Source organism: Rahnella variigena, from assembly GCF_003610915.1.
Taxonomy (GTDB): Bacteria; Pseudomonadota; Gammaproteobacteria; order Enterobacterales; family Enterobacteriaceae; genus Rahnella; species Rahnella variigena.
This window is the reverse complement of record NZ_NSDJ01000001.1, coordinates 1,728,424-1,786,094: the sequence shown is the minus strand read 5'-3', so window position 1 is coordinate 1,786,094 and position 57,671 is coordinate 1,728,424. Positions and strand designations below refer to the sequence as shown.

53 protein-coding genes, 1 other RNA gene and 1 pseudogene (2 of these 55 only partly in view) are annotated in these 57,671 nt (G+C 53.0%); 17 read left to right on the top strand and 38 right to left on the bottom strand.

The annotated features are described in order from the left end of the window. From gatD to CKQ54_RS08160, 3 genes are all read left to right on the top strand, one after another. Positions 1 to 918 carry the 3' portion of a galactitol-1-phosphate 5-dehydrogenase gene (gatD, locus tag CKQ54_RS08170; RefSeq protein ID WP_120160916.1) on the top strand. 132 nt of this gene lie to the left of the window's left edge, so the window shows 918 of its 1,050 coding nt (coding positions 133–1,050); the start codon falls outside the window, past its left edge; it ends in the stop codon at positions 916 to 918. Positions 919 to 922: 4 nt separating this feature from the next. Next, positions 923 to 1,777 (top strand): tagatose bisphosphate family class II aldolase, encoded by an 855-nt coding sequence (locus CKQ54_RS08165; RefSeq protein ID WP_120160917.1) that lies wholly within the window; start codon positions 923 to 925, stop codon positions 1,775 to 1,777. 120 nt (positions 1,778 to 1,897) lie between these two features. Further along, positions 1,898 to 2,599: a GNAT family N-acetyltransferase gene (locus CKQ54_RS08160; RefSeq protein WP_120160919.1), complete on the top strand. Its 702-nt coding sequence runs from the start codon at positions 1,898 to 1,900 to the stop codon at positions 2,597 to 2,599. A 59-nt stretch (positions 2,600 to 2,658) separates the two neighbouring features. Here the strand turns inward: CKQ54_RS08160 and CKQ54_RS08155 are convergent, their stop codons facing one another. The 3 genes from CKQ54_RS08155 to CKQ54_RS08145 all read right to left on the bottom strand — a co-directional run bounded on the left by CKQ54_RS08155 (position 2,659) and on the right by CKQ54_RS08145 (position 4,971). After that, a complete protein-coding gene (locus CKQ54_RS08155; RefSeq protein WP_120160921.1) occupies positions 2,659 to 3,198 on the bottom strand; it encodes a GNAT family N-acetyltransferase in 540 nt (179 codons plus the stop codon). A 53-nt stretch (positions 3,199 to 3,251) separates the two neighbouring features. Further along, positions 3,252 to 4,349 (bottom strand): bifunctional DNA-binding transcriptional regulator/O6-methylguanine-DNA methyltransferase Ada, encoded by a 1,098-nt coding sequence (gene ada / locus CKQ54_RS08150; RefSeq protein WP_120161149.1) that lies wholly within the window; start codon positions 4,347 to 4,349, stop codon positions 3,252 to 3,254. 97 nt (positions 4,350 to 4,446) lie between these two features. After that, a complete protein-coding gene (locus CKQ54_RS08145; RefSeq protein WP_244220187.1) occupies positions 4,447 to 4,971 on the bottom strand; it encodes a GNAT family N-acetyltransferase in 525 nt (174 codons plus the stop codon). A gap of 83 nt (positions 4,972 to 5,054) precedes the next feature. On the opposite strand from CKQ54_RS08145, the gene CKQ54_RS08140 reads away from it, so the two are divergent. Further along, entirely contained in the window at positions 5,055 to 5,609 is a 555-nt protein-coding gene (locus tag CKQ54_RS08140; RefSeq protein ID WP_120160923.1) for a helix-turn-helix domain-containing protein, read from the top strand. Positions 5,610 to 5,649: 40 nt separating this feature from the next. Here CKQ54_RS08140 and CKQ54_RS08135 read toward each other — a convergent pair whose 3' ends face one another. Beyond that, complete coding sequence (locus tag CKQ54_RS08135) at positions 5,650 to 6,531, bottom strand: PhzF family phenazine biosynthesis protein (RefSeq protein WP_120160924.1); 882 nt, start codon at positions 6,529 to 6,531, stop codon at positions 5,650 to 5,652. Between the two features lie 152 nt (positions 6,532 to 6,683). On the opposite strand from CKQ54_RS08135, the gene CKQ54_RS08130 reads away from it, so the two are divergent. Further along, positions 6,684 to 7,988, top strand: coding sequence for a lysine N(6)-hydroxylase/L-ornithine N(5)-oxygenase family protein (locus tag CKQ54_RS08130; protein WP_120160926.1), 1,305 nt, complete (start codon positions 6,684 to 6,686; stop codon positions 7,986 to 7,988). Between the two features lie 61 nt (positions 7,989 to 8,049). On the opposite strand, the gene trhA is transcribed toward CKQ54_RS08130, so the two are convergent. After that, positions 8,050 to 8,700, bottom strand: coding sequence for a PAQR family membrane homeostasis protein TrhA (trhA, locus tag CKQ54_RS08125; protein ID WP_120160928.1), 651 nt, complete (start codon positions 8,698 to 8,700; stop codon positions 8,050 to 8,052). Between the two features lie 339 nt (positions 8,701 to 9,039). Here trhA and CKQ54_RS08120 point away from each other — a divergent pair, with 339 nt between their 5' ends. Continuing rightward, positions 9,040 to 9,648, top strand: a complete 609-nt coding sequence (locus tag CKQ54_RS08120; protein WP_120160930.1) for an HD domain-containing protein — start codon at positions 9,040 to 9,042, stop codon at positions 9,646 to 9,648. Between the two features lie 86 nt (positions 9,649 to 9,734). Here the strand turns inward: CKQ54_RS08120 and CKQ54_RS25650 are convergent. The 19 genes and pseudogenes from CKQ54_RS25650 to CKQ54_RS08025 all read right to left on the bottom strand — a co-directional run. Continuing rightward, positions 9,735 to 9,842: pseudogene (locus CKQ54_RS25650) on the bottom strand (carbohydrate ABC transporter permease); the annotation flags it as partial. A 275-nt stretch (positions 9,843 to 10,117) separates the two neighbouring features. Continuing rightward, on the bottom strand, positions 10,118 to 10,519 hold the full coding sequence (locus tag CKQ54_RS08110) for a hypothetical protein (protein WP_120160932.1): 402 nt from the start codon (positions 10,517 to 10,519) through the stop codon (positions 10,118 to 10,120). A 261-nt stretch (positions 10,520 to 10,780) separates the two neighbouring features. After that, a complete protein-coding gene (locus CKQ54_RS08105; RefSeq protein WP_120160933.1) occupies positions 10,781 to 11,101 on the bottom strand; it encodes a hypothetical protein in 321 nt (106 codons plus the stop codon). A 501-nt stretch (positions 11,102 to 11,602) separates the two neighbouring features. Beyond that, positions 11,603 to 12,535, bottom strand: coding sequence for a ribokinase (rbsK, locus tag CKQ54_RS08100; RefSeq protein ID WP_120160935.1), 933 nt, complete (start codon positions 12,533 to 12,535; stop codon positions 11,603 to 11,605). Further along, complete coding sequence (gene alsK, locus CKQ54_RS08095) at positions 12,532 to 13,476, bottom strand: allose kinase (protein WP_120160937.1); 945 nt, start codon at positions 13,474 to 13,476, stop codon at positions 12,532 to 12,534. The genes rbsK and alsK overlap by 4 nt, the downstream gene beginning before the upstream one ends. Before the next feature lie 15 nt (positions 13,477 to 13,491). Then, positions 13,492 to 14,172, bottom strand: coding sequence for a D-allulose 6-phosphate 3-epimerase (gene alsE, locus CKQ54_RS08090; protein ID WP_013576774.1), 681 nt, complete (start codon positions 14,170 to 14,172; stop codon positions 13,492 to 13,494). Positions 14,173 to 14,210: 38 nt separating this feature from the next. Next, a complete protein-coding gene (locus CKQ54_RS08085) occupies positions 14,211 to 15,296 on the bottom strand; it encodes an ABC transporter permease (RefSeq protein WP_120160938.1) in 1,086 nt (361 codons plus the stop codon). Positions 15,297 to 15,307: 11 nt separating this feature from the next. Continuing rightward, entirely contained in the window at positions 15,308 to 16,297 is a 990-nt protein-coding gene (locus CKQ54_RS08080; RefSeq protein ID WP_120160940.1) for an ABC transporter permease, read from the bottom strand. After that, positions 16,290 to 17,822, bottom strand: a complete 1,533-nt coding sequence (locus CKQ54_RS08075) for a sugar ABC transporter ATP-binding protein (RefSeq protein WP_120160942.1) — start codon at positions 17,820 to 17,822, stop codon at positions 16,290 to 16,292. The genes CKQ54_RS08080 and CKQ54_RS08075 overlap by 8 nt, the downstream gene beginning before the upstream one ends. A 2-nt stretch (positions 17,823 to 17,824) precedes the next feature. Further along, positions 17,825 to 18,811 (bottom strand): substrate-binding domain-containing protein, encoded by a 987-nt coding sequence (locus CKQ54_RS08070; RefSeq protein WP_425272784.1) that lies wholly within the window; start codon positions 18,809 to 18,811, stop codon positions 17,825 to 17,827. 18 nt (positions 18,812 to 18,829) lie between these two features. Continuing rightward, positions 18,830 to 19,687 carry a DeoR/GlpR family DNA-binding transcription regulator gene (locus CKQ54_RS08065; protein WP_112288408.1) on the bottom strand — a complete coding sequence of 286 codons (858 nt, stop codon included), beginning with the start codon at positions 19,685 to 19,687 and terminating at the stop codon, positions 18,830 to 18,832. Positions 19,688 to 20,018: 331 nt separating this feature from the next. Beyond that, complete coding sequence (locus CKQ54_RS08060; RefSeq protein WP_113878380.1) at positions 20,019 to 20,762, bottom strand: SDR family oxidoreductase; 744 nt, start codon at positions 20,760 to 20,762, stop codon at positions 20,019 to 20,021. A 216-nt stretch (positions 20,763 to 20,978) separates the two neighbouring features. Continuing rightward, positions 20,979 to 23,852 carry an aminomethyl-transferring glycine dehydrogenase gene (gene gcvP / locus CKQ54_RS08055; RefSeq protein WP_120160944.1) on the bottom strand — a complete coding sequence of 958 codons (2,874 nt, stop codon included), beginning with the start codon at positions 23,850 to 23,852 and terminating at the stop codon, positions 20,979 to 20,981. 108 nt (positions 23,853 to 23,960) lie between these two features. Further along, the gene (gene gcvH / locus CKQ54_RS08050; protein ID WP_120160946.1) at positions 23,961 to 24,347 is read right to left on the bottom strand and encodes a glycine cleavage system protein GcvH; all 387 of its coding nucleotides are present in this window, start codon (positions 24,345 to 24,347) and stop codon (positions 23,961 to 23,963) included. A gap of 62 nt (positions 24,348 to 24,409) precedes the next feature. Next, positions 24,410 to 25,507, bottom strand: a complete 1,098-nt coding sequence (gene gcvT, locus CKQ54_RS08045) for a glycine cleavage system aminomethyltransferase GcvT (protein ID WP_120160948.1) — start codon at positions 25,505 to 25,507, stop codon at positions 24,410 to 24,412. A gap of 309 nt (positions 25,508 to 25,816) precedes the next feature. After that, entirely contained in the window at positions 25,817 to 27,043 is a 1,227-nt protein-coding gene (ubiI, locus tag CKQ54_RS08040; RefSeq protein ID WP_120160950.1) for an FAD-dependent 2-octaprenylphenol hydroxylase, read from the bottom strand. A gap of 17 nt (positions 27,044 to 27,060) precedes the next feature. Continuing rightward, entirely contained in the window at positions 27,061 to 28,239 is a 1,179-nt protein-coding gene (ubiH, locus tag CKQ54_RS08035; protein ID WP_120160952.1) for a 2-octaprenyl-6-methoxyphenyl hydroxylase, read from the bottom strand. Between the two features lies 1 nt (position 28,240). Then, positions 28,241 to 29,557, bottom strand: a complete 1,317-nt coding sequence (gene pepP / locus CKQ54_RS08030; protein WP_120160954.1) for a Xaa-Pro aminopeptidase — start codon at positions 29,555 to 29,557, stop codon at positions 28,241 to 28,243. A gap of 56 nt (positions 29,558 to 29,613) precedes the next feature. Continuing rightward, positions 29,614 to 30,186, bottom strand: coding sequence for a YecA/YgfB family protein (locus tag CKQ54_RS08025; RefSeq protein ID WP_112290632.1), 573 nt, complete (start codon positions 30,184 to 30,186; stop codon positions 29,614 to 29,616). 253 nt (positions 30,187 to 30,439) lie between these two features. Here CKQ54_RS08025 and zapA point away from each other — a divergent pair, with 253 nt between their 5' ends. From zapA to ydgU, 5 genes are all read left to right on the top strand, one after another. Then, the gene (gene zapA / locus CKQ54_RS08020; RefSeq protein ID WP_112290630.1) at positions 30,440 to 30,769 is read left to right on the top strand and encodes a cell division protein ZapA; all 330 of its coding nucleotides are present in this window, start codon (positions 30,440 to 30,442) and stop codon (positions 30,767 to 30,769) included. Between the two features lie 47 nt (positions 30,770 to 30,816). Next, positions 30,817 to 31,000, top strand: a non-coding RNA gene (gene ssrS / locus CKQ54_RS08015) — 6S RNA. Between the two features lie 39 nt (positions 31,001 to 31,039). Further along, positions 31,040 to 31,636 (top strand): 5-formyltetrahydrofolate cyclo-ligase, encoded by a 597-nt coding sequence (locus CKQ54_RS08010; protein ID WP_120160956.1) that lies wholly within the window; start codon positions 31,040 to 31,042, stop codon positions 31,634 to 31,636. Between the two features lie 273 nt (positions 31,637 to 31,909). Next, positions 31,910 to 32,383: an acid resistance repetitive basic protein Asr gene (asr, locus tag CKQ54_RS08005; RefSeq protein ID WP_120160958.1), complete on the top strand. Its 474-nt coding sequence runs from the start codon at positions 31,910 to 31,912 to the stop codon at positions 32,381 to 32,383. A gap of 115 nt (positions 32,384 to 32,498) precedes the next feature. Continuing rightward, positions 32,499 to 32,582 (top strand): small membrane protein YdgU, encoded by an 84-nt coding sequence (ydgU, locus tag CKQ54_RS26165; RefSeq protein WP_462687232.1) that lies wholly within the window; start codon positions 32,499 to 32,501, stop codon positions 32,580 to 32,582. A gap of 160 nt (positions 32,583 to 32,742) precedes the next feature. Here ydgU and serA read toward each other — a convergent pair whose 3' ends face one another. Beyond that, the gene (serA, locus tag CKQ54_RS08000) at positions 32,743 to 33,981 is read right to left on the bottom strand and encodes a phosphoglycerate dehydrogenase (RefSeq protein WP_112288973.1); all 1,239 of its coding nucleotides are present in this window, start codon (positions 33,979 to 33,981) and stop codon (positions 32,743 to 32,745) included. Between the two features lie 338 nt (positions 33,982 to 34,319). Further along, positions 34,320 to 34,982: a ribose-5-phosphate isomerase RpiA gene (gene rpiA / locus CKQ54_RS07995; protein WP_120160960.1), complete on the bottom strand. Its 663-nt coding sequence runs from the start codon at positions 34,980 to 34,982 to the stop codon at positions 34,320 to 34,322. Between the two features lie 227 nt (positions 34,983 to 35,209). Between rpiA and CKQ54_RS07990 the strand changes: the two genes are divergently transcribed. Beyond that, entirely contained in the window at positions 35,210 to 36,112 is a 903-nt protein-coding gene (locus tag CKQ54_RS07990) for a LysR family transcriptional regulator ArgP (protein WP_112288975.1), read from the top strand. Positions 36,113 to 36,140: 28 nt separating this feature from the next. Here CKQ54_RS07990 and CKQ54_RS07985 read toward each other — a convergent pair whose 3' ends face one another. Beyond that, positions 36,141 to 37,034: a LysR family transcriptional regulator gene (locus CKQ54_RS07985; RefSeq protein WP_120160961.1), complete on the bottom strand. Its 894-nt coding sequence runs from the start codon at positions 37,032 to 37,034 to the stop codon at positions 36,141 to 36,143. A 121-nt stretch (positions 37,035 to 37,155) separates the two neighbouring features. Here CKQ54_RS07985 and CKQ54_RS07980 point away from each other — a divergent pair, with 121 nt between their 5' ends. Continuing rightward, positions 37,156 to 37,980, top strand: a complete 825-nt coding sequence (locus CKQ54_RS07980) for an SDR family oxidoreductase (protein WP_120160963.1) — start codon at positions 37,156 to 37,158, stop codon at positions 37,978 to 37,980. A gap of 74 nt (positions 37,981 to 38,054) precedes the next feature. Here CKQ54_RS07980 and CKQ54_RS07975 read toward each other — a convergent pair whose 3' ends face one another. The 11 genes from CKQ54_RS07975 to tkt all read right to left on the bottom strand — a co-directional run bounded on the left by CKQ54_RS07975 (position 38,055) and on the right by tkt (position 52,928). Next, positions 38,055 to 38,801 carry an oxidative stress defense protein gene (locus tag CKQ54_RS07975; RefSeq protein WP_120160965.1) on the bottom strand — a complete coding sequence of 249 codons (747 nt, stop codon included), beginning with the start codon at positions 38,799 to 38,801 and terminating at the stop codon, positions 38,055 to 38,057. Positions 38,802 to 38,924: 123 nt separating this feature from the next. Next, positions 38,925 to 39,542, bottom strand: coding sequence for an arginine exporter ArgO (gene argO, locus CKQ54_RS07970; RefSeq protein WP_120160967.1), 618 nt, complete (start codon positions 39,540 to 39,542; stop codon positions 38,925 to 38,927). A 209-nt stretch (positions 39,543 to 39,751) separates the two neighbouring features. Continuing rightward, on the bottom strand, positions 39,752 to 40,639 hold the full coding sequence (gene mscS / locus CKQ54_RS07965) for a small-conductance mechanosensitive channel MscS (RefSeq protein ID WP_120160969.1): 888 nt from the start codon (positions 40,637 to 40,639) through the stop codon (positions 39,752 to 39,754). 135 nt (positions 40,640 to 40,774) lie between these two features. Further along, positions 40,775 to 42,043, bottom strand: a complete 1,269-nt coding sequence (locus CKQ54_RS07960) for an MFS transporter (RefSeq protein WP_112288980.1) — start codon at positions 42,041 to 42,043, stop codon at positions 40,775 to 40,777. Between the two features lie 60 nt (positions 42,044 to 42,103). Further along, positions 42,104 to 45,202 carry a beta-galactosidase gene (locus CKQ54_RS07955; RefSeq protein WP_120160971.1) on the bottom strand — a complete coding sequence of 1,033 codons (3,099 nt, stop codon included), beginning with the start codon at positions 45,200 to 45,202 and terminating at the stop codon, positions 42,104 to 42,106. A gap of 149 nt (positions 45,203 to 45,351) precedes the next feature. Next, positions 45,352 to 46,434, bottom strand: coding sequence for a LacI family DNA-binding transcriptional regulator (locus tag CKQ54_RS07950; protein WP_120160973.1), 1,083 nt, complete (start codon positions 46,432 to 46,434; stop codon positions 45,352 to 45,354). Between the two features lie 24 nt (positions 46,435 to 46,458). Further along, entirely contained in the window at positions 46,459 to 46,839 is a 381-nt protein-coding gene (locus CKQ54_RS07945) for a lysozyme inhibitor LprI family protein (RefSeq protein ID WP_120160975.1), read from the bottom strand. Positions 46,840 to 46,972: 133 nt separating this feature from the next. Continuing rightward, entirely contained in the window at positions 46,973 to 48,052 is a 1,080-nt protein-coding gene (fbaA, locus tag CKQ54_RS07940; RefSeq protein ID WP_112288984.1) for a class II fructose-bisphosphate aldolase, read from the bottom strand. Positions 48,053 to 48,181: 129 nt separating this feature from the next. After that, positions 48,182 to 49,345, bottom strand: a complete 1,164-nt coding sequence (gene pgk / locus CKQ54_RS07935) for a phosphoglycerate kinase (protein ID WP_101075336.1) — start codon at positions 49,343 to 49,345, stop codon at positions 48,182 to 48,184. Between the two features lie 72 nt (positions 49,346 to 49,417). Then, positions 49,418 to 50,434 carry an erythrose-4-phosphate dehydrogenase gene (epd, locus tag CKQ54_RS07930; protein ID WP_112288986.1) on the bottom strand — a complete coding sequence of 339 codons (1,017 nt, stop codon included), beginning with the start codon at positions 50,432 to 50,434 and terminating at the stop codon, positions 49,418 to 49,420. Positions 50,435 to 50,933: 499 nt separating this feature from the next. Beyond that, positions 50,934 to 52,928 carry a transketolase gene (tkt, locus tag CKQ54_RS07920; protein WP_120160979.1) on the bottom strand — a complete coding sequence of 665 codons (1,995 nt, stop codon included), beginning with the start codon at positions 52,926 to 52,928 and terminating at the stop codon, positions 50,934 to 50,936. A gap of 248 nt (positions 52,929 to 53,176) precedes the next feature. Between tkt and loiP the strand changes: the two genes are divergently transcribed. The 4 genes from loiP to CKQ54_RS07900 all read left to right on the top strand — a co-directional run. Continuing rightward, the gene (gene loiP, locus CKQ54_RS07915) at positions 53,177 to 53,929 is read left to right on the top strand and encodes a metalloprotease LoiP (protein ID WP_113878237.1); all 753 of its coding nucleotides are present in this window, start codon (positions 53,177 to 53,179) and stop codon (positions 53,927 to 53,929) included. A 546-nt stretch (positions 53,930 to 54,475) separates the two neighbouring features. Further along, positions 54,476 to 55,063 carry a fimbrial protein gene (locus CKQ54_RS07910; RefSeq protein ID WP_120160981.1) on the top strand — a complete coding sequence of 196 codons (588 nt, stop codon included), beginning with the start codon at positions 54,476 to 54,478 and terminating at the stop codon, positions 55,061 to 55,063. A gap of 80 nt (positions 55,064 to 55,143) precedes the next feature. Continuing rightward, positions 55,144 to 55,878 (top strand): fimbrial chaperone, encoded by a 735-nt coding sequence (locus CKQ54_RS07905; protein WP_120160982.1) that lies wholly within the window; start codon positions 55,144 to 55,146, stop codon positions 55,876 to 55,878. A 39-nt stretch (positions 55,879 to 55,917) separates the two neighbouring features. Beyond that, positions 55,918 to 57,671 carry the 5' portion of an outer membrane usher protein gene (locus CKQ54_RS07900; protein WP_120160984.1) on the top strand. It continues 865 nt past the right edge of the window, so the window shows 1,754 of its 2,619 coding nt (coding positions 1–1,754); the start codon lies at positions 55,918 to 55,920; its stop codon lies beyond the right edge, outside the window.

Sequence of the window (57,671 nt, the reverse complement as noted above, 5' to 3'; positions counted from 1 at the left end):
ATCTTCGCAAACAGCTCGCATTATTATCCCATTACCCTCGGCCATGAATTCAGCGGTCATGTCGTCAGTATCGGGGAGGATATTCACGACCTACAGGAAGGTGATGCCGTGGCCTGCGTTCCTTTACTCCCGTGCTTTGAATGTGAAGAGTGCAAGAAAGCCGCTTATTCGCAGTGCAAACACTATGACTTTATTGGCTCCCGCCGCGAGGGAGGACACGCTGAATATGCGGTGGTTTCCCGCAAAAACTTGTTCAAATTGCCAGAGAATGCCTCCCTTTTGCAGGGCGCTTTCCTCGAGCCCATTACGGTAGGTCTTCATGCCCTCAAACTGGCCGGTGGCTGTCAGGACAAAGAGGTCATTGTGATTGGCGCAGGCACCATCGGACAACTCATCATTCAGGCCGCCAGCGCACTGGGAGCAAAATCGGTGACGGCTGTTGATATCAATCCTCAGCGTCTGGCTCTTGCGCTGGAAACCGGTGCCAGCCATGCCTTTAACAGCGCAACGCTGAGCGCAGACGACATTCGGCAGAAAACACAAGAACGACGCTTTAATCAGTTGATCATAGAAACAGCAGGCACACCGCAAACTGTTGCGCTTTCCCTCGATATTGCCGGCCCTAAAGCTCAGGTGGCGCTGGTCGGGACGTTACATAAGGATCTAACCCTTAACGTTTCTACCTTCAGCCATATCCTGCGCAAAGAACTGACGTTACTGGGCAGCTGGATGAATTATTCCGCCCCCTGGCCGGGCAGCGAATGGCAGCAAGCGACACAACTTTTTGCTGAGAAAAGGATAAATCTGGACGCGCTGATCGCGAGCATTGGAGCACCGGAAGACTTTGTCAGGGAAGTGACGGCACTCGCAGGAAAGCCGATGACAGGGAAAATTTTACTGGATATGACAGGGAGCTGAAACAATGTATCTGATTTCAAACAGGGAAATGCTGCTTGCCGCGCAGCGAGACGGTTATGCAGTGCCTGCGTTCAACGTCCACAATCTGGAGACTGTGCAGGTGGTAGCCGAAACCGCGGCAGCCATGAGTTCTCCGGTGATCCTTGCAGGAACACCAGGCACATTCAGTTATGCCGGAACAGATTACCTGATCTCGATATGCCACGAGGCGGCGCGAAGATACCGCATCCCACTGGCACTGCACCTGGATCATCATGAGGATCAGGGAGATATAGAAAGCAAAGTCCGTGCGGGGATCCGCTCCGTCATGATCGACGCCTCTCACTTCCCGCTGGCAGACAACATTAAACAGGTGAGCGAAGCTGTCAGGCTTTGTCATGGCTTTGATGCCAGTGTCGAAGCGGAATTAGGCCGCCTGGGCGGTCAGGAAGACGACCTGGTGGTTGAAGAAGGCGACAGCTACTTTACTGATCCGATAGTGGCGAAACACTTTGTTGAAGCGACGCGAATTGATTCGCTGGCCGTCGCCATTGGTTCTGCTCACGGCTTGTATCAGGGAGAACCCAAACTGGATTTCACCCGTCTTGGACAAATCCGCCAGCAGGTTGATATTCCGCTGGTTCTGCACGGTGCATCGGGGATTCCGGAGGAGATGATCCACCGGGCAATCGGTCTGGGGATCTGCAAAGTGAATGTCGCGACCGAGCTGAAAATTGCCTTTGCGGATGCTGTGAAAGCGTATTTTGCAGAACATCCGGACGCTAACGATCCGCGAAAATACATCGTGCCGGGAAAGCTCGCGATGCAAAAAGTCGTGGAAGAAAAAATCAGGATTTGTGGCAGTGCCGGGCGATTATGACACGCCTGTATTAACGAAGCGGGCCCGCGCCCGCTTTCCGGATTTTTGTAAAGTGCAGGTTGCAGCTGTCATTCCATTCTGATTTTATGGAAGTTCATTAATAGTAAAATGGAAACTGCTATGACCACCCTGAACCATTTTGGCCAACCCATCGGTGACGCCCTGCCCGACTGGCAGCCTCGCGAGCGCCCCGCGCATGTTCAGCTTGATGGCCTCTGGTGTCATCTTGAGCCTCTGTCCTGCGAACGCCATAGTGAGGATTTATTTAACGCCTGGCACAGCATTGATGACAATCGGGACTGGACCTATCTCGCCGTCGACCGCCCTGCAACGCAGGCAGATTGCGACGTGTTTATTTCCCGGCAGGAAAAAAGCGAAGATCCGCTGTTTTTCGCGGTGGTGGATAACGAAACACAGCGCGCCGTGGGCAGCGTTTCTCTGATGCGTATCGATGCCGTGAATGGCGTTGCCGAAATTGGCTGGGTGAACTGGTCACCGCTTATGAAACGCACACGTTTTGGCACTGAAGCCATTTACCTGCTGCAACGTTATCTGTTCGATACCCTGAAATATCGCCGCTGCGAATGGAAATGCCACAGCCTGAATGAGCCGTCAAAACTGGCCGCAAAACGCTTCGGGTTTGAGTATGAAGGTATGTTCCGTCAAGCCATCATCAATAAAGGCCACAACCGTGATACCTGCTGGTATTCGGTTCTTGACCACGAATGGCCGGCCTCAAAGGCAGCGTTTGATCGCTGGTTAAGTGCAGATAATTTCAATGCGGAAGGTCAGCAGAAGCAACGTCTGGAAGAGCTGCGCTGACAGGCATTGCCTGCGTTGTTTACTGACGCAGGCAGAACGGTTCCTTCAAAAAAAACCCCTCAGGAGTTCAGCGCAGACAATACCGTAACATCAGGCCACGCGTAGATAATATTAGGCGAACGCCACAGCGGACCGGCATCGGTATAGCGCCCGGATTCCAGCCCCCCCAGCGCACGGTAGAACCCAATTGCAGGATCGTTGCCTTCTACAACTCCCAGCCCTGCACTTTTAAAACCCTCACCCGCCAGATGTGTTGCGGCTTTGGCAATCAGTAATTTGCCAATCCCCTGACGCTTAAATGCAGGTGAAACATACAGGAATTTGATTTCGGCCATCTCGCCAAATTCAGGGTTTGAAGAAGCCGAAGCCAGACTGAATCCGGCTAATTTGCCTTCAACTTCCGCGATAAAAATGCCCTGACCGGTAGCAGGATGCGCAAATTTATCCTGCCAGAAGGATTTACGACGCGGAACATCAAGCGCGTTAAAGGCTTCCGGCGGTGCCAGTTCGCGATAAGTATCACGCCAGATGGCAACGTGTAATTCAGCCAGTGAATCAATATCTTTCGGTTCAGCAATCCGTATAGTGCAGGCTGGCACGGCATCCCTCTTCGTCAAAATGTTTGGAAAATCATAACGTCAGCTGAGTATAGTCAGCCTTTCTCTTCCCGCGCCAGCAAACTGCGTTTTCGTTCCACGCCCCAGCGGTAACCGGAAATATTACCGCCCGTTTTAACCACCCGATGACAGGGAATGGCGACTGCCAGCAGGTTTGCGGCGCAGGCCCCGGCCACAGCGCGGACTGATTTAGGCGAACCGATTTTAGCGGCAATTTCGGCATAACTGGCGGTATTTCCCGGTGGGATATCACGTAATGCCTGCCAGACGCGCTGCTGGAAAGCTGTTCCGCGAATATCCAGCGGCAAATCCAGCCCAATCTGAGGCGCTTCGACAAAGCCAACAACCATAGCAATTCGCTGTTCGAAATCCGCATCGCCGCCCAGCAATTCCGCTTGTGGAAAACTGTTTTGCAGCTCATTGATCAACTTTTCAGGATCGTCGCCCAGTAAAATGGCGCAGATCCCCCGCTGACTTTCGGCAACCAGAATATCGCCCAGTGAAGATTTGCCGATGGCAAACCAGACGCGCACATCGCGGCCACCGGAGCGGAAATTTTGCGGCGTCATGCCCAGCGTGGCTGCGGACGTTTCGTAAAACCGGCCATCGGAAGGATATCCGGCCGCGTGGATCGCTTCGGTTATCGTTGCAGAATCAGCCAGCTTTTCACGTACGCGCCGGGCGCGCTGCGCCTGCTGATACTCTTTTGGCGTCACGCCGGTTTGCGCCTTAAACAGGCGATGAAAGTGATAAGCACTGATACCTACTTCGGCGGCCAGCTGATTAAGCGTAAGCGTCCCGGCAACTCCCTCCAGCAAGCGGCAGGCCTGAGCTACCCGCTGAGCGTGAAACTGCGCCAGTGAAATCAGTCCCTGACGGCAGCGTTTGCACGGGCGAAAACCTGCCTGTTCTGCGGCTTCGGCATCATCAAAATAGAGAATATTTTCCGGATTCGGTTGCCGTGACGGGCATGAAGGCGCGCAGTAAATACCGGTGGTTTTTACCGCGTATACAAATTTGCCATCCGCGTTCACATCACAGCTGACGACCGCCTGCCAGCGCGGATCCTTCACCTGCGCAGAGGGGAGGTTTTCCGCTACCGTATTGTTGATGACTTGTGTTTTACCTGACATTTTCTGCCTCACGTTTCCCGACTGGATGACCGCCAGCATAAGCCGCCATTATCCCTTTTACCCTCCGGCGCTTGCTTTCTTATTCAATGCCGGACTTTTAGCCTGCCACCGGCTTTAACGGCGTGTCGAGGATCATCTGATAAAAGGCCAGATCCAGCCAGCGGTCAAATTTAAATGCCGCCTGTTTAATGGTCCCGGTATGACTGAATCCGTTTTTTTCGTGCAGGGCAATACTGCCGCTGTTGGCCGCGTCAATCGCGCCAATCAGCGTATGTACGCCACGTTCACGTGCGGCATCCACCAATGCATTAAGCAGGATTTTACCCAGCCCTTTGCCACGGTGATCTTTATGAATATAAATAGAATGTTCGACCGAATATTTATACGCAGGCCAGGCGCGGAACGTGCCGTAACTGGCAAAACCCAGCAGTGCGCCCTGCGCGTCTTCCAGCCCGATCACCGGAAAGTTATGGGTCAGTTTAGTGGCAAACCAGGATGTCATGCTGTCGATATGACGTGGTTTATAGTCATACAACGCGGTGGACGTCAGGATCGCATCATTAAAAATATCCAGAATAGCGACAGCGTGCTGGCGTTCGGTGCAGGTGATCATTTTCATCATTTCTTCCCCGGTGACTTCCGTTGGACGTTCAATTCCACTATAGTAGAATTAATTCTACAAAAGTAAACAACGGAACGGATCCCATGTCAATCGACCAACTGATCGCCACACGTTTGCAGTCTTTGCGTAAAACACAGGGTTTGAGCCTGGAACAACTGGCCAGCAGTTCAGGTGTCAGTAAAGCGATGATCTCCAAAATTGAGCGGCAGGACAGCAGTCCAAGCGCCAGCCTTTTAGGCCGCCTGGCCGCCAGTCTGGGTGTTTCGCTGGCGCAGTTGCTGTCAGAAGATAACGAACAACCCGCGCCATTACGTCCGCTTGCACAGCAGGAAGTGTGGCAGGATCCGGATATCGGTTATCTGCGGCGTCAGGTGACGGCGCATGAGGAAAACGGCGGACCGGAACTGGTAGAAATCACGCTGCCAGCCGGCGCGCGCGTCAGTTATCCGGGCTGGAGTCATCAGGCGTATAAACAGCGTCTGTGGCTGGTGGAAGGGTCGCTGACTGTCGATTATGGCGCGGAAAAGTATGCGTTATTCGCAGGGGATGCGCTGACGTTTGGTGTGGATTTGCCGATCACCTTCAGTAATCCCGGCACTGAGCCGTGCCGGTATTTGCTGGTCATGAGCGACAAATAGTTTCCACGCTTTCAGCTGCGCCAGTGCGCGGTCAGGCTAATCAGAGATCTAACGTGCCGTCGATCAGCGTACATGTATCGCCGCCGATCCAGGGTTCGCCATCGACAAACGTCACGGTTACGCGGCCATCGCGCTGGAGTTTAGTCCCCTGCCGCACGCGATAAGTTTGTGCCATATGTTCTCCGTCGGGGAAATTCGCGGCTTTCAGCACCCGCGCCAGACAGGCATTGGCGCTGCCGGTAACCGGATCTTCTTTCAGCACGCCGTCCTCATCAATAATCGCGCGCACTTCGTAATCCGCAGAACCGTTTTTATCGTGCAAACCGTAAACCGCGATACCGTTAATGCCCAGTTGCGTTTGCAACTGGCTGACAGCTGCAGCGTCAGCGGTGATATTCAGACATTCTTGCGCGCTTTCCATCCGCACCACCAGCCAGATGATCCCCATATCGACGTTGACCGGCGTAACTTCTGCCTGAATCTTTCCCCCGCGTAATGCCTTCGCCAGCAACTCCAGATGCTGAGCATCAAGCGGACTCTGTTTCGCTGGCGGCGCGGAAAATGCTTGCCCGCCTTCTGCCAGCTGTTTCACCTGCACCAGCCCGACGCCACATTCCTGGACAAGATATCCCGGATTTTTCGGCTGCAACCCGCTTTGCAACAGCGCGTAAGCTGTTCCAAGCGTCGGGTGTCCGGCGAACGGCAGTTCTTTGTCGGTAGTGAAAATCCGTACGCGATAATCGGCTTGTGGTGAAGCGGGTTTGAGCACAAACGCCGTTTCCGCAAGATTCGTCCAGCGGGCCATTGCAAACATCTCGGCGTCTGTCAGTCCTTCGGCGTCGAGTATCACGGCCAGGGCGTTGCCTTTCAGCGGCTGGGCGGTGAACACATCAACTTGTTTAAAACGGCGCAGGCGGGTCATAGCAAATCCTTTTTAATCATTGAGTAAGGAACGGCGAAGTCACTGAGTTTAGGAATATTTCGATAAGTTATCGAGAACCATGTCAGTCGCGGGCGGCTGACCTATGCTTAACAGAGCTTCCAAAATATCCTAAAAACACAAGGAACAGAAAGATGCCCGTGAAGGATTTGATAGGTATTGGTATTGGTCCCTTTAATTTAAGCCTCGCCGCCATGGCAAAAGATACCGGAAAACTCGACGCCGCCTTCTTTGACGCTAATCCGGAATTCAGCTGGCACCCCGGCATGTTACTGCCGACAGCCACCATGCAAACCTATGTGTTGCAGGATCTGGTGACCACCGTCGCCCCGCGCAGCGAGTTTTCTTTCATCAATTATCTGGTGGAACAGAAGAAAATTTACCGCTTTCTGGCGACGGAACAACTGATCATCAGCCGTGATGAGTTTTCCGATTATCTGCGCTGGGCGTGCGACCGCATCCCTGATCTGCATTTTTCCGAACCGGTTGAGCGCATTGATTTCGATGACAAGCGGCAGGAATTTATCGTGCAGAGTAAAACAGGCGAGCACCGTGCGCGCAATATTTGCCTCGGCACCGGCCATGCACCGTGGATCCCAAAACCGGCGCGGGCGGCGCTGGGCGAAAACTGTTTTCATGCGGCTGAGATTGAACTGCGCGAACCGGATTTCACCGGCAAACGCGTGGCCGTCGTCGGTGGCGGACAAAGCGGCGCGGACATTATTCTCAACGCGCTGAGCGGCCACTGGGGCGAATTTGCCGAACTGAGCTGGATATCACGACGCCCGAATTTTCAGCCGCTGGATGAATCGATTTTCACCAATGAATATTTCACGCCGGAGTATGTGAATTACTTTTATACGTTGCCGGAGGAAGTACGTGAGCAGGAAATCGCCACCCAAAAACTGCCTTCCGATGGCATCAGTTATCACACGCTGGAAGATATTTATAAGCAGCTGTATCACCGTTTCGATGTGCTGCATCAGCCGCGTAACGTTCGTTTATTGCCCCACCGCGCGCTCGATCATATCGTACGTCATGCGGGCGGTGATTTCAGTTTGCAGGCAAAACACGGGCTGGAAAAATGCGAAGAGCATTTCAGTGCCGATATCGTGATTCTGGCGACCGGCTATCGTCCCGGTTTACCGGATTATCTCGAGCCGTTGCTGGACCGCATCCCCTATGACCACGAACAACATTTGCCGCTTCAGCCGAATTTCAACCTGCGCTGGGACGGCCCTGAGCAGAACCGCATTTACGCGGTGAATGCCGGGATTCACAGTCACGGCAGCGCCGAAGGGCAACTGACGCTGACCGCGTGGCGCTCGGCGAAAATCCTCAATCATTTGCTGGGCGAAGCGCACTACGATTTGCGGCCAGTGCCTTCACTGGTGCAATGGTGGTCGGACACGCCGGATGCGGGCAAGCGCGGTAAATAGCAGGCACAAAAAAGCGGAGCATCAGGCTCCGCTTTCCTTTTACTGACTTTCATTAAACAAATCAGACGTAAAAATAGATGGCCAAAAAGTGGCAGGCACTGCCGCCGAGCACGAACCCGTGCCAGATGGCGTGACCGAAACGAAAGCGTTTAGAGGCGTAGAAAATAACGCCCAGCGTGTATACCACACCGCCCAGCGCCAGTAAGGCTACGCCACCCAGCGAAAGTGTAGTCGCCAGCTGATAAATCACTATCAGCGACAGCCAGCCCATCGTCAGATAAGTGACCAGCGAAAGCACTTCAAAGCGGTGCGCAAACGCCAGTTTAAAAATCACGCCGAACAGCGCCAGCCCCCAGATCACCGCCATCAGCCCTTTCGCCAGCGGGGAATTAAGCCCGACCAGCAGGAACGGCGTGTAGGTTCCGGCGATCAGCAAATAAATCGCGCAGTGGTCAAATTTTTTCAGCCAGTATTTGGCTTTCTGATGCGGTATCGCGTGATACAGCGTGGAGGCCAGATACAGCAAAATCATGCTGCCGCCGTACAAACTGTAGCTGGTGATTGCCATGGCGCTGGCGTTATCGCCAACTGCCTGAACCAGCAACAACACCAGCCCGACAATCCCAAAAACCAGACCAACGCCGTGACTCAGGCTGTTGGCAATTTCTTCAGCCCACGGATATCCCTGTGGTGATGGAGACAACTTACCCATACGTTGAGGATCCTCAAGACAAAAAAGTAAAAATCATTGTTTATAAAACGTTCCGACGGAATTAGCTTAACTGAGAACAATTCCAGTGTACATCTGTAAGCTTAAAATGAGTATTATCTGATGTAACAGTCTCTTAGCCGGATCATCATTTCACTCATCCTCGATCGTGAAGCCCTTCAATTCATTCGTTTTGTTTATAATTTACCAAAGTGACATTCAGACTACAGCGGAATTTTCCGCACCCAAAAACATGATTTTTTTATATCAAGCGACTAAGGTGTAGCGGAAAAATGAAAATAACGCCGTTTACCATGCCGTCAATATGACTAAGGTTTTAGTATGTCTGCAGCAACTACCCCGCTGAATTTTGGGGCAATGACCGAAGTTTTTCAGTTCCTGATGGAAATCGACAAGCTGAAAAGCGTGCAACGTCGCACCAAAGTGTTAGGCACTGAGCGTCAGGAAAACTCCGCAGAACACAGCTGGCATTTCGCCGTGGCAGCAATGTCCCTGGCCCCTTTCGCACCGGAAGGCGTTGATATCAATAAAGTCATCCGCATGGCGCTGATCCACGACATCGTCGAAATCGATGCCGGTGATGTGCTGGTTTACGATCTCGCTGCCCGCGCGGCGGTTCACGATCAGGAAATCATTGCAGCGAAACGCCTGTTCGGCCTGCTGCCAGTGCCCCTGAGCACGCAGTTCCTGGATTTGTGGAATGAATACGAAGCGGGCGAAACCCCTGAAGCGCGCTTTGCGCTGGTGATCGACCGCGTGATGCCGATGGTCATGAACCTGAATAATCAGGGTCAGAGCTGGGTAGAGAACAATATCCGTCTCGAGCAGGTTCTGGCACGCAATGCCTTTATCGCCGATATTCATCCTGAACTGTGGCTGCACATCCGCAGTCATCTGGATAACGCCCATCAGCAGGGCTGGCTGAAGTGATTTTTTGCTCCTTCCTGTGACAAGGAAGAAAACCGGCTGGTTTTAGCTCCTTCCCCTAGTGAAAGGGAAAGGAGCAAGATCAACTGCGACATCGGGATCAGCACCTGAAATACCACCAGCCACCAGCGGCAGCCTTCCATCAGCGCGGCTTCTTCGATTTCACGGGCAATACTGAGAAATGCCTGACGCATCAGGATGTTAGCCACATTATTGAGCAGTGCGCCAGAAGACTGAAACCTGGATCAGCCGTAGATAGTTTTGCGGACCGACAAACGGCGGCGCGTCCGACGACAGACGTCTGTCAGACAGGCTGTCTGTAGCTGACTGAAATAAGGCGCCTATCCTGTCCTGCGTTTGTGTCATTTACATGGCGGGAATATGATGATTTTTGAATCAAAAAAAAGCATTGTTACTGAACAAAATAGAGGTCGGGTGTCAGATTAAACGGTAACATGCGGATATAACCCCATTAAAATGGGGTTGAATTGAGATATATAAAAACAGAATCAGATTGATTGGTAAAACTATAAATAGTTCCTTTAACTGTAAAGTAAAGATTTTTTCCCTTCAATTGCATTTTAACATCGGAATCTGAAGTAAACAGAACAGAAGGATAATCTCTGATATTTTCCAGAAACTCTTTCTCTGTTTTTGCAGATGGATAAAGATAATATTTATACGTATTTTCCGTCGTTGCACCCGCACTACCTTCAGTCACATAAAGGGTATTAAATTCGCCAATACTTTCCTTTCGTATAATCGTTTGTTCATAAGGTGAAAAATCTAATACCATCTTAATTAAATACCCCAGAAAAGCTATAACCAACACGATGAAAATATACCTTTTCCTAAAAACCCGTTCTTTTTGCATAATCAATCCCTGCTCTTATCCATGTCTGGTCTTTAGGATCATCCCAATGGGAGTTTGGCCCCTCATAACTACATTTTAAACCACGCAGATATTAATCACTTTGATATTAGAAACAAACCTTTTAAATATAAATAAATCAACTTAAATCATACAAAAAACATATAAAAACACGTGGGGTATATTTTATATTTATCTTAAGGTTTACACGAAACCAACACCCCATCCCAGCCTTCCCCTCGTGAGAGGGGAAGGAGCAAAAGATTAAGCCCGTATTTGTGTTATCCCGAGCGCAACCCCCGCCTTCTCTGACAATTCAAACAGTGCCGGAAGCAGATGCGCGGAGGCTTTCAGATAGGCGCTAACCTGCGAAACGCCTTCCGGCGGCAACAGTTCGCTATTCTCCAGCCCTTCACTCAGGCACAGCAAACCCTGGCAAAGCCCTTCGGCGGATTCAGATGCGACACCGCCCAGATAGTAAAGCAGGGGATCGGTGAAATGGCTCAGTTCCAGATTGGCAATCAGGCCTCGGAAAACAGTGAGGGAATTTTCGGGATAGGTGGTTTCGGTATTCATGTCAGTCATGATGATTATTCCATTACTAGATTTTGAATTTCATCACGCCTTCAGGTTCCAAACTAAAGGTGTGACTCAGGCAGGTTTGGAACTCCGGATCTAGCGACCGGCCAACCATTAAGATTGCCCTGCCTAAGCCACGAATTGAGTGTGCACGTAGCCCCTGAAAAAACACAAGTTTTTTCAGTTCCAGATGTTCGGAGTTCCAAGTCCGGCTACGGATTTTGCCGCAGCGAAGCGACTATATTCCTGCCATTTTTCGAATGAAATGGGCTGGATAGATTTACAGGAAGTTGCTTTGAAATCTGGAAGATGTCTCGCAGGAATAACGCCGGTCGACTCCCTCACCTGCGAAGGGGAGGGTTGGGTGGGGTATTAAAGCAAAATCAAAAAGTTGAAGTGTGCTTTGACAGCAGGTATAAGCCCTTAAAACCCCCTCCCAACCTCCCCCTTCGCAGGGGGAGGAGTAAAGAAAATCCGCAGCTTTCGCAGGAGCAAAGAAAACCCGCTTCAAACCACCACAACCGCCATTCTTTCCCGTGCTTCTTCGTACGTCGGCATTGATGCGGCTGCGCCTGCGCGTTCCACACATACAGAAGCATAAGCAGATGCGAATTGTGCAGCTTCGGGGAGTGTGGCACCGGCGGCAAGCTGGGAGGCCAGTGCGCCGTTAAAGGCGTCGCCTGCGCCGGTGGTATCGACCGGGGTCGCCGGACAGGCCTGAATAATCTGCGTTTCGCCGTTCACCGAAAGCAATGCGCCCTGCGTGCCCAACGTGATGATCAGCGCCTGGATCCCTTTGGTATGCAGCGCGTGAGCAGCGCGTTCGGCGGAGGGAATATCGCAGACTTCAATGCCGGTCAGCAGCGTGCATTCTGTGGCGTTGGGCGTGAGTAAATCCACCTGAGCCAGTAAATGGTCAGAAACCGGCTGGAACGGCGCGGGGTTGAGGATAATGTAAGTGCCGTTGTCCTTCGCGATGCCGATCAGTTTTTCAATCGCAGGCAGGTTATTTTCGAGCTGTGTCAGCAGGATATCAGCGGCGGCGACGGCCGGACGGCATTGTTCAACTTCTTCGTCGGTGACCGTCAGGTTTGCGCCCGGATCAACGGCAATCATGTTTTCAGCATCGGCTCCGGCGACATAAATCAACGCGTTGCCTGTCGGGCATTCGCTGGTGGAAAATAACGTGACCGCATCGAAACCGGCGCTATCGAGGTGGCGGCGGGCAAACATACCGAAATCATCGCGGCCGACTTTACCGATGTAATGCACCCGCGCACCGGCGCGCAGTGCGGCGACTGCCTGGTTTGCGCCCTTACCGCCTGCGCCCATCATACTGTTACGCGCAATCAGTGATTCTCCCGGTTTGGGGAAACGCGCCATGCCTGCCACGATATCGAGGTTGAAAGACCCAAATACGCATACCTTGCCTTTGTTCATGCCTCTCTCCTGAAGGAAAATGCTCCGGCGGCCAGACCTGGCTGCGACGGAAAAATGCGCTGTGCGGCTAAACATGCGCCACGGCAACCGGTCTCGTCGGTGACGGCGCTGAAATGAATGGTCAGGCCGTTCGCCGGATATGGGCTGCGTAAATGGCTGCGTAACTGCTGTTCCAGTTCGGCCAGCGGGAAGTTCTCCATCGCCAGCACGCCACCGCCCAGCACCAGATATTCGGGATCCAGAATGTTCATCTCACTGGCGACAGTACGCGCCAGTCGTGCCACAAATTCAGTTAAATCCACATGCCCGGCATGACGTACAAACAGGTCAGCGAACGGCGTTTGTGGCGCATGTTGTCGCGCCCAGCCGGTCAGCCAGTTGCCGGACGTCAGCGTCTCGACGCAGCCGGTTTTGCCGCACGGACAGAGCAGCGGATTCTCCGCCAGCGGAATGTGCCCCAGTTCGCCCGCACCGCCGTTCGCGCCGTGGTAAAAATCACCATTGATCCACAAACTGTTGCCCAGCCCGGTGCCGAGATACAGCCCGACAGCAACATCCGGCAGCGCGCTGTGCTGTGTTAAATCCCACCACATCAGATGGTTAACATCTTTATCCATCGCCACCGGCAGGTGTAAACGTTGCGAGAGCAGCGCCGCCACCGGCTGATTATCCAGCGCGGAAATGAACGGCAGTGAAAGCACGGTCTGGCGATCGCGGGACAATACGCCCGGCAGCCCGAGCATCACCTGCGCCACCTGATGATGCGGATCCTGTTCCTGCAAATACGCCGTGATCAGGTTTTCCAGCCCCTGTAACGGGTCAGTCTGCCCCGCCCAGCTTTGGGTCGGGGTTTTGTGGTAGCCGCGAAAATTTTGCTGGCTGTCCATCAGCATTAAACGGGTATTGGTGCCCCCGACATCCACTCCAAGAAAGTGCGGCATACGGCTCTCCTGCCCTCAGGCTGCGTGACGCGCCTGACGCATCTGATCGAGCATTTTGTCCCAGGCAACATCCAGATCGTTGTCCAGCGTGAACAGGCCGGAGCTGCCGACGATCAGCACTTCCGCCCCCGCGCCCATCAGATCCTGATAAGTCCGCAGGTTGCAGGAGCCGTCGATTTCGATCAGATAGCGGTAGCCTTTTTGCTGTTTGAGATCACGCAGTTGTGCGATTTTCCCCAGCATTTCAGGGATGAAAGGCTGACCGGCATAGCCCGGATCGACGGTCATCACGGTGATTTTATCCAGCAGATGAATGTAGTGCTGGATGTATTCCACCGGTGTCGCGGGGTTGAGCACCACGCCGACTTTTTTACCCAGCGAGCGGATCTGATTGATGATGCGGAACGCGTCGCGGTTAATGGTTTCTGCATGCGGACAGATAAAATCGGCACCGGCAAGGGCTATTGGCTCGATAAAGTCAGCCGGGTTTTCCACCATCATATGCACGTCCAGAACCAGCGGCGTATGCGGGCGGATCTGCTCGATAAAGAACGGCGACAGCGTGATATTTTTGACGTAATGCCCGTCCATAATGTCAATGTGCAGCATGTCGGCGCGGCGGTTCAGTACCTCGAGTTGCTGTTTAATGTCGATCAGGCTCATGCACATCAGCGACGGAGAAATTTTGTATTCCATGATGTTTTCCTAAGTCAGAGGCAATTTTAAAAAAGTGTTTAAGGTTGAGCCGCCCGCGCTTTGGCAGCGCTCATTCGCCCCGCCCTTTTTTGCAGATAACGGCTGCGGAAGAATTTCAGCGCCAGCACCACGATCAGTACCGCGCCCCACATCGCCAGGCTGAAATGCGGGCTGACGTTCATCAGATTCAGGCCGGTGGAAATTACCTGCAGGACAATCAGCGAGAGCACCACACCTGCGACTTTGCCGAAGCCACCGTTGGGGTCGGTGCCGCCGAGAATGATGGCCAGCACCGTCAGCAGCAGATACGAGTCGCCGTAGCCCATGCGCGCCGAGTTGAAACGCGCCATCATGATGAGTCCGGCAATCACACATAACATGCTGGAAATCACGTAGATGGCGATCAGCACGCGGTGGGTATTCACGCCGCTGAAATGGGTGGCGTTGATGTTGCTGCCGCTCATGTAGATGTATTTACCGAGGCGGGTGCGTTCTAAAAACACCGCGATTAAGGCTGCGGTCAGCAGAAAGATGATTAACGGAACCGGCACGCCGAGCAGGGTTTCCGCGCCGATAAAGCGCACGATATCCGGCATACCGCTGATCGCCGCACCGCGTGAAAGGTAGATGCCGACGCCGTTCACCATGGTCATGGTCGCCAGCGTCACCAGAATCGGATGCGCGCCGACATACGCCACCAGCGCGCCGGTCAGCATGCCAATCACCAGCGCCAGAATCATTGCGCCGACCAATGCCAGCGTCAGCCAGACCGCCTGCATCGCCATGCTGGCATCCGGTGGCAGCCAGGTGAGAAACACCCACGCCATCAGTAAACTGGTCAGGTTGGCGGTGGCGATAATGCACAGGTTCAGGCCACCGCTTAGGATCGGGATAAACATCGCCAGCGTCAGTAAACCGAGTTCCGGCAGCTGGAAGGCGACGCTCATAAAGGTGGCGTCACTGAAGAAGCGCCCCGGCATCGCCAGGCTGAAGCCGATGATCACCACCAGCAATAACAGCGATAATCCCAATGTCGTGCTATCAATTTTCAGGGAAGCGATTTTCAGGCGAGGCCGCGCATCGGGCTTCGCGTTAAGACTCACATTTCTGCTTTTTGCGTACATAGCGGTTTTCCTCAGGCGAAGCCGACTTCGGTTTCTTTGCGTTTTTTGTAATGGGTGACGGTGATGGCCGCGACGATCACCACGCCGATGACGATGTTCATGAAGTAGCTGGAAACGCCGATCAGGTTGAGGCCGTTTTTCAGCACGCCAATCAGGAACACGCCCATCAGAGTGCCGACCACGCTGCCTTTGCCGCCATTAAGGCTGGCACCGCCAAGTACTGCCGCTGCAAGCACATCCAGCTCGCCGCCGACCAGCGCATTCGGCACCACCTCACCGACGCGATACACCTGCACCAGCCCGCCAATCGCCGCCATCGCGCCGAGATATCCGTAAGCAAACAGATGCAATAACCCGACACGGATACCGATACGGCGCGCAGATTCCTGATCGCCGCCGACGGCAAACAACTGGCGTCCGAGATGGGTTTTGTTGAGCAGGATCCAGCTCAGTCCGGCGACCGCCAGCACCACCACCACCGGCAAACCAATCTGATAATGCTGTTCGCCGACGCTGAACGGCAGCACGCGGATTGGCGTCGTCAGCCACTCCGGCAGGTCATACAGACTGGTGCCGTTGGTCAGCCACATCAGCATGCCAAACAGCAGCGACTGCATACTGATGGTGACGATGATCGACACAATGCGCAGGCAGTAGATCAGAATGGCGTTGATCATCCCCAGCACCGTGCCGATGGTGACCGCCAGTAAAATGCTGCCGGTCGGGCTGCTCAGGCCGTAGTGGATCGCCAGCGTGGCGATGATGTACTGCACGACAGAAGCCACGGCAGCGAACGAAATATCGATACCGCCGGTGACCAGCACAACGAACAGGCCGAGGGCGAAGATGCCGCTGACGGCGTAGCTTTCGGTCAGATCCAGCAGGTTCTGTAAGGTCAGAAACTGATTGCTGAGTAAGGAAAAGGTGACAATCACCACCAGCAATACCCAGGCTAAATAACCTTCGTTGCTGGACGGGCGTAACCGGCTGAGCTTAAGCATTGACCGCCTCCGCAAGTTGTTGCTGGGTGATCGCACCCGGCAGATATTCGCCAACCACCGTGCCCTCACTGAAATGCAGCACGCGGTCGCAGTTGAAATAGACTTCCGGCACTTCATCGGAAATCAGCAGGATTGAAATCCCCTCTTCCGCCAGCTGGTGGATCAGCTGATAAATGCTGGCTTTCGCGCCGACATCGACGCCGACCGTTGGGGAATCAAGGATCAGGATTTTCGGCTGTGTCAGCACCCATTTCGCGAGCACGATCTTTTGCTGATTGCCGCCAGAAAGCGTGGAGATCGCCTGTTCAGGACTGGCGACTTTGACGCCGAGTTTTTCGATCCACTGCTGGATGATCTTATTTTTGCGGTATTCGTCGATCAGGTGAAAACGGCTGCGCAGCTGATCCATGATCGCCAGCACAGTGTTGTCGCCGACGGATTGCTGCTGGATCAGGCCAAGCGTCAGGCGATCTTCCGAGACGTAACCGACGCCGGATTTGATCGCGTCTTCGTGGCTGCGAAAACGCACCGGTTTACTGTCGAGGTAGATTTTGCCGCTGTCCGGTTTGGTCATGCCAAACAGGCTGAGTGCCAGTTCGGTGCGGCCGGAACCAAGCAGGCCGCATAAACCAAGCACTTCTCCGGCGTGCAGTTTGAAACTGACGTCGTGATACTGCCCTGCGCGGCTGAGTTTGTCGGTTTCCATCATGATGCGTTCGTCATTCATGTTGGCGGCTTTCAGCCGGTAATCGAGTTTCAGGCCAGTCATCAGCTCGGTCAGGCGTTCGCTGCTGACTTCTGAGGCCGGGAATGTCCCGACTTTTTTACCGTCGCGGATAACCGTCACGCTGTCGGAAATTTCCAGCACTTCATCGAGACGATGGCTGACGAACACCACGCTGATGCCTTTGCTTTTCAGGTAATGCACAGTGCGCAACAGCTGATTCACTTCAGTTCGGGTCAGCGAGGCGGTCGGCTCATCCATAATCACTAATCGCGCATCGGCGACCAGCGCCCGGCAAATCGCCACCTGCTGGCGCTGGGCAATCGGCAACGTCGAGACTTTGCTGTCGAGATCCAGTGTGTAATTCAGTTCAGTCAGAATGCGCTGTGCGGTTTCCCGCAGACGTGACGGGCGATACCAGCCCATCAGCCCCTGTAAGTTGTGGTCGAAGGCGATGTTCTCGAACACGCTGAGGTTCGGGAACAACGACAAGTCCTGATAAATCACCTGCACGCCAAACTGCCGCGCCTGATCCGGACTCAGCTTGCTGAAACTCTGGCTGCCCTGCGAGGGCGAACTGAGCGTGATCTGGCAGCCGTTATCCGGCTGATAAACCCCCGAGATCACTTTGATCAACGTACTTTTCCCGCAGCCGTTGGTGCCCGCCAGGCAGTGAACTTCGCCCTGCATCAGCCGCAGGGAAATGTCGTTGAGCGCACGCTGCCCGCCAAAGGTCACCGACAGGTTTTGCACATCAATCAGCGGCGCGCTGTCTGTTTGAATGATCTCGGAGATTGCCATGATTACAGCCCCATTTTGACCAGTTTCGGCAAGTTCGCTTTGTCCAGGCTTTCGGTTTCGTTGCCCAGAATGGTGCGCGTTGCCTCGTCGACTTTCACTTTGCCCATGCCTTCAATAGTCATGCCGTCAGTGATTTTTTCGCCTTTCTCCAGCTTCTCGGCGATGCGCACAAAGACTTCACCGGCGACCATCGGGTTCCAGATAAAGCCGCCTTTGATGGCGCCGGCTTTCACCAGACTGGCGCCCTGACCCGGACTGAATGGCCCGAACACGCAGATGTCGTCAGTTTTGCCACGGTTAAGCACCGCGCGACCTGCGCCAATCGGGCCTTGTGAACCGATAGCCAGAATGCCTCTCAGGTTGGCGTCTTTGGACATCAGGTCGTTGGTGGTACGGATGCTGTCATCCAGCGATTCACCCACGCCAAATTTGTCGCCGACCAGATGCATATTCGGATAGTGTTCTTTCTGGTAATTGATGGCGGCATCGGCCCATTTCTGATGCAGTGGCACGGTAAGACTTCCGACGTATACCGCGTAATCACCTTTCTCTTTCATACACTGCGCCAGCGCGACCATGTGGTTAATGCCGTGCTGCGTGGCGTCGACCATTTCGAAATCCCAGTCGGCATATTTCTGATCCGGTGATTCATGCACGATGACTTTGATCCCGGCGTCGTGGGCGCGTTTCAGTACCGGCTCCAGCACGCGGGCATCGTTCGGCACTACGCCGATCACATCCACTTTCTGGGCGATCAGATCTTCAATCGCACGCACCTGCAACGCCGGATCCGCGCTGGTCGGCCCGACCTGCCACGCGTCGATCCCGCGTTTGGCCGCTTCGCTTTTGATCCCGGCTTCCATCGCGTTGAACCAGGCGTTACCGCCGACTTTCACCACCACACCCATGCGGATTTTGTCGGCGGCGTGCGCAGACAGGGACAACATGGCTGTGGCGAACAGGCAGGCAAGAACGGATTTCTTGATCATGTTTACTCTCCTGGTAGGTCAGTTATGTGCCGCAGCTAACGGGCCGTTGCGGCTGTTTTTAGTTTTTTTCTGTAGGGGTGACGGAGAAACTTCAATCACGTTAACGTTGCTCCAGGCCAGTTCCTGGCGGAATTCTTCATCCTCCAGATGGTCTGTTATCAGTGTGTCGATTTCCCGGTAGTGGCAGATCCGCGCAAAGGAGCGGCGGCCGAATTTGCTGGAGTCAGCCAGCAAAATTTTGTGCTCGGAGGAAAGCAGCATTTGCTGTTTCAGCCGCGCATGATGCTCGTTACTTTCACGGATGCCGCCTTCGTGACTGATGCCGTGACAGGAGAAAAACAGTTTGTTGATGACGAACTCTTTCAGCATTTGCTCGGCCAGTACGCCGACGAAATCTTCGTATTTCGCCGAGTATTCACCGCCCAGTCCGATCACCCGCACGTTAGCTTTCACCGCCAGCGTCTGGATGATGTGAACCGAGTTGGTCAGCACCACCAGCTGAATATCGGGCAACTGACGCGCCAGAAACCAGCTGCTGGAACTGCTGTCGAGCAGCAGGCAATCGCCGGGATTGATTAGCTGTAACGCCCGTTTGGCGATGCGCGTTTTACTGTCCGGCGACTGATTACTGCGGTCACGGAAGGATTCACCCTGTTCAATCTGCGAAGGCACATAGGTTTTTTCGCCCGCCGAATGCTCCATAAACACCGCGCCGCCGTGGCTGCGTAACAGCACGCCACGCTTTTCCAGCAGCGCCAGATCCCGCCGCGCGGTTTCCAGCGAGATGCGACATAACTGCGCCACTTCCTGTACCAGGATGCGTCCGCGCTGGCTGAGAATTTCGGTGATATAACGATGTCGCTCTACTGGCAGCATGTGGTGATTCCTCTTTCCCGATGTCAAATAGGATACGCAGCCGGGTATTTACGGAATGCGCAGTGCCTCAAAGGCGAATGTGCGCATTTTTTGCCACAATCGTCCTGTGATAGTTGTCACGAAAAGGTGAGAAAAGATGAAATGTTAAAGTTTGGATCTGTGGCGGGAACGGCATTAAATCGTCATTTGCGTTGCAACAAGACAGCAACAGATTTGCAAACGGTCACAATTCCTCGCGCAATCTGATGACCGTTAATGACCGATTGTGTGGAGTTGACCGTTTAAGGGGAGTGAACGGGGAGTGATCCCCGTTATCGGTGACTGATTCTGATTACCTGCCGCCTGCCAGCTCGAGAAAGCTGCCGGTGGCGTAAGAGGCGGAATCCGACAGCAGCCAGGAAATTGCCTGTGCGACTTCTTCCGGCTGACCGCCGCGCTGCATCGGCAGATTGGCTTTCACGCGATCGACACGCCCCGGCTCTCCGCCGCTGGCATGCATTTCGGTATAAATCAGGCCGGGACGCACGCAGTTTACGCGAATACCGTAAGCCGCCACTTCCAGCGCCAGACCGGTGGTCAGGGTATCCACCGCGCCTTTCGATGCCGCGTAATCGACATATTCGCCCGGTGCGCCCAGACGGGAAGCCGCTGAGGACACATTCACAATTGCCCCGCCCTTTCCGCCATGCCTATGCGACATGATTTTCACCGCCTCTCGGCAGCACAGGAAATACCCGGTCACGTTAGTAGACAGGACTTTATTGATACGTTCGGCGGAGAGATTTTCAATGGTGGTCTGCTGGAACAAAATCCCGGCATTATTCACCAGCGCGGTGATCGGGCCGAGTTCGGCGCTGAGCTGTTTGAACATCGCGACAACCTGCGCTTCATCGGCAATATCAGCCTTCAGCGCAATTGCTTTGCCACCAGCCTGATGGATTTCATCGATAACAGATTGTGCTGCGGTTTCGTTATTCAGGTAATTTACACCGACGGCGTAACCCTGCTGCGCAAGAAGAAGAGCCGTTGCACGGCCAATGCCGCGGCTGGCGCCGGTGACGAGAGCGATTTTCATTGAATACTCCAGTGGGGGAAGTGAGCAAAGTGCTTACACCTCCCCCTGCGAAGGAGGAGGTTGGGAGGGGGTTTTAAGGACTAACACTTTGACAAAGCAAACTTTAATTTTTGGATTCTTACCTTAATACCCCACCCCAGCCCTCCCCTTGGCAGGGGAGGGAGCAGACCGAGTTTTTAATTCCCCACCCTTCTCAGAGAGGAGCAGAACGGAGTCTTACTCGTAATCTGACATCGGTACACACGAACAGAACAAATTCCTGTCCCCGTACACGTCATCCAGACGTTTCACGGTCGGCCAGTATTTATTGTCGTAACCGGCCGGGAATACCGCCACTTCGCGGGTGTACGGATGGTTCCAGTCACTGACCAGTTCATTCTGCACGTGCGGCGCGTTCACCAGCGGGTTGTCTTCCAGCGGCCATTCGCCTTTCGCTACACGGTCGATTTCACTGCGAATTGCCAGCAGCGCATCAATGAAGCGATCCAGTTCCACTTTGCTTTCGGATTCGGTCGGCTCAACCATCAGCGTACCGGCAACCGGGAAGGACATGGTCGGCGCGTGGAATCCGTAGTCGATCAGACGCTTGGCGATATCCATTTCACTGATACCGGTCGTCTCTTTCAGCGGACGAATATCCAGAATGCATTCGTGCGCCACACGGCCATCACGGCCGGTATACAGCACCGGATAGGCGTCTTTCAGACGGGTCGCGATGTAGTTGGCATTCAGAATTGCCACCTGGCTGGCTTGTTTCAGACCTTCCGCGCCCATCATGCGGATGTACATCCAGCTGATTGGCAGGATGGAAGCGCTGCCGAACGGAGCCGCAGAAACCGCGCCGTTTTGGGTCAGCACGCCGTCAATCTGCACCACGCTGTGACCCGGAACGAACGGAGCCAGATGTGATTTCACACCAATCGGGCCCATGCCCGGACCGCCGCCGCCGTGAGGGATACAGAAGGTTTTATGCAGGTTAAGGTGCGAGACGTCCGCGCCGATGTAACCCGGAGTCGTAATGCCGACCTGCGCGTTCATGTTCGCGCCGTCGAGATAAACCTGACCGCCGTACTGATGCACAATCTGGCAAACTTCACGGATGGTTTCTTCGTAAACGCCGTGCGTTGACGGATACGTCACCATGATGCATGACAGTTCGTCGCCCGCTTTCGCGGCTTTCTCACGCAGGTCACTCAGGTCGATGTTGCCCTGTTTGTCACACGCGACTACCACCACGGTCATGCTCGCCATTTGCGCGGAAGCCGGGTTGGTACCGTGCGCTGAACTTGGGATCAGGCAGATGTGACGACCGCTTTCGTTACGGCTTTCGTGGTAACGACGAATCGCCAGCAGACCGGCGTATTCGCCCTGTGCGCCGGAGTTTGGCTGCATACACACAGCGTCGTAACCGGTGAGCTGAACCAGCCATTGTGACAGCTGACCAATCATTTGCTGATAACCGCCAGCCTGTTCTGTCGGACAGAACGGGTGCAGCTCGGCAAATTCCGGCCAGGTAATAGGGATCATTTCTGCCGCAGCGTTCAGTTTCATGGTGCAGGAACCCAGCGGGATCATCGCCTGATTCAGCGCCAGATCCTTTTTCTCCAGACGGTGCATATAACGCATCATCTCGGTTTCGCTGTGGTACTGGTTAAATACCGGATGGGTCAGAATCGGATCCACACGCTGCATCGCCGCAGGAATAGAGTTGCTGTCGGTCGATGCAGCTTTATCCAGTTTGTCGATATCCAGACCGTTGTCGTCACCCAGCAGGGCAGCAAACAGAATCTGAACGTCTTCGCGGGACGTCGCTTCGTCCAGAGTGATACCGACTGCGCCGTGAATGTCAGTACGCAGGTTCAGACCGAAACTCAGCGCGCGTTCCAGCACGGCGGCTTTGTCTTTAACTTCAACGGTCAGCGTATCGAACCAGCTGTTATGACGCAGCGTCAGGCCGCCCTGTTTCAGGCCAGCGGCCAGAATGTCGGTCAGACGATGAATGCGTGACGCAATGCGTTTCAGGCCTTCAGGGCCGTGGAATACCGCATACAGGCTGGCAATGTTCGCCAGTAAAACCTGCGAGGTACAAATGTTGGAGTTGGCTTTTTCGCGGCGGATATGTTGCTCGCGTGTCTGCATCGCCATACGCAGTGCAGTTTTGCCCGCGGCATCACGGGAAACCCCGATGATACGGCCCGGCATGGAACGTTTGAATTCGTCTACGCACGCGAAGAAGGCCGCGTGCGGACCGCCGTAGCCCATCGGCACACCAAAGCGTTGCGCGGAACCGAAGACCACGTCTGCGCCCTGCTTGCCCGGTGCGGCCAGCAGAACCAGCGCCATAATATCAGCGGCAACGCTGGTAATAATTTTGCGGGATTTCAGTTCGCCCAGCAGCGCGGTGTAATCATGAACTTCGCCGGTGGTGCCAACCTGCTGCAACAGCACGCCGAACACGCCTTCCAGCTCGAGCACTTTTTCCGCTTTATCAACGATGATGTCAAAACCAAAGGTTTCCGCACGGGTGCGTACCACATCCAGCGTTTGCGGGTGCACGTCGTCCGCCACGAAGAAACGGTTAGCGTCTTTCAGTTTGCTGGCACGTTTTGCCAGCGCCATCGCTTCGGCGGCGGCAGTCGCTTCATCGAGCAAAGAAGCAGAAGCCAGATCCAGACCGGTCAGATCTAACGTCAGTTGCTGGAAGTTCAGCAATGCTTCAAGACGGCCCTGCGACACTTCCGGCTGATACGGCGTGTACGCGGTATACCAGCCCGGATTTTCCAGCATATTGCGCAGGATAACCGGCGGCGTCAGCACCGCGCTGTAACCCATACCGATGTAGGATTTATAACGCTGGTTCTGGCTGGCAATGGCTTTCAGCTCAGCCAGCGCCTGATGTTCCGTCACGGCATCGCCGACGGCCGGTGGCCCCGGCAACTGGATATCGACCGGAACGATCTGCTGGATCAGCGCGTTTAAGGAATCCGCACCGACCGTTTCCAGCATTTGCTGTTGCTGCTGAGAAGACGGACCGATATGGCGGCCGATAAAGGCTTCGCTGTGTTCGAGTTGGCTGAGAGTCTGAGTCATTTGCTACGCATTCCTGAAATCTGCTGGAGGTGTCTTGGGATACTGACAAAAGCTACGGGTCGGGATCTGCCCCGCAAGCGGCTTGCGGGGCGGGTAAACAGTGTTTAATTAGTCTTCAATGGATGCTGAATAGGCATCTGCATCAAGCAGCTTAGCCAGTTCGCTTTCGTCTGACGCTTTAATCTGGAACAGGAAACCGGTGCCGTATGGCTCGCTGTTGACCAGCTCCGGAGAACCTTCCAGTTCGCCGTTAACTGCAACGATTTCGCCGCTGATTGGAGAATAAATATCTGACGCCGCTTTGACGGATTCAGCTACGGCACAGTCTTCACCGGCAGCCACTTCGCGACCGACTTCTGGCAGATCAACGAAAACCATGTCGCCCAGTAATTCCTGCGCGTGTTCGGTGATGCCTACGGTGTAAACGCCGTTGCCTTCTGAACGTACCCACTCGTGGGAAGAGGCGTATTTCAAATCTGCTGGAACATTGCTCATGTTATTTTCTCCAAAAAAGTGCTTAATTCAGCGTTAACTGGATAATTTTTATTACGAATTCTTTACTGCACCAGCGGTTTGCCGTTACGGACAAAACCTGGCTTAGTGACTTTTACCGGCATTTCGCGGTTACGGATTTGCACAATAGCGTTTTCGCCAATGCCCGCCGGAACGCGCGCCAGTGCAATGCTGTAGCCGAGCGTCGGAGAGAATGAGCCGCTGGTGATCACGCCTTCCAGCGTGTTGCCCGCGCTGTCGGTGAATCGCACCGGCAGTTCGTTACGCAATACGCCTTTTTCGGTCATCACCAGGCCAACCAGCTGTTCAGTGCCCTGCTCACGCTGTCTTTCCAGTGCGTCACGGCCAATAAAGTTACGGTCTTCCGGGAGCCAGGCGATGGTCCAGCCCATGTTGGCCGCCAGCGGTGACACGCCTTCGTCCATTTCCTGACCGTAGAGATTCATGCCAGCTTCCAGACGCAGCGTGTCGCGCGCGCCCAGACCGGCGGGTTTCACGCCTGCGGCCAGCAGTTTCTGCCAGAAATCCGCCACCTGCTCTTGCGGCAGCGCGATTTCATAACCCGCTTCGCCGGTATAACCGGTGGTGGCGATAAACAGATCGCCCGCCTGAACGCCAAAGAACGGCTTCATGCCCGCGACCGCTTGTTTTTGTTCAGCGGTGAACAAGGTTTCCGCTTTTTCTTTCGCCTGCGGCCCCTGCACAGCGACCAGCGCCAGATCATCACGCACCGTCAGTTCAACAGCGTACGGTTCTGCATGCTGCGAAATCCATGCCAGATCTTTCTCGCGTGTAGCGGAGTTAACCACCAGACGGAAATAATTTTCGTTGAGGAAGTAAACGATCAGGTCGTCGATCACGCCGCCGGACGCATTGAGCATGCCGGTGTACAGCGCTTTGCCGGGAACGGTGAGTTTGGCGACATCGTTCGCCAAAAGATAACGGAGGAATTCACGGGTACGGGCACCGTGGAGATCGACAATGGTCATGTGCGAGACGTCAAACATACCGGCATCCTGACGCACGATGTGGTGTTCATCCAGCTGGGAGCCATAATGCAAAGGCATCATCCAGCCGTGGAAATCGACCATACGCGCGCCGCACGCAACATGTTGTTCATAAAGCTGAGTCTGCTTAACCATCTTATTCCTCATTTAATTAAGTGCATAAACAGCACACCGCGCAAACGATACCCTCGCTCGAACTTACCACTGAATCTCCCTGCTAACCATAAGTTAAAATATGCAGAGCGGGATAAATGTCAGTGATTTCACAAGGGCATTGTGCAGAGTTTTTGACTGGCAAACTGGGGTTTGTGACGCAAAATCTACAAATAAACATCAAAAGTGTCGATGTTATATAACGACAAGGCCGGATTTCTCACCATTTGCAGAATGAGAAATCCGGCCCCGGATTAGAAAATGTAATGGAAAAACTGAGCTGAAATTAGATTATTTCAATCGAAGTGAATCGTCCTGTAACCACTCAGGTAAATCATTCAGCCCCATCGCCTGACGCACCAGTTTCGGTTTCACGCCCGGCAGAGAATCCGCCAGCGTCAGGCCGATATCCCGCAACAGTTTTTTGGCAGGATTGTCACCGGCAAACAGTTCGCGGAAGCCCTGCATCCCTGCCAGCATCAGCGCGGCGCTGTGTTTGCGGCGTCGCTCGTAACGGCGTAAATACATGTGCTGGCCGAAATCTTTGCCTTCTTTTTGCAGTCGTCTGATTTCAGATGCCAGTTCTGCGGCATCCATGAAACCTAAGTTGACGCCCTGACCGGCCAGCGGATGCACGGTATGCGCCGCATCGCCCACCAGCGCCAGACGTGGTCCGGCAAAGCTGCGGGCATAACGACCGGTCAGCGGGAAGGTCAGGCGCTCGCTTTCTAAGGTACAAATACCCAGACGCAGGTCAAAGGTACTGGCGAGGATTTTGTTGAACTCTTCAGGCTCCAGCGCGCTCAGGCGCTGTGCTTCATCCGGCGAAACTGACCAGACAATAGAAGACAAATGGGTATCGGCCAGCGGCAGAAATGCCAGAATGCCTTCGCCATGGAAGACCTGGCGTGCAACAGACTGGTGCGGTTCTTCAGTGCGGATGGTCGCAACCAGTGCATGATGGCGATAATCCCAGAATGTCAGCGGGATATCCGCGTGCTGACGCAGCCACGACTGCGCGCCGTCCGCGCCGACCACTAACCGTGCGGTGAGCTGACGATCATCGCTGAGGGTGATAAACGCCTCGTTTTCGCCCCACGCCACATTTTTCAATGTAGCCGGCGCGAGCAAAGTGATGTCGGAAGATTTTTCCGCACGCTGCCACAATGCGCGATGTATCACCTGGTTTTCAATGATGTGGCCGAGATGGCTGAAACCGTACTCTTCGCCACGGAACGCGATTTTACCGAAGCTGTCGCGATCCCAGACTTCCATCCCCTGATAGGCATTTGCACGCTGAGCAATAATGTTGTCCCAGACGCCGATATATTTCAGCAGACGTTCACTGGCAGCATTAATAGCTGAAACCCGCAAACCCGGCTGGTCCGGTAGCGGTGAATCGAGATCCGGCAGCTTGTTTTCCAGCACCGCCACGCGCAGACCGCTGCCCTGTAAACCACACGCCAGCGCCAGACCAACCATTCCGCCACCGGCGATAACCACATCAAAAGATTGCATAATTTTTCCTGTAAGGCTTAACGGTCAACCCAACCTAAAGTTCTGCGGGTAAACGCATCGCGCAAGGGCGTAATGCCTTCCATCGCCAGTAAACCGAGATTACGTCCGACCATTAACGGCAGCCAGCGGTTGGCAAATAGGTGGATCAGGCCATCGGTCACGCCGACGGTTGCCTGCTGATCGGGCTGACGACGCTGCTGATAGTCACTCAGTACGCGGTAACTGCCGACATCGCTGCCATTCGCCGTCGCGTTAGCCAGCGTTTCCGCCAGCGTCATGACGTCACGCAGCCCGAGGTTAAAGCCCTGTCCGGCAATCGGATGCAGCGTTTGTGCTGCATTGCCGACCAGTGCCAGACGATGGCTGATATGACTGTTGGCTTGCTGTAATTGCAGCGGATAGCTGAAACGTTTACCGGCCTGTTTTATGGTGCCCAGACGCCAGCCAAATGCTTTTTGCAGCTCGCTGAGGAACTGCGCTTCGCTCCAGTGATCAATCTCTTCTTTCGCTTCGCGCGGATGACACCAGACCAGCGAGCTGCGTCCATCGGACATCGGCAGCAGTGCCAGCGGCCCGTGTTTTGTGAAGCGCTCAAAAGCACGATTGTGGTGCGGCTCGCTGGTTGCCACGTTGGCAATGACAGCGATCTGACCATAATCCTCACGCTGCCAGCCAATATTGCAGGCTTTTGCCAGCGAAGAATGCGAACCGTCCGCGGCGACAAGCAGCTGCGCGGTCAGCGTTTCACCGGTATCAAGCGTGACACTGGCAGAATCCTGAGAACGCGCGACATCGGTGACTTTTGCCGGGCAATGCAGCGTGACGCCGGGGGCATTTTTCAGCATGGCAAACAGCCGTTTGCCGACTTCATGCAACTCGACCACCTGCCCGAGCGCTTCCACGCCGTAATGCGCGGCATTGAGATTCACAAAAGCCGCATGACCGCGATCACTGACGTGGATATCACGAATTGGCGTGGCAATAGCTTTCAGGGCCGGCCAGATGCCAGCACGGGCTAACTGCTGGCAGGTGCCCTGCGCCAGCGCAATCGAGCGGGCATCAAAACCAGGATGTCCATGATGTTCCGGCGCAGTGGCTTCCACCAGGTGCACCGGCAAACTGCCCTGCGTCAGCGAGGAAATCGCCAGCGCCAGCGAGGCACCGGTCATTCCGCCGCCAACAATGACTATGCTCATATTATTTCTGTGCCGCCGCCATTAATGCTTCAATTTCATCGGCTTCTTTCACCACATCGCCGGTCAGAATTTCAATGCCGGTGGCGGTGATCAGAATGTCGTCTTCGATACGGATACCGATGCCACGGTAAGCTTCGGGTACGTCCGCGTCCGGCGCGATATACAGGCCCGGTTCAACGGTCAGTACCATGCCAGGTTCCAGCGTACGGCTGCGATCTGCCGAGCCGTAATGACCCACGTCATGAACGTCCAGCCCAAGCCAGTGCGATAAACCGTGCATGAAGAACTGTTTGTGCGCCTGCTCAGCGTAAAGGGTTTCAACGTCGCCCTTCATCACGCCGAGTTTGATCAGGCCTTCAATCATCACGCGCACTGCGGCTTCGGTTGCGGCCTGAATGCTGCTGCCCGGGCCGAAGACTTCCAGCGCTTTGTATTCTGACGCCAGCACGATGTCGTAGATTTCGCGCTGCGCTTTGCTGAATTTGCCGTTCACCGGGAACGTACGGGTAATATCACCGGCATAGCCCTGATATTCACAACCGGCGTCGATCAGCACTAAATCGCCGTCACGCAGTTCGCATTCATTTTCGGTGTAATGCAGAATGCAGCCGTTTTCGCCGCCACCCACGATGGTGTTGTAGGACGGATAACGCGCGCCGTGACGGTTAAATTCGTGATGAATTTCGCCTTCAAGCTGATATTCAAACATGCCCGGACGGCATTTTTCCATCGCACGGGTATGCGCCAGCGCGGTAATGTGTCCGGCGCGGCGCATGATGGCGATTTCTTCCGGTGATTTGAACAGGCGCATGTCGTGCACCCACGGACGCCAGTCAATGACAGTCGCAGGAGCAGAGAAATTCTGGCGGAAGCCTTTGCGCAGTTTTTCCATGGCACGGTTTACGATTTCATCGGCATAGGCGTAATCGCCTTGCGCGTGATACACCACATCAAGGCCGTTGAGCAGCAGATGCAACTGGTCGTTGATGTCGTCAAAAGGCAGCGCTTTGGTCACGCCAAGTTTGGCGGGCGCGGCATCCTGACCTAAACGACGGCCAAACCAGATTTCAGCGGTGAGATCACGCACACGGTTAAACAGTACGCTGTGGTTATGATTTTCATCACTTTTCACCAGGATAAGCACCGCTTCCGGTTCATTGAAACCGGTGAAGTACCAGAAATCACTGCTCTGACGATACGGGTATTCACTGTCGGCACTGCGTGTTGCTTCCGGCGCAGAAAAAATTATCGCAGCGCTTCCCGGTGCCATCTTCGCTAACAGCGCCTGACGACGATTCTCAAACTCTTGCTGAGTCATCACCTTCTCCTGAAATCGTTTTAATGTGTGCAATGTTCGGTTAATGCCATCAACCACTAATGCAATGTACGGTGGTTTTCCGCAGCCGTCGGGCGGCTGTGACCAAATTCACCAAAGCAAAGAATCGCCGCGACGCGAACGTATTCGACAACTTCCTCTAAAGATTGCGCCAGTTGTTCCTGATCTTCATCTTCGTCGTAACCGAGTTGCGCGATGCTACGCAAATCATCGATAGCTTCACCGACTTCGCCTTTCACTTTAGCAAGTTTAGGCTGCATCATGCCCAGACCGAGCAGGAAATGGTTCACCCATCCGGCCAGCGCATCGGCACGCTCAAAGACGTGTTTGTCATCGTCAGGCATCAGCATTTTAAATTCAAAGCTGTCATCTTCGAGGGTATCTGACGTCACTTTGCGCAGTTGTTGCAGCAAATCTGCCAGCGTGTGCGGGAAGGCCATGCCTTCGTTTGTCAGGTCATGCACCATCGTCAGCCAGCTGCCGTCGCGATTGCCACCGCACAGCAAGCCACTGATCAAACCGTGCATTTCTGCTGCGGTTAAAGCAACCGATTGTTGTTTCAGGTTTTGATCCAACGAATCGTAAGTAGGGTAAGTATTCTCAATAGACATGCGCATTCGCCATCGTTGGTCGGTTAAGTTCGTGTTATGCTACCACCAAGGTCTGTCGTAGTACCAGATTAGCAGCCCGCTATGGCGTGGTATAAGGCATGAATGGCACGCCCTGAACAATCGGGCAGCAGTCAGCCGGTCATGGGGTTGTAACCTGGTATTGAGATAGTTATAGTGGCGCCCGCTTCCAACATCCTGCGCCAGGTCGTAGTGGTCACGTTGGGGCGGACGAATAAATCAGCAGGAAGGTGGCATGTCTGCACAACCGGTAGATATTCAAATTTTTGGTCGCTCTTTACGAGTGAATTGTCCGCCAGAACAACAGGAAGCACTGAATCTGGCAGCTGATGATCTTAATCAGCGGTTGCAAGATCTGAAAGTTCGCACTAGAGTCACCAATACAGAGCAACTGGTTTTCATCGCGGCATTAAACGTATGTCACGAACTTGCTCAGGAAAGGTTGAAAACGCGCGACTATGCATCCAATATGGAACAACGCATTCGGATGCTGCAACAAACCATCGAGCAAGCTTTGCTCGAACAAGGCCGGATCTCTGAACGTGAAGGGGCGCCTTTCGAATAACACGCGTTGCTGACTGACTGGTCACAGGTCGTCAGAAACGGTAAAAAATTTCTCTGAGATGTTCGCCAGCGGGCCCGTCCCCTGAGCCGATAATTAGTACCAACAGAATGTGATGATCCGTAATCGGTGCGCATGCTCGGTCCGTCCGAGAAGCCTAAAGACTGCGACAGCACGTTCACCTTGAACCATGGGTTCAAGGGTTACAGCCTGCGACGGCATCTCGGAGATTCCCCTTTCTTTTCGGTACATCCCTTTCTGGTGTTTGTATCTATGTCCTACACTCCTCAGTTCTCTTCAGCCCGACAAATTATCCGTACTGAAATTCGCCAACGCAGAAACTCTCTGACCGCTGAGCAGCAAACGCATTTTGCCCATCAGGCCGCAGAGCGTGTCGCCACGCATCCTGAGATTCAATCCGCAAAAACCATTTCCGTCTTTCTGTCTTTTGATGGCGAGCTGGATACAGCCCCCCTGATCGACCGCTTATGGCGCGAAGGTAAGCAACTTTGCCTGCCGGTCCTTCACCCTTTCTCTGCGGGTAATCTGCTTTTTCTGCGTTATACGCCCGAAACACCGCTGGTCCGCAATCGCCTCAAAATCCTTGAGCCGCAGCTGGACGTCACCCAGGTCATTCCTTTATTACAGCTGAATATCATCCTGACGCCACTGGTCGCCTTCGACAGCACCGGGCAACGTTTAGGGATGGGCGGCGGCTTTTATGACCGTACTCTGGAAAACTGGCAGGAAGGCGGGCCGTATCCGATAGGTCTGGCGCACGATTGCCAGCATGTCGATGCGTTGCCGACAGAACACTGGGATGTGCCGTTACCTGAAGTGATTACGCCAGGTAAAATATGGACATGGTAATGCCAGACAATAAAACATCGCTGTAAAGTGCAGATACGCCATAAGCTGTGAGCAACCTTTAAGTATGTTGTAACTAACCAGAGTATCTTTACGCCAGACCACACATCGGACTAACTCTAACCCTCTGAAATAAAACACATCTCTTTATTTATACATACCGTTACACGCCGATACCAATCACTCACGGACAGCGCTGTTCGTCACGCCTATTATTCTCTCACCGGCCCCGCAGTGGGGTGGACACATAAACCAAAAATTCTTAAGGAATTACACATGAAAAAAGTATTAGCTCTGGTTGTAGCCGCTGCAATGGGCCTGTCTTCAGTTGCTTTCGCTGCTGAAACCACTGCAACTCCAGCACCCGCTGCAACAGCAACTACCGCTGCTCCGGCTCATGCGACTAAGCATAAAGCACATAAAAAACCTGTGCAGAAAGCTCAGGCTGCCAAGAAACACAAAAAAGCAGCTAAGAAAGCGCCAGTAGCTCAAAAAGCTCAGGCTGCCAAAAAACACGTGAAACATGCTAAGAAAGCTGCCCCGGTAGCTCAGAAAGCCCAGGCTGCTAAAAAACAAGTAAAACATGCCAAGAAAGCTGCTCCGGTAGCTCAGAAAGCCCAGGCTGCTAAAAAACACGTAAAACATGCCAAGAAAGCTGCTCCGGTAGCTCAGAAAGCCCAGGCTGCTAAAAAACACGTGAAACATGCTAAGAAAGCTGCTCCGGCTGCAAAAGCAACGCCAGCAGCATAAGAAGTAACGAAGAAGTCTTCGTGAGTATTTCTGCTCACTCTTATCAAGACTGTTAATTTAACACCCGGTTCGCCGGGTGTTTTTTTCTCCGGTTTTTATTCTGAGGTACTGACAGATGACACTGCGCCGCTACCAGTTTGAAATCACCCTGTCATCATTGATCCTTTGTGGTCTGGTCGCCCTCTCCTTTTACTTCTGAATGCTTTTTAATTCTGAACGCTTTTACTCCTGAATGCTTAGTCATCCCGGTAAGATCCCCTCCCGACATTCTTCACTTTCCCGATATCCCTTCTTCTTTCTTTGAAACCAGAAAGCAAAAAACCGCCTTGCGGCGGCTTTGATATTTACGACTGATGTAATCAGTACAGCAAACGTGCGCGGATAGTGCCCGGAATGGCCTTCATCAGTTGCAGCGCAGTGGTCAGCGTGTTGATATCCGTTTCTGCATCAATCACCACATAACCGATTTCAGGGCTGGTTTGCAGGTACTGCGCAGCAATGTTGATACCCTGTTCCGCAAAAATCTGGTTGATGCTGGTCAGCACACCCGGACGATTTTCGTGGATATGCAGCAGACGGCTGGCTTTCTCGGTGTGTGCCGGCAGAGAAGCTTCAGGGAAGTTAACCGCTGACAGTGTTGAACCATTGTCAGAGTACTTCGCCAGTTTGCCTGCGACTTCCAGACCAATACCTTCCTGCGCTTCCATCGTCGAACCGCCGATGTGCGGCGTCAGCAATACGTTGTCGAATTCACACAGCGGAGAATTGAACGGGTCGCTGTTAGTCGCCGGTTCTTCCGGGAAGACGTCGATAGCCGCACCGGAAAGATGTTTGTTACGCAGCGCATTGCACAGCGCAGGGATGTCGATGACCGTACCGCGTGAGGCGTTGATCAGCAGTGCGCCCGGCTTCATCTGCGCCAGCTGCACTTCAGAAATCATGTCTTTGGTTCCGGCTGTTTCCGGCACATGCAGCGTGACGACGTCGCTGGTATTGAGCAATTCTTCCAGTGTGGCAATCGGCTGCGCGTTGCCCAAAGGCAGCTTGCTTTCAATGTCATAATAGAAGACGCGCATCCCCAGGCTTTCCGCCAGAATCCCCAGCTGCGTACCAATGTGGCCGTAACCGATGATACCCAGACGTTTACCGCGCGCTTCAAACGAGCCGACAGCCAGTTTGTTCCAGATACCGCGGTGCGCCTTGGCGTTAGCTTCAGGAATGCCACGCATCATCAGCAGCATTTCGCCCAGCACCATTTCGGCAACCGAACGGGTATTGGAGAACGGTGCGTTGAAGACCGGAATACCGCGACGGGTCGCCGCTTTCAGATCCACCTGATTAGTCCCGATACAGAAACACCCAACAGCCACCAGTTTTTCGGCTGCCTGGAACACTTCTTCAGTCAGCTGAGTACGCGATCGGAGTCCAACAAAGTGCGCATCACGGATCGATTCTTTCAGCGACTCCGTATCTAAAGCACCTTTGTGAAATTCAATATTGGTGTAGCCCGCGGCACGGAGTGTATCAACCGCACTTTGGTGGACGCCTTCCACTAACAAAAATTTAATCTTGTCTTTCTCAAGTGATACTTTTGCCATTTCCCGACCCTATATTTTTCTGGCTGAAATCGAACTGCTAGGTGACTGCTCACAGTCAACATAACAAAAAATCCGCCATCATCAATACAAACGATTGCCTGACAGGCAGCAGAAGGCTCACCTCGCCAGAGGGTTTTCAGCATTTCATGCTGGTTAGATTTTATGGAGCCAGACGTTCAGGAGGAGAATTTCAGGAATGTGACATAAGTCACCAAATTAAGGCTTTTGAAGAAAAGATGATTCAGCCAGAAAATTATCATCTTCATAACATTGTGTTATGACAGGAGTGTGTCTGGCTGCTTTTATCTGAGCAGCCAGATCTTCTGCTTATCGCTGGATTATTTCAGCTTAACAGTTTTAACGCCTTCAGAAGTGCCGACCAGCGCCACGTCAGCACCACGGTTAGCAAACAGGCCGACGGTCACGACACCGGCGATCCCGTTGATCTTATTTTCCAGCGCGATGGCATCTATAATGCTCAGGTTATGCACGTCGAGGATCACGTTGCCGTTGTCGGTCAGGACATTCTGACGGTACTCCGGCAGACCGCCGAGTTTCACCAGTTCACGCGCAACATAAGAGCGCGCCATCGGGATCACTTCTACCGGCAGCGGGAATTTACCCAGCACATCAACCTGCTTGGAAGCATCCACGATACAGATGAATTTTTTGGCAATCGCCGCAATGATTTTTTCGCGGGTCAGCGCTGCACCGCCGCCTTTGATCATCTGCATTGCGCCGTTGATTTCATCCGCGCCATCAACATACACATCCAGCGAGTCCACTTCATTGCTGTCGAAAACGTGGATGCCTAAGCTTTTCAGTTTTGCGGTAGAGGCGTCGGAGCTGGAAACCGCGCCTTCAATCTGGCCTTTGATGGAACCCAGTGCGTCAATGAAATGTGCGGCGGTGGATCCGGTACCGACACCGACAATGGTGCCCGGCGTGACGTAATCCAGTGCGGCCCAGCCGACTGCTTTTTTCAATTCTTCCTGCGTCATAATGGCTTCTCTGTCTGATAACACGAAAGTGGCGTGAATGCTTCGATGTAACGAATAGTGCCGGTGATTATAAAGCATGTCCCGCCAATATGGATAAACATCACCGCAGCCAGATCACACTTATTAAGTGCAATTGTGCAGCAAACACAAAGATTTTCCTCACCACAAATCCTGACAATCTGTGGCATAGTGTTCGGATAAAATTAAATCTAAGGGACAGAACTCCGATGAAACGCCCGGACTATAGAACGCTGCAGGCACTGGACGCGGTGATCCGCGAGCGCGGTTTTGAGCGCGCCGCACAGAAGCTTTGCATCACTCAATCGGCGGTCTCTCAGCGCATTAAACAACTGGAAAATTTGTTCGGCCAGCCTTTGCTGGTGCGTACCGTGCCGCCTCGTCCGACCGAGCAGGGTCAGAAATTACTGGCATTACTGCATCAGGTGGAATTGCTGGAAGAAGAGTGGCTGGGCAGTGACAGCAATAATGAAAGCAACGATACGCCGCTGCTGCTTTCACTGGCGGTGAACGCCGACAGTCTGGCGACCTGGCTGTTACCGGCGCTGAAATCGGTACTGGTCGATTCGCCTATCCGTCTGAATTTGCAGGTGGAAGATGAAACGCGCACGCAGGAACGTCTGCGTCGCGGTGAAGTGGTCGGTGCGGTGAGTATTCAGCCACAGCCGCTGCCGAGTTGTCTTGTGGATCAGCTGGGTGCCCTCGACTATTTGTTTGTCGGTTCCAGGCCCTTTGCGGATCGCTATTTCCCGAACGGCGTCACCCGCTCCGCTTTGCTGAAAGCGCCTGCAGTGGCGTTTGACCATCTGGACGATATGCATCAGGCGTTCCTGCAACAGAACTTCGATTTGTCGCCGGGCAGCGTGCCGTGCCACATCGTTAACTCGTCGGAAGCCTTTGTGCAGCTGGCCCGTCAGGGCACCACCTGCTGTATGATCCCGCATCTGCAAATCGAGAAAGAACTGGAAAGCGGCGAACTGATCGACCTGACACCCGGCCTGTTCCAGCGCCGTATGCTTTACTGGCACCGTTTTGCGCCGGAAAGCCGCATGATGCGTAAAGTCACTGACGCGCTGATCGCCCACGGTCATCAGGTGTTGCGTCAGGACTGATGAAAATATCCGGTATGGAAAGCGGTGCTTAACCGCTTTTCTCCCGGACCATTTCGATCAATGCCCGCAAAGCCGCAGGGACATGACGGTTTCCCGAGAAATAGAGAAACAAACCAGGGACAGGCGGACACCAGTCTTCCAGCACCGCGATTAAGCGCCCCTCTTTCAGCGCTATCCGCGCGTAATCTTCCGGAACATACGCAATCCCCAGGCCGTCCTCTGCGGCCTCAACCATCAGTTGTGTATTGTCCAGCGTCAGATTTCCGGGCACATCAATTGCCACTTCCTCTGCGCGTTTTTGAAATTCCCAACGATAACGTTTGCCGCTAGGCAGACGCTGCCGCAAACACTGATGACGAGCAAGGTCATCCGGCGTTTCAGGGGCCGGATACATAGCAATATAATCCGGTGATGCTACGGCCAGAAATCGTAAATCGGGGCTGAGCCGCACAGCGATCATGTCCCGTGGAACCGCTTCTCCCAGCCGGATCCCCGCATCAAAACCCTGCCCGACAATATCCACCAGCTTTCCTTCCGCCACCAGATCCAGCGTCACACCGGGATAACGCGTCATGAACTCCGGCACAATATTCCGCAACAACAGGCGGATAGCGCCTTCGCTGCCGTTAATGCGCAGTTCACCGGTCAGTCGCCCCTGCTCACCCGCGACATCCTCCAGCGCGGCATCCAGCCCGCTCATCAGCGGATCGATGCGTTTCAGCAAGCGTTCGCCCGTTTCAGTCAGCGACACACTGCGCGTAGTGCGGTGCAAAAGGCGTGCGCCAAGGCGATCTTCCAGCCCGCGCATAACGTGGCTGAGCGACGATCGCGTGATGCCCAGAAGATCGGCGGCGCGGCGGAAACTCCCGTGTTCGGCGATAGCCATAAAGGCCCGGAGTTCTGCCAGGGTCGGTTTGTTCATGGATGGCGTGTTCATTGGTGGTTAATGTTCACCTGTTCATGCAGTTTATTGGGTATTAACGCACCAATAGTATTGCCCTACCCTGAATGTCTGGCAACGTCTGTAATTGAGGAATTTGAGAATGACAAAGACATGGTTTATTACCGGAACATCCACCGGCCTCGGACGCCTGCTCACCGGGCAGCTGCTTCTGCGCGGCGACAGGGTGATCGCCACATTACGCAAACCGGGCGCGCTTGACGACTTGCTGGCAAGTTATGGAGATCGGCTGCAAATCCTCATGCTCGATATCACCGATACATCGGCTATCCGAACCGCCGTCGGCGCTGCATTTGCCAAAGCCGGACGTATAGATGTGGTGGTCAGTAATGCAGGTTACGGCCTGTTTGGCGCAGGTGAAGAAGTCAGTGACGGGCAAATCGAAAGACAGATCGCCACCAATCTGGTGGGTTCTATCCAGCTTATCCGCGCCGTTTTGCCACACCTGCGCACACAAGGAGGCGGCCGGATTGTGCAGGTTTCATCAGAAGGCGGGCAGATCGCTTATCCGAATTTCAGCCTATATCATGCAACAAAATGGGGAATTGAAGGATTTGTCGAATCGGTGGCGCAGGAGGTGAAACCGTTTGGTATCGACTTCCTGATTATTGAACCGGGCCCGACCAGTACGGAATTTGGCGCAGGTCTGGATCACGCCGAACCGATGGACTGCTATGAAACCACACCTGCCGGTGAAGTACGCCGTGCGATTGCATCCGGTGATTTCGCCATTAAAGGCGACGCGCTGAACACCGTCAGGGCGATGATCGCCGCTGCCGATGAAGTGAATCCGCCGCTGCGTCTCGCGCTCGGCAGCACGGCTTACGCGTCGGTCAGTCAGGCACTGACAGAAAGATTACGGGTACTGGAGGCACAAAAAGACGTAACGTTTTCAGCAGATAAATAGCCGTAACCGGTGGCATTAAATTCAGAAAACAAAAAACCCGCCGGAGCGGGTTTTTCATTTTCACGGCGTCAGGTTTACTGAGCCGGTGCTGGTGCTGGTGCCTGCGGCTGCAATTCGAACACCACATCGACCTGATCGTCGAAGTGAATACTCTGCTGCTCATAGGTCTGCGCGACATCGCTCTGCCCTGCGGCTTCGGCGGTTTTATACATACGCGCCACCGGCATTGGCTGGTAGTTAGCCACGTGATAACGAATGCTGTAAACCGGCCCCAGTTTGGTATTGAAGCCTTCAGCCAGTGATTTCGCCTGCTGAGTAGCGTTTTCGATGGCTTTCTGACGCGCTTCATCACGGAATTTATCCGGATTAGCCACGCCCAGTTCAACCGCACGCACTTCATTCAGACCTGATTTCAGTGCGCCATCCAGCAATTCGTTCAGTTTATCCAGCTGACGCAAAGTCACCTGCACCTGACGCACAGCACGGTAGCCTTTCAGCTGTGAAGTGCCATCTTTCAGGTAATTGTATTCCGGCTGAGTACGCAGGTTGGCCGCATTGATATCTTTTTTCTCAATGCCGTTTTTTTGCAGGAACGCATAATAGGCCGCTACGCGTTCATCAGCCTGTTTCTTGGCGCTGGCTGAATCATTCGCCGACACGCTGACTTCAATCGCCAGCGTCGCGATATCCGGCGTCGCATCAACACTCGCCGTGCCTGACGTCACCACGTGCGGTCCGGCAGGTAATTCCGCCGCTTGCAACGCCAAAGGTAATGTCCCTAATCCCAACATCGCTGCTACAGCTAATGCTTTCAGTTTCACAGTGCCTCCATTAATCATCAAAGATCTGGCAATAGATAGGTCAAAACAATCTGCGAAACCGTAGCATAATCCGTTACAACTGAAACTAAGATTAGTGACAAAAGCTGATTTAAGGCTAAAAACTTAAAGCACACCGGTCTGGCGAGCCAGTTGTAGGGCAATGCCCCACATGATCACGCCAACGATAAAATTGATGACCCGCTGCACTTTGCCGGTATTCAGCCACGGCGCCAGCATCGCGGCGAGGATGGCCAGCCCGAAGAACCATATTACCGATGCACTGACCGCACCGAGCGCAAACCACGAACGCTCATCAGGGCTCAGACTGCCACCCAGACTGCCGAGTACCACGAAAGTATCGAGATATACGTGCGGATTCAGCCAGGTGACCGCCAGCATGCTGACGACAATTTTCCAGCGGCTTTGCTTCGCCACTTCGGCCTGCGCCAGTTCAGGATTTTTGCTGAATGCCGTGCGAAATGCACCCCAGCCATACCACAGTAAAAACGCAACTCCACCCCAGCTCACCAGTAACAGTAATGTCGGAGATTGACTCAGCAGTGCGCTGCCGCCAAAGATGCCGCCGCAGATCAGCGCAATATCGCTCAGCGCGCATAATCCGGCAATCATCAGGTGATACTGTCGGCGAATGCCCTGATTCATTACAAACGCATTCTGCGGGCCAATCGGTAAAATCATTGCGGCGCTCATCGCCAGTCCTTGCAGGAAAATAGCCAGCACGGAGAACTCCTTCGAGAGTTGATAACAGAGGGTTGATGACAAAGGGTTAATAACAAAGATTGCGCGCAGTGTAAGGGCTTTGCTGGCATAAGAGGAAATGGATATTTCTAATCGCTCATTAGGCTGGCTTATCAGCGACGGGCTGAAGCGTCAGGCATGAAAAAGGCGCCCGCAGGCGCCTGAGAAAATCGGAATCTGGCAGGAATGTGTTATTCGAACGAGCGACGTTCTTCCTGCTGGTTGCCTGCCGCATTCGCGACCTGATAAAGGTGAACATCCATCTGCGGATAAGCAATGTTGATGTTGTTTTTATCCAGTGCGCGTTTGAACGACTCAAGCAGATCCCATTTCACGTTCTGCGCATCACCGTTGCTGGTCCATGCGTACACGATGAAATTCAGGGTTGATGCTGCCATTTCGTTCAGACGAACCACAACGTCTTTATCTTTCAAAACACGCGGATCGGCAGTAACGATCTCGGTCAGGAGTTGCTTAACCAGATCGATGTCAGAGTCATAACCCACGCCAATGGTCAGGTCGATACGGCTGGTTGGTTCGCGGGAGTTGTTGATGATGTTACCAGCGATGATTTTACCGTTTGGCACCACAATGATTTTGTTGTCCGGCGTACGCAGTGTGGTGGAGAAAATTTGTACCTGAGTGACAGTACCCGCCACACCACCAAGGTCAACATATTCACCGGCGCGGAACGGACGGAAGATCACCAGCAAAACGCCGGCTGCAAAGTTAGACAGTGAACCCTGCAATGCCAGACCGACGGCCAGACCGGCAGCACCGATAACCGCAATCACGGACGTGGTTTGCACGCCGATCCGTCCCAGAACCGCAATCAGCGTGAACGCAATAATCGCGTAACGCACCATGGCGGAAAGGAAGTCGGAAACCGTAATATCAATGCCACGAACCTTTAAAACCCGGCTGACGGCACCGGAAACGATGCGGGCGATAATCATACCGACAATCAGAATGAAAATAGCGGCCACAATATTCACAGCGTAATGAAGCAGTAAGGCCTGGTTTCTTACCAACCAGTTGCCAGCATTATTAATGCTGCCTACAACATTCAAATCATCCATTTAAAGTACCCCAAAATTACACCCTGACGGGCTGCAAGAAATCAAAGCTGCCCGACGATGCGGGCAGCAAGTGTGCTTTAAGGTTAACTAACAATGCGATGAAGTGCCAATCCTGTGGGAAAGACTTCAGATAAATTAAGAATTTGCGTGACTGTTTTTCAGCGATTCGGGCGTTTTGAAGGCCTGCAATGGCCCGCGACCACTCAGCGTAAAGGCTGAGATTATCGTGAAGGTCAGTGCGACCAAGCCCAGGATCAGATACGTTCCGTGGAAACCGATACGGTCATACATATTGCCCGCGAACACCGACATAAAGATGATTGCCACCTGTTTGAAGAAGCAGAACGTCACCAGATAAATCGTCGCGGAGAAGCGTACTTCAAATACGGACGTAATGTATTTGAAGCAACCGACAATCAGGAACGGCACCTCGAACATATGCAGGGTTTTCAGCACAACCACTTCCAGCGGCGATGACGCGAAAGACGAGCCGATGATGCGTACAGACATAATTGTCCCGGCCAGCAGCAGCGCATTCTTACCGCCAATGCGGTTCACAATCAGCGGCGCGAAGAACATGATGCAGGCGTTAAGTAACTCGCCCATGGTGGTCACATAGCCAAAGACGCGCGTCCCTTCAGAAGATGACGTGAAGAACGAGGTAAAGAAGTTGGCAAACTGCTGGTCAAACACGTCGTATGTGCAGGAAACGCCGATGACGTACAACGCCAGGAACCACAGTTTTTTATCTTTCAGCAGTTCCACCGCCAGTTTGAGATTGAACGGTTTGCTATTCGCTCCCAGTTCGTTGGCCACGCGGGCGCTGGAGGTGACTTCTGGTTTGGCAATAAGCAGCAAAATCGCGAGGATCACCGCACAGCCGGAACCAAGCCAGAACACGAACTCATTGTTGATGGTAAACATGATACCGACTACCGATGCACACAGCGCCCAGCCGACACAGCCAAACATGCGGGCACGACCAAATTCAAAGCTGCTGCGGCGGCTGACTTTCTCAATATAGGCTTCAATGGCAGGCGCACCGGCGTTATAAATCAGACCAAGGTAAATCCCGCCAACGACCGAACCGAGATAAATATTAATTTTCAGTAACGGGCCAAACACGTAGATAAAGAAGGGCGCGAAGAGGATTAGCATACCGGTGATGATCCACAGCAGATGCTTTTTCAGCCCCAGTTTATCCGCCAGTAAACCGAACACCGGCTGGAATAACAGCGAGAACAGCGAAATGCTGGCAAAGATAATGCCGGTGTCACTTTTGCTGATCTGATTGATGTCATGCAGCCAGATCGGGAAAAACGGGAAGTAGGCGCCCATGATGAAAAAGTAAAAGAAGAAGAACAGCCCGAACATCCAAAAGTTAGTATTTTTCAGGTAATACATAAGCAATTTCCTTACGTCTGAATATCGCGCCGCCGGGGATTAACACGGCGGCGCAGGCTGTCAGGCACGTTTCATGGTGAACGAATAATGGTACTGACCGGCTGTCAGCAGGAAATCGGGGCTGACGCTCGGGCTCCACGAATCATCGCCGCCGACGCCCATATGGAAGCCGTCGATGTTCAGCCAGGTGCCCTCTTCTTCACGCAGTAAATGACGATGACTGGTCTCCATCAGCTGTTGCAGGCTGTAGCGGCTAAGACCAAAGTGGAAATTACCGCGCAGTTTCCATCCGGCATAATCCAGCTCACGGGTATCCCCGCGCAGGCCGTTTTCGGTCGGGAATACGTAAGGCGTATAGAGCTCACCAAGTGGCAAAGTCCATCGCCCATGTTGTGCGGCCAGACGGCGATCCGGGTAGTTTTCGTGTGGCCCCAGCCCCAGCCAGCTGACGTTTTCTGCTGTTTCTGCCAGCTGACAGGTCAGGCCAATGCGCCCCGGCGACGGTACGTTTGCTGCCACGCGAACATCGGCACTGATATGTAGCTCGCCCTGATTATCGATGCGGAAAATTTTGCGGCTCAGCAGGCGCATTTCCTCGCCCGCCATAAACGCGTGCGTGGTAATAATCACCACGCCGTCCTGCAACTGATCGGCGGAGATATTCAGCAGACGCGATTCCAGCTGATACATGCCGGCGGCTTTCCAGCGCTCCACCCAGGCATTCGGGTCGATACGCGTGACTTCGCTGACGCCGATATCGTTATCTACCGGCGCACGGACAAACTGGTCGCGCAGTGCGCTAAGCAGGCGCGGCGTTTTGCCATCAAACCACTGTTCCAGCTGGCCGGTTTGCTGACTGAACTGCCAGCGTTGCGCGCCGTGTACTACGGAAATCAGGTCGCCCTGCTGATCCAGAACCGGCGCAGCGGCGGAGATTTTCTCCGGCACCGGCAAGGTCAGCGGCTGCGGCAGCTGCCATTGATCCCAGGCGCTTCGGTGCCCCGCTTCTGACCACGCGGTTGCCTGCAGCTGGTGTACTGCGACGTTCAGCCACAAATCGCCTTCTGCCTGCGGGATATCGCCCAGCTCTAACGTTTGTTTACCGCATGGCGCGATATTCAGTACCGTTTCGCCCTGCGAGATGACTTCGCCGTCACGTTCAATGCGCCAGACTAACTGTTCGTTATCGCTGTGACGGAACAGGTATTCACTGTGAATTTCCAGCGTCAGCGGCGAGGTACCGGTCAGGGAGAACTGGAAGAATTGCTGGGCGCGCTGCGCTTCGAACAAGGACGGATGCGGCGTGCGGTCGGCAAATACCAGACCATTCATGCAGAACTGACGATCGTTTGGCGTATCGCCAAAATCACCGCCGTAAGCCATATAGCGTTCGCCGTTTTCGCCGGTATGCAACAGACTCTGATCGACCCAGTCCCAGACGAAACCGCCCTGCAAGCGCGGGAACTGACGGAAGGCTTTCCAGTATTTGTCGAAACCGCCGAAGCTGTTACCCATCGCGTGAGCGTATTCGCAGAGGATCAGCGGACGTGTTTCATCCGGCATGCTGATCCACTTTTTAATCGACCATTTTGGTACCGCCGGGAACGGCTGATCCTGCTCAACGCGGGAATACATCGGGCAGATAATGTCGGTTGCTGCGCTGTTAGCGCCGCCGCCTTCGTACTGCACAGGACGGGTCGGATCGACAGATTTGATCCAGCTGTATAACGCGTCGTGGTTTGCGCCATGCCCGGATTCGTTGCCCAGTGACCAGATGATAATGCACGGATGATTGCGGTCGCGCTGAACCATACGTGTAACGCGTTCGCTGAAAGCGTTGAACCATACCGGATCGTCCGACAAACGGTTCATCGGCTGCATGCCGTGGGTTTCGATATTGGCTTCATCGACCACATACAGACCGTATTCGTCACACAGCTTGTACCACAGCGGATGGTTCGGATAATGCGAGCAGCGCACGGCGTTAAAGTTGTGCTGTTTCATCAGCACAATGTCACGGCGCATGGTGGCTTCATCCATCACCTGACCGTTTTCAGGATGATGTTCGTGGCGGTTGGTGCCGCGGATCAATACCGGCTGACCGTTCACTTTCAGCAGCCCGTTGCTGATTTCCACCTGACGGAAACCGACGTCACAGGCTTCGGCTTCTATAAGCTGGCCTTGCGGAGAAATCAGGGAAATCACGGCACGATACAGCGCCGGTTGTTCTGCGCTCCATAAAGCCGGCTGGCTGACAGGCAGGCGCAGCGTAGTGCGGTCATATGCCGCCCCGCGTTCATCGATAATTTCGCTGCCCAGCGGTTGCTGATGTTCTGCGACCGGTTTATCGCCCTGCCATAACTGGACACGCACCTGATAATCAGCCGCGTTTTCCTGCGGCACGGCGGCACTGACCTGCACTTCCAGCTCGGCCTGCGTGAAGCCATGGAACAGATGCGTGCGCACCTGGTAATCCGTAATTTGCTCCACCGGTTTATGCAGCAACGTAACATCGCGGAAAATACCGCTCATGCGCCACATATCCTGATCTTCCAGATAGCTGCCATCGCTCCAGCGAAGCACCATCACCGCCAGACGGTTTTCACCCGAGTGCAGCACATGACTGAGATCGAATTCCGCCGGTAAACGGCTGTCCTGCGAATAGCCGATCCACTGGCCGTTGCACCACAAATAGAACGCGGAATTGACGCCGTTAAACACGATGCGCGTCTGTCCGCTGTTCAGCCAGTCTTTATCCACAGAAACTGTGAGCGAGTAACAACCGGTGGGGTTTTCTTCAGGCACAAACGGCGGATTGACCGGGATCGGATACTGTACGTTGGTATAAATCGGTGCGTCATAGCCTGCCAGTTGCCAGTTGGAGGGCACCTGTACGGGATCCGCATCCGCCAGATCCTGCTGTAACCATTGCTCCGGCACCGCTTCCGGACGGGTGAAATAGCTGAATACCCATTCGCCGTTCAGGCTGCGGATCCTTTCTGAAGGCTGATTTCCCCTGGCTTCTTGTGCATCACGCCAGCTGTTGAAAGGCGGGTGCGCGGGTAATCTGTTGCACTGCGTCGAGGCAGGTTTTTCCCAGTCACGGCGGGCCAGAACGGTGGCCAGTGATGATAATTTATCTTCCGCTGATGAAGTCATAATTTCTCCCCGGTAAATTGTTATGCGCTCACAATAATATAAACATGCGTAACCGGAGAGAGTAAGTAAAGCGCAGGGATGCGGGAAAGGGACGCGGATCACAAAATCCGCGACATGGACAATTAAATGAGGAACGGACTAAGAGAAGATCAGAGCGCGCTGAGCTGACGGGCGATGCGGATCAGTTCCTGCGACAACGCTTCCTGTGACACATTTTCTGCGCCAGGTCGGGCGGTGGTGTAGCGCTCAACCAGGGACGTGGGCAGCAACAGTGAGTCGCTGTGGTGATCGCTGTGATTATGCAGATGATCCACCAGCCGGTTGACGCTCTCGTGACCGAGCAGACGGAAATCCTGTTTGATGGTGGTCAGCGGCGGGAAGAAAAAGGCGCTGTCTTCGGTATCGTCATAGCCAATTACCGATATTTGTTCCGGCACCCGCAGGCCAAACTCGTGCACAGCGCGCAAGACGCCGAGCGCCATCTGGTCATTGGCGACCAGAATCGCCGTCGGGCGCACCGGCTGATTGAGCAGTAATAACGCCTGCTGATAACCCGACGCTGCGCTCCAGTCGCCGTGCTGAACCACACAGGGCGTAATATCGTGCGTCGCCAGCGTATTCAGCCAGCCTTCATAACGCAGGCGCGCTGAGATGGATTCAAGCGGGCCGGTCAGCACCGCGATCTGCTGATGACCTAGCGCCAGCAAATGCTCTACGCCCTGCTTCGCCCCGCAGTGCGGATCGAACAGAATTTTGAAGACGTCAGCTTCTGGATCCACATCCAGAAACAGCGCCGGTAAATTGCCACAAAGCTGTGCGATTGCAGCCGCATCGTCATTCGACAGCGGCACGTTAATCAGCACGCCGTCCACCCGCTGCGACATCAGTTCGTTCACCGCCGTGCGACAGGCGGCCAGACTCAGGTTATCAATCATCGAAATCACGACGTTGAAACCTAACTGGTTTGCGCGGGTTTTCATCGCCGACGCGATTTGTGATGGGGCATGCAGCGCCAGTTCGGTGGTCGCCAGTCCGAGGGTGAAGCTTTGTTTACCCGCCAGTTGCTGGGCAACGCGGTTCGGAACGTAATTGAGCGCTGCCATCGCCTGTTCGACTTTGTTGCGCGTTCTTACCGACACGTGCGCTGCCTGATTCAGTACACGCGAAACGGTCTGATAAGACACACCCGCGTGGCGCGCGACATCATCAAGGGTGACAGATTTTGGCTTCATGGCTTTCTACCTTCAGACTTCATGTTAAGGACAGCTTAAATCGCCTTCTTCGCAGTGCAGAATGTCATTAATTTCTTTGGTGCGCTGCTCGGTTTTCTGTTGCAGACAGCCGGAATAGATCATCGGCTGAACAGAACCCCCGTCAACGCCGGAAGACATAAACGCGCAGTCGTTATCACGAAATGCAATCCAGCTGCGCTGGGCTGCTTTGAATTTGGTTTGCTGCTCCGGCGAAAGCTGCGCCATTTTTTGTTTATAGGCCTGATTTAATAACGTATCACTGCGTTTGAACTCCTGTCCGGCACAAATGTTCATATCCATCTGCGTCGTGGCATTTTTACAGTCGGTTTCAGCGGCATGAACAAAAGGTGTCAGGGCAAATAACGCGAACAACGCTATACGCATAATTTTCTCCGCCAGTGGCGTTTCCGTTAACAGGACTGACATTGTGAAGATAAAACGGGCAATAAAAAAGGGGCCGAAGCCCCTTTGACGATTATCCTCACATTCCGGTGGTCAAGCACCGGAAGCGTAAGAATTACAGTACGTCGATTGCGTTCAGTTCTTTGAATGCCAGTTCCAGGCGAGTCACCATGGAAGACTGTGCAGCACGCAGCCATACGCGCGGGTCATAGAATTTCTTGTTAGGTTTGTCCGCGCCTTCCGGGTTACCCAACTGACCTTGCAGGTAAGCTTCGTTTTTCTTGTAGAACTGCAGGATACCGTCCCAGTTAGCCCACTGGGTGTCGGTGTCGATGTTCATTTTGATAACACCGTAGCCTACAGATTCTTTGATTTCTGCTGCAGTAGAACCGGAACCGCCGTGGAAGACGAAGTTCAGGCTGTTGTGTGGCAGGTTGTGTTTCTTGCACACGTATTCCTGAGAATCACGCAGGATCGTTGGAGTCAGTTTGACGTTACCTGGTTTGTAAACACCGTGTACGTTACCGAATGACGCAGCGATAGTGAAACGCGGGCTGATAGCGTTCAGTTTTTCGTATGCGTAATCAACGTCTTGCGGCTGAGTGTACAGTGCAGATGCGTCCATATGGCTGTTGTCCACGCCATCTTCTTCACCGCCGGTGCAACCCAGTTCGATTTCCAGAGTCATGTCGATTTTTGCCATGCGAGCTAAGTACTTGCTGCAAATTTCGATGTTTTCTTCCAGGGATTCTTCAGACAGGTCGATCATGTGTGAAGAGAACAGTGGCTTACCGGTTTTAGCGAAGTGAGCTTCACCCGCGTCCAGCAGACCGTCGATCCATGGCAGCAGTTTCTTCGCGCAATGGTCGGTGTGCAGGATGACTGGCACGCCGTAATGTTCTGCCATCTGATGTACGTGATGTGCGCCAGAGATTGCACCCAGGATTGCCGCGCCTTGTGGCACGTCAGTTTTCAGGCCTTTACCTGCGATGAACGCAGCGCCACCGTTAGAGAACTGAACGATAACCGGTGAACGGACTTTCGCAGCAGCTTCGAGAACGGCGTTGATAGAGTCGGTGCCTACGCAGTTAACCGCTGGCAGAGCAAATTTGTTTTCTTTAGCAATAGCGAAAACTTTCTGTACATCATCACCAGTGATAACGCCTGGTTTTACGAAATCAAAAATTTTAGACATAGTTCTTTGTCCTGTATTCGTCGGCCGTAGATGGATTGAATCGGTTTGCTATGTCGCGCGAGTTCCACTGTGCAGCCCCTCGCGCGGCAAAGAAGAACAGGAAGCCGTAAGCTTCCCGCTCAGGGTTCATTACTTCTTAGCACGCTCTTCCAGCATCACAACCGCTGGCAGTGCTTTCCCTTCAACGAATTCCAGGAATGCGCCACCGCCAGTGGAGATATAGGAAATTTTGTCAGCGATACCGAACAGGTCGATAGCCGCCAGAGTGTCGCCGCCGCCTGCGATAGAGAATGCTTCGCTGTCAGCAATGGCCTGCGCCACAATCTCGGTCCCTTTACGGAAGTTAGGGAACTCGAACACGCCTACAGGACCATTCCACAGAATGGTTTTAGCGTTTTTAATGATCTCAGCCAGGCGGTTTGCTGACTCGTCGCCCATGTCGAGAATTTGTTCGTCATCTTTGATGTCTTTAACAGACTTCACAGTTGCAACGGCTGTTTCAGAGAACTCAGTCGCCACGCGAACATCTGTAGGAACAGGAATGTCGCAGGTTTCCAGCAATTTGCTTGCGGTACCGACCAAGTCTGCTTCGTACAGGGATTTACCGACGTTGTTGCCTTGAGCAGCCACGAAGGTGTTCGCGATACCACCGCCAACGATCAGCTGGTCAGCGATTTTGGACAGGGAATCCAGAACGGTCAGTTTGGTAGAAACTTTAGAACCGCCAACGATAGCCACCATCGGACGAGCCGGGTTACCCAGCGCTTTACCCAGTGCTTCCAGTTCTGCAGACAGCAGCGGACCGGCACACGCGATAGGCGCAAATTTGCCCACGCCGTGAGTAGAGGCTTGCGCACGGTGCGCAGTACCGAATGCGTCCATCACATAGATGTCACACAGGGCAGCATATTTTTTGGACAGTGCTTCGTCGTCTTTCTTTTCGCCTTTGTTGAAGCGAACGTTTTCCAGAACAACCAGCTCGCCTTCGGCAACTTCAACGCCATCCAGATAGTCTTTAGCCAGACGTACAGGAGAAGACAGTTTGTCTTTCAGGTAGTTAACAACCGGCAGCAGAGAAAACTCTTCGTTATATTCGCCTTCAGTCGGACGACCCAGATGCGAGGTAACCATCACGCGTGCGCCTTGTTTCAGGGCAATTTCGATGGTTGGTAAAGAAGCGCGGATACGTGCATCTGACGTTACTTTGCCATCTTTAACTGGCACGTTCAGATCGGCACGGATCAGTACGCGTTTACCCGCTAAATCCAGATCGCTCATCTTAATAACAGACATGGTGAATCCTCTCGTTGATTCTCTTTAAAGTTGCTTGAAGGCAATTTCGGCCAGAAGGCCGGAACAGCCGTACTAGAAACCGCTAGCGGACATTGCCAATGTTGTATCCAACATTCGGTTGGCAAAACCCCACTCGTTATCGCACCAGACAAGTGTCTTAATCAGGTGCTGTCCACTTACCCGCGTCTGCGTTCCATCTACGATGGCGCTGTGGGGATCGTGGTTAAAATCTGTCGAGACTAATGGTAGTTCGGTATAGTCAACTATACCACGAAAAGCACCTGTTGCGGCCTTTTGCAGCAGCTGGTTCACCTCGTCTACCGTCACAGAACCCTCGACAAATACGCTCAGATCAATGGCTGTGACATTGATTGTCGGCACGCGCACCGAGATCGCCTCAAAGCGATCGCAGAATTTAGGCATGATGCGCGTGATCCCTGCGGCCAGTTTGGTATCGACCGGAATGATGGACTGACTGGCAGCGCGCGTACGGCGTAAATCCGCGTGGTACGCGTCAATGACCGGCTGGTCATTCATCGAAGAATGGATGGTCGTTACCGTGCCCGACTCAATGCCGAATGCATCGTCGAGCAGCTTGATCACAGGGATAATACAGTTGGTGGTGCAGGACGCATTGGACACAATGCGGTGCTGGCGTTCGAGCAAATCGTGGTTCACACCGTAAACCACCGTGGCGTCAAGATCATGACCACCGGGATGCGCGAACAGAATTTTTTTGGCGCCAGCCGCAAGCTGGGCTTCACCGTCTTCGCGACTGCCGTAAACGCCGGTGCAATCGAGCACCACGTCAATACTCAGTTCGCCCCAAGGCAACTGGCTGGCATCAGGCTGGTGAAGTAAACGGATGGAGTCATCGCCGACGTAAAGGTTTTCACCTTCCTGGCGGACATCCCAGGCGAAGCGCCCGTGGCTGGAGTCGTATTTGAGCAGATGCGCCATGCCTTCAGGGCTGGCGATTTCATTGATGGCAATGACGGAGATTTCCGCCCGACGCCCGGATTCGTATAACGCGCGCAATACGCTACGGCCAATGCGACCAAAGCCATTAATTGCAATACGTATTGGCATACATCTCCCTGTTACACGGTTGTTACTCAATTTCAGTAACACCTATAGTAATGCAGCGTGCGTTTACGGTGAATCACCATCGTCATCTGTCAGCACGATGCGTGCAGCAGAAAAATTTCAGTTTCCGTCACGATAACAACCTGGTGACGATGTTAAGCTCAAATAGCCTGACTGAAACGGTTCAGCTGAGAATAAACCAAACCATGAATAAAAGGAATAATTCGTCAGCCGCAGAGGCATTAATCACGCCGAACGCTTAAAAAAACATCAGCCAATTCCGTGTATTCACAGTGATTTTACTTTTTCATCACTTTTTCGACAGCGATTATTCTCAAAAACCGACGGATTGAAACAGCGTCAGAATGCAGGGAGTGTAGCTGAGTCCGCAGGAGAAGGGTTTGACCTGCATCATTTCGCGCGAAACTGAGAACCTGCGCATGAAATTGCAGGCGAAAAAAAGCACCCGAAGGTGCTTTTAAGAAACTTTAAGAAAGCGGAATTACTTCAGTAACGCCTGTGCCTGAGCAACAACGTTATCAACAGTGAAACCGAACTCTTTGAACAGCAGGTCTGCCGGAGCAGATTCGCCGAAGCTATGCATACCGACGATAGCGCCGTTCAGGCCAACATATTTGAACCAGTAATCCGCGATACCCGCTTCAACAGCAACACGGGCTGTCACGGCTTTCGGCAACACAGATTCACGGTAAGCCGCGTCTTGTTTGTCGAAGGCGTCAGTTGAAGGCATGGAAACCACACGCACTTTGGTGCCCGCAGCCGCCAGTTTATCAGCCGCTTCCACGGTGATACCGACTTCAGAACCGGTCGCGATCAGGATCACTTCTGGGGTGCCGTCGCAATCTTTCAGCACATAACCGCCGCGCGCCACGTTGGCTAATTGCTCAGCAGTACGTGGTTGCTGGGTCAGGTTCTGACGGGAGAAGATCAGGGTCACCGGGCCGTCGTTACGCTCAATCGCGTATTTCCATGCCACAGCAGATTCAACCTGATCCGCAGGACGCCAGGTGCTCATGTTTGGCGTAACGCGCAGGCTGGCGATTTGCTCAACCGGCTGGTGCGTCGGGCCATCTTCGCCCAGACCGATGGAGTCATGGGTGTACACGAACACGTTGCGGATTTTCATCAGTGCAGCCATACGCACGGCGTTGCGCGCATATTCCACGAACATCAGGAAGGTCGCAGAGTACGGCAGGAAACCACCGTGCAGCGCGATACCATTAGTAATGGCGGTCATACCGAATTCACGCACGCCGTAATGGATGTAGTTACCCGCCTGATCGTCGCCGATAGACTTAGAACCGGACCACATAGTCAGGTTGCTTGGTGCCAGGTCAGCAGAGCCGCCCAGGAATTCTGGCAACACTTTACCGAAAGCTTCCAGCGCATTCTGGGATGCTTTACGGCTGGCGATGTTTGCAGGGTTCGCCTGCAGCTGTTCGATGAATTTCTGCGCTTCGGTTTCCCAGTTCGCTGGCAGCTCGCCGTTCACACGACGTTTGAACTCTTTGGCCAGTTCCGGATGCGCTTTAGCGTAAGCATCAAACTTGTCGTTCCACGCGGCTTCTTTCGCTTTACCGGCTTCTTTCGCATCCCACTGTGCATAGATGTCTTGCGGGATTTCAAATGCAGCGTATTTCCAGCCCAGCGCTTCGCGGGTTGCAGCGACTTCAGCAGCACCCAATGCAGCGCCGTGAACATCGTGAGTACCGGCTTTGTTCGGTGAACCGAAACCGATCACGGTTTTGCACATCAGCAGGGATGGCTTATCAGTCACTTTATGTGCTTCTTCGATAGCCGCTTTGATGGCGTCAGGATTGTGACCATCAACACCGCGTACTACGTGCCAGCCGTAAGCTTCGAAACGCTTAGCCGTATCATCGGTGAACCAGCCTTCTACGTGGCCGTCGATGGAGATACCGTTGTCATCATAAAACGCGGTCAGTTTTCCGAGTTTCATGGTACCGGCCAGAGAACACACTTCGTGAGAAATGCCTTCCATCATGCAGCCGTCGCCAAGGAATGCATAAGTCTGGTGATCGACGATGTCATGGCCTGGTTTGTTGAACTGTGCTGCCAGCGTGCGTTCTGCAATAGCAAAACCGACGGCGTTAGCAATGCCCTGACCCAGCGGACCAGTGGTAGTTTCAACGCCAGCGGTATAACCGTATTCCGGGTGGCCCGGGGTTTTAGAGTGCAGCTGACGGAAGTTTGCCAGTTCGCTCATCGGCAGGTCATAACCTGTGAGATGCAGCAGGCTGTAAATCAGCATAGAACCATGACCATTGGACAGCACGAAGCGGTCGCGGTCAGCCCAGTGCGGGTTTGTCGGGTTATGGTTCAGGTAATCGCGCCACAGCACTTCGGCAATATCTGCCATGCCCATAGGGGCGCCAGGGTGGCCGGAATTCGCTTTCTGCACGGCATCCATACTAAGTGCGCGAATAGCGTTCGCAAGCTCTTTACGAGAGGACATGTTCTACTCCAGGTCGGATTAAAAAAGCAGTCAAGAAAGTCATTTTCTCAGACTCGGCATTAAAACGGCAATCTCTAATCACTCTCGTGATTAAGTTCACAAAATCCGCTTTTAAATCAGTGCGTTTTTTCGGACTTACACTATAGATCGGGTGCTGCTAAAAACCTACCTTAACGCTATCCTTACAGTCAGGGTCTTTTCGTGACTGCTTTTCAACCTTTGCTTATCTTCTCTGGGAATCTGAACTGATGAAATTTCGTCCTGTTATGTTGAGTCTTTTTGCCGCGTCGCTGGTCAGTGGCTGCGCAACCGTCAATACCGATACCTTAATGCAGTCCGGCGCGCAGGCGTATCAGGCGTATACGCTGAGCGATGCCGACGTCAAAACGCTGAGCGTGCAGTCTTGTGAGGAAATGGATAAAAAAGCACAGATTGCTCCCGACGACAGTGAATATGCACAGCGCCTGAAAAAAATCTCGGCAGCGTTGGGCGATAACATCAACGGCACGCCCGCCAACTACAAGGTGTATCTGACCAAAGACGTCAACGCCTGGGCGATGGCCAACGGCTGTATCCGCGTTTACAGCGGCCTGATGGATATGATGAACGACAATGAAGTAGAAGGCGTGCTCGGCCATGAAATGGGACACGTGGCACTCGGCCATACCCGCAAAGCCATGCAGGTGGCTTACAGCGCTACCGCGGCGCGCTCTGCGATTTCGTCACTCGGCGGTGTCAGCGCCACCCTGTCACAATCTCAGCTGGCTGATTTAGGCGAGAAATACGTGAATGCGCAGTTCTCGCAGAAACAGGAATCCGAAGCGGATGATTACTCTTTCGATTTGCTGAAAAAACGTGGTATCGACCCGACAGGCCTGGCGACCAGTTTTGAGAAGCTGGCAAAACTGGATCAGGGAAGCAGCATCGGCTGGTTTGACGATCACCCTTCTTCAGAAGCACGCGCGAAACATATCCGCGAACGTATTGCTGCCGGGAAATAATCCGTCAATTGATGAGAGATGTATCGTGAGGTACATCTCTGATATCCCCCGCGCCGTTATTCTTCCTGCACATTATCACTGAGTATTCAGGCACCCGCAGGAGCCTTGATATTCTGTTTTCTTTCATAACTCCGCCTTCTCTTTACCCAGAAAATAGCACAATCATGTCTATTCTTCCTCAATAGCACAATTTGTTTATCATTTTAAGTGATCATAAATAAATACACATCACCAATTATTATGTTTATTTTTCAAAGCTTAGCTTTTTAATTAATAAAAATGATCCTGACGATCTTTGTATTTTATGACGAATATCAATCCTTAGGAAAAAATACAACATGTGCAAACTTAAACATTAAATATGGTTTACTTATTTGCACACCCCTATAGAATTATTTCGTTACATCCACTTTGCAATTTCCCTAATTTGATCTCTGCAACATCGATATTTATACTCCGCTCAGGTAAGCCTATGAAAAAGCTTATTCAAATCACTAATCCTTTATTTTAATATTTCTGTTGTTTTAATAATGAAAAGGACATTTCATGAAAAACATTAAGACTCTCTTCCCTTTATCTGTATTTTGTCTGGCATTCGGTAGCTTATCTGCACAGGCAGCGGATGTTGGGTTAATTACCTTTGATGGTGCGGTGTCTGACACGACCTGTGAAATCACCACTAACAACGGTATTGCAGCGAATAATGTCACTATCTCCATGCCTGTTGTGACGAAAGCGGCAGTAGATGCAACAACCCGCGCAGCGGGCGGTGTCGGCGCCAAAGAGTTCGAGTTAATGCTGAATGACTGCGCAGAATCCGTGACCAAAGCCTCCGTCAGCTTCTCTTCACAGCAATTTGCAGAATTGTCGAGCGGTACGCTGAAACCAGACACCACGGTATCTGGCAGCGCGCAAAACGTCAGTGTTGCTCTTTACAACAACACAACGACCGACGTGAGCCAGGTTCTGATCGGTGATCCGACCGATGTGGCACAAAGCGTGACCCTCGTCGAGGGCCGTGGTGTATTTGCCTACAAAGCAGCCTACGTTCCAAGCGCTGACTGGTCTGCAACGAATAGTGTTCAGGCGGGTAAAGTGAATACTAACGTTACCTTTACGATGAATTACGAATAACAATTAGCGTTTATTAATGATTCAGCGTGCCCGACAAATCAATGGGTACGCTTTCATTATAAAATTTAATAGAGGGAAATATGAATTTTATACCTACACGAAAAATAATTTCATTTAGCCTTGCCGTTCTGGGGCTTATTGCTTGCGATGTCAGTGCAGATGTTGTCATCTCTGGCACCCGAATTATTTATCCGGCGCAAGCGAAAGAGATCACAGTAAAACTGGATAATCGCGGAGAAAAAGCGTTGCTGGTTCAATCGTGGCTGGACGATGGTCGCGAAGATGTAAATCCGCAGGAGATGAAAATTCCTTTCCTGGTTACTCCCCCTATTTCACGTATGAACGCTAAGCAAGGCCAGACAGTGAAAATTGCCAGCCTTGGCGGTGAATTACCCAAGGATAAAGAAACTGTATTTTGGTTTAACGTGCTTGAAGTTCCCCCTAAAGCGAAAAACAACACCGATGAAAATTTGCTTCAGCTGGCTTTTCGTACCCGCATAAAATTGTTTTATCGTCCTGAGGGGCTGAAGGGTTCATCTGCTGAAGCAGCGACCGCCTTGTCATGGAAAATAGTGAAAAATGGTCCGCAAGCTTTTGCGGAGGTGAAAAATGCTTCCCCTTATTTCGTCACTGTAAATGAAGGTTTTCTTAACGCGAATGGCCGCAAGTACGAAATTGAGAAAAAAATGATCGCCCCCGATTCCACCCAGTTGATGAAAGTCGATGGGCTGACGACGCCGGTAAGCACAGGGAAGATAAATTATACCGCAATTAATGATTACGGCGGAAATATAAAACATGAAGCATCCCTTTAAATAAAACCTTTTCGCCATCTGATTAAAAACAGTAATATTATGAAAAAAAATAAAATCACAACGGGGTTATTACTGCTTCCCTTGACTATAGGCATGAGCGCTATGTGGTCAACTTCGTCCGTGGCGGAAACGGCGGTTACCAATGTTAACAGTGGGCATGATGATGAAAATGTTGAGTTTGATAGTCAGTTTCTCTACAACACCTCAAACAGTGACAAAATCGACACCCGCCGTTTCAGCAAGGGAAACCCTGTTATGCCGGGCGTTTACAGCGTCGGTATTTTTATTAACGGTTCGTTAAAACTCAATTCTAAAGTTAATTTCGTTGATAACGGGACGAATACTGCAAGCCCATGTCTCACCTCAAAATTGCTTGAGCAGTTAGATATCCTCATCGATAAAGATGATGCTGCAGATATCTCGCCGGAAGACGCGGAAACAACGTGCATAAATTTGACAGAAAAACTCCCTGATTCAAAGGTCAGATTCAGTTCATCGGAACAACGGCTGGATATTATCATTCCGCAGATTTATCTTGCCAAACATCCTTCTGGATATGTAAATCCTGCTCTATGGGAAGAAGGCATTCCAGCGTTCATGCTATCTTATGACATGAATGCCTACCGTTCAACCGCTGACGGGGAATCCCGTGACAGCGCCTACGCTGGGTTGAATTATGGCGCCAACCTCGCTGGCTGGCGCTTTCGTGCCAGAGGCTCGTCTAACTGGGATCAGGATAATGGCCTGTCCTATTCCAGCCAGGATGCTTATATTCAGCACGATATCACCGCATTAAAAGCCCAATTCGTTTTGGGTGATACGTATACGCAGGGTGATGCTTTTGATTCAATCAATCTGAGAGGATTAAGGATATTCAGTGACACCCGCATGCAGCCGGGTTCAGATAACAGCTATGCGCCAGTGATACGCGGCACCGCAAACAGTAATGCGAAAGTGACTGTCCGTCAGAGCGGCGCGGTAATTTATGAAGTGACGGTTCCCCCAGGACCTTTTGCGCTTGATGACATTAATCCTACTGGCTATGGCAACAGTCTCGACGTGACCATAGAAGAGTCTGATGGCAGTAAACGCACTTTCTCTATGCCTTTCTCTTCGGTCACGCAAATGCTGCGCCCCGGTAATGCCCGCTGGGACATAGGCTTCGGCAAACTTAACGAGAGTTCGTTCAGCGATTCCCCCGAAGTGGCGGTGCTGACAGGCTATTACGGCATCAATAATACCTTCACCGGCTATGCGGGTGTTGAGGCTATGTCATCAGACTACCTTGCCCTGCTGACGGGGGTTGCGATGAACACACCGGTCGGCGCATTTGCCTTCGATATTACGCATTCCCGTGCAGATATCGAAAACAATGAGTCCCTTGACGGGCAGAGCTACCGGATTTCTTACAACAAGCTGTTGACCGAAACCAATACGTCACTGAATGTTGCCGCTTACCGGTTTTCAACCCAGGACTATCTGAGCTTGCGCGATGCAGCTTCACTTCAGGATGAACTCAGTCAGGATCCGGTAAATAAAGAAGAAACTTTCAAAAATTACGACAGAATGAAAAACCAGATACAAATTAATATCAATCAGCCGCTGGAATATGGTGAACAGAACTACGGTTCTCTTTATATGACGGGCAGTTGGGAATCTTACTGGAATCAGAGTAAAAAAACGTCTCAGTTCTCCGTCGGATATAATAATAGTTACCGTTGGGCAAATTACAGCATTTCGTTACAGCGTGAATATAACGAAAATGGTGATCAGGATAACCGCCTTTATATTAG

Bases quoted from the DNA above. Each gene is read 5' to 3' on its own strand.
- CKQ54_RS07905 (WP_120160982.1), top strand. From the start codon at position 55,144: ATGAATTTTATACCTACACGAAAAATAATTTCATTTAGCCTTGCCGTT.
- CKQ54_RS08120 (WP_120160930.1), top strand. From the start codon at position 9,040: ATGTCTGCAGCAACTACCCCGCTGAATTTTGGGGCAATGACCGAAGTT.
- mscS (WP_120160969.1), bottom strand. From the start codon at position 40,639: ATGGATGATTTGAATGTTGTAGGCAGCATTAATAATGCTGGCAACTGG.
- CKQ54_RS07910 (WP_120160981.1), top strand. From the start codon at position 54,476: ATGAAAAACATTAAGACTCTCTTCCCTTTATCTGTATTTTGTCTGGCA.
- rpiA (WP_120160960.1), bottom strand. From the start codon at position 34,982: ATGACGCAGGAAGAATTGAAAAAAGCAGTCGGCTGGGCCGCACTGGAT.
- CKQ54_RS07955 (WP_120160971.1), bottom strand. From the start codon at position 45,202: ATGACTTCATCAGCGGAAGATAAATTATCATCACTGGCCACCGTTCTG.
- gcvH (WP_120160946.1), bottom strand. From the start codon at position 24,347: ATGAGCAATGTTCCAGCAGATTTGAAATACGCCTCTTCCCACGAGTGG.
- loiP (WP_113878237.1), top strand. From the start codon at position 53,177: ATGAAATTTCGTCCTGTTATGTTGAGTCTTTTTGCCGCGTCGCTGGTC.
- gcvP (WP_120160944.1), bottom strand. From the start codon at position 23,852: ATGACTCAGACTCTCAGCCAACTCGAACACAGCGAAGCCTTTATCGGC.
- CKQ54_RS08165 (WP_120160917.1), top strand. From the start codon at position 923: ATGTATCTGATTTCAAACAGGGAAATGCTGCTTGCCGCGCAGCGAGAC.
- tkt (WP_120160979.1), bottom strand. From the start codon at position 52,928: ATGTCCTCTCGTAAAGAGCTTGCGAACGCTATTCGCGCACTTAGTATG.
- CKQ54_RS08130 (WP_120160926.1), top strand. From the start codon at position 6,684: ATGCCCGTGAAGGATTTGATAGGTATTGGTATTGGTCCCTTTAATTTA.
- trhA (WP_120160928.1), bottom strand. From the start codon at position 8,700: ATGGGTAAGTTGTCTCCATCACCACAGGGATATCCGTGGGCTGAAGAA.
- asr (WP_120160958.1), top strand. From the start codon at position 31,910: ATGAAAAAAGTATTAGCTCTGGTTGTAGCCGCTGCAATGGGCCTGTCT.
- CKQ54_RS07990 (WP_112288975.1), top strand. From the start codon at position 35,210: ATGAAACGCCCGGACTATAGAACGCTGCAGGCACTGGACGCGGTGATC.
- CKQ54_RS08145 (WP_244220187.1), bottom strand. From the start codon at position 4,971: ATGATGAAAATGATCACCTGCACCGAACGCCAGCACGCTGTCGCTATT.
- CKQ54_RS07960 (WP_112288980.1), bottom strand. From the start codon at position 42,043: ATGTATTACCTGAAAAATACTAACTTTTGGATGTTCGGGCTGTTCTTC.
- CKQ54_RS08075 (WP_120160942.1), bottom strand. From the start codon at position 17,822: ATGGCAATCTCCGAGATCATTCAAACAGACAGCGCGCCGCTGATTGAT.
- CKQ54_RS08110 (WP_120160932.1), bottom strand. From the start codon at position 10,519: ATGCAAAAAGAACGGGTTTTTAGGAAAAGGTATATTTTCATCGTGTTG.
- ubiH (WP_120160952.1), bottom strand. From the start codon at position 28,239: ATGAGCATAGTCATTGTTGGCGGCGGAATGACCGGTGCCTCGCTGGCG.
- CKQ54_RS08140 (WP_120160923.1), top strand. From the start codon at position 5,055: ATGTCAATCGACCAACTGATCGCCACACGTTTGCAGTCTTTGCGTAAA.
- zapA (WP_112290630.1), top strand. From the start codon at position 30,440: ATGTCTGCACAACCGGTAGATATTCAAATTTTTGGTCGCTCTTTACGA.
- fbaA (WP_112288984.1), bottom strand. From the start codon at position 48,052: ATGTCTAAAATTTTTGATTTCGTAAAACCAGGCGTTATCACTGGTGAT.
- CKQ54_RS07980 (WP_120160963.1), top strand. From the start codon at position 37,156: ATGACAAAGACATGGTTTATTACCGGAACATCCACCGGCCTCGGACGC.
- serA (WP_112288973.1), bottom strand. From the start codon at position 33,981: ATGGCAAAAGTATCACTTGAGAAAGACAAGATTAAATTTTTGTTAGTG.
- CKQ54_RS08070 (WP_425272784.1), bottom strand. From the start codon at position 18,811: ATGATCAAGAAATCCGTTCTTGCCTGCCTGTTCGCCACAGCCATGTTG.
- CKQ54_RS08105 (WP_120160933.1), bottom strand. From the start codon at position 11,101: ATGACTGACATGAATACCGAAACCACCTATCCCGAAAATTCCCTCACT.
- pgk (WP_101075336.1), bottom strand. From the start codon at position 49,345: ATGTCTGTTATTAAGATGAGCGATCTGGATTTAGCGGGTAAACGCGTA.
- rbsK (WP_120160935.1), bottom strand. From the start codon at position 12,535: ATGAACAAAGGCAAGGTATGCGTATTTGGGTCTTTCAACCTCGATATC.
- epd (WP_112288986.1), bottom strand. From the start codon at position 50,434: ATGCCAATACGTATTGCAATTAATGGCTTTGGTCGCATTGGCCGTAGC.
- CKQ54_RS08065 (WP_112288408.1), bottom strand. From the start codon at position 19,687: ATGCTGCCAGTAGAGCGACATCGTTATATCACCGAAATTCTCAGCCAG.
- CKQ54_RS08085 (WP_120160938.1), bottom strand. From the start codon at position 15,296: ATGTACGCAAAAAGCAGAAATGTGAGTCTTAACGCGAAGCCCGATGCG.
- CKQ54_RS07985 (WP_120160961.1), bottom strand. From the start codon at position 37,034: ATGAACAAACCGACCCTGGCAGAACTCCGGGCCTTTATGGCTATCGCC.
- CKQ54_RS08060 (WP_113878380.1), bottom strand. From the start codon at position 20,762: ATGAAAATCGCTCTCGTCACCGGCGCCAGCCGCGGCATTGGCCGTGCA.
- CKQ54_RS08025 (WP_112290632.1), bottom strand. From the start codon at position 30,186: ATGTCTATTGAGAATACTTACCCTACTTACGATTCGTTGGATCAAAAC.
- ada (WP_120161149.1), bottom strand. From the start codon at position 4,349: ATGTCAGGTAAAACACAAGTCATCAACAATACGGTAGCGGAAAACCTC.
- gcvT (WP_120160948.1), bottom strand. From the start codon at position 25,507: ATGGTTAAGCAGACTCAGCTTTATGAACAACATGTTGCGTGCGGCGCG.
- alsK (WP_120160937.1), bottom strand. From the start codon at position 13,476: ATGCCGCACTTTCTTGGAGTGGATGTCGGGGGCACCAATACCCGTTTA.
- alsE (WP_013576774.1), bottom strand. From the start codon at position 14,172: ATGGAATACAAAATTTCTCCGTCGCTGATGTGCATGAGCCTGATCGAC.
- CKQ54_RS07945 (WP_120160975.1), bottom strand. From the start codon at position 46,839: ATGCGTATAGCGTTGTTCGCGTTATTTGCCCTGACACCTTTTGTTCAT.
- ubiI (WP_120160950.1), bottom strand. From the start codon at position 27,043: ATGCAATCTTTTGATGTGGTTATCGCCGGTGGCGGAATGGTTGGTCTG.
- CKQ54_RS07950 (WP_120160973.1), bottom strand. From the start codon at position 46,434: ATGAAGCCAAAATCTGTCACCCTTGATGATGTCGCGCGCCACGCGGGT.
- CKQ54_RS08010 (WP_120160956.1), top strand. From the start codon at position 31,040: ATGTCCTACACTCCTCAGTTCTCTTCAGCCCGACAAATTATCCGTACT.
- CKQ54_RS08080 (WP_120160940.1), bottom strand. From the start codon at position 16,297: ATGCTTAAGCTCAGCCGGTTACGCCCGTCCAGCAACGAAGGTTATTTA.
- CKQ54_RS08160 (WP_120160919.1), top strand. From the start codon at position 1,898: ATGACCACCCTGAACCATTTTGGCCAACCCATCGGTGACGCCCTGCCC.
- CKQ54_RS08135 (WP_120160924.1), bottom strand. From the start codon at position 6,531: ATGACCCGCCTGCGCCGTTTTAAACAAGTTGATGTGTTCACCGCCCAG.
- ydgU (WP_462687232.1), top strand. From the start codon at position 32,499: ATGACACTGCGCCGCTACCAGTTTGAAATCACCCTGTCATCATTGATC.
- pepP (WP_120160954.1), bottom strand. From the start codon at position 29,557: ATGACTCAGCAAGAGTTTGAGAATCGTCGTCAGGCGCTGTTAGCGAAG.